The following is a 57671-nucleotide window of genomic DNA, read 5'->3' on the forward strand; positions in this document are numbered from 1 at the left end:
AGAGTATCTCGGTCAATCATTCTAAGGAGCACTCACCGCCTGCAAAATTGGTGGATTTTATGGATAATCAATTTCGCGCGCCGGTTCATCATCCAGAAGAAGTGGCTTCCTATTTTGCCGATGGCGCTTTCATCGACGCTTTTAAGGCCGGTATCGATCTTAAAGTGGATAATCGCCACCAAAGTTATGGTCGTTGGGCGATGGGAATGGGGAATCAGTTGTTCTCGCAGCTGCAAAATATAATTGGGAACGATCGACAAGAACTGACTCATGCACAAAGGGGGCAACTGGGGCAATTATCTGAAATGGTAGATAATAACCCAATGAGTTTAATGGCCATGAGCCGTTATCTGGTCCCTGAAAGTATTGTTTCGGCCGTTCAGGATCAGGTTCTCGGCCAATTTACTCGTCAGGGACCGGATCTGATTCTTGCCGATAATATCTGGATGAAAGTAGGTAAGCCTAGCGTCAGCTTTGCGGTGAGTAAAAATAATGGCGTGGATATTGATATTAAACTGACCTGGCCGATTAGCCAGTTTGGTAAAACCGCACAGACATTAGAAGCTGCGAAAGATCATCAAAGTCATATCAGCTCCCAGGTAAAAGTACATATGCTTTTCAATGAGAAAGGCGTTGAGAAGCAGGATATGAGCATCTCCGCGACCCAGATTTCGCTTAGAGATGAACTCACGTTAACCGCCGCAGAAGATTTGACTGAAAATACCCCGATCGCTTTCCTCAATCGAGGGGTATTAAAGCAGGCGTTCGAAACGGCGTCTAATTGCTAAGTCACGGTAATTTTTTAAACTTATTACATTAGACGATACTGTCCGCACAGCTTCGGAACAAACAGATTTCATCCTCAACGCCTGCGGCCATTAAACTGAATAATGCCGCAGGTAATGTACTCGCTCGAACTTCATATCAATGCTTATCTCGAATAACAGATTTATCAAACCGTTAAGTATTCGGTGATCAAATCGTCATCTAACAGCGCAAATTTTCCTTGAGCCACATTTCTTCCCTCATCAATCAAATAAAAGCGATCGGCCACTTGCTGAATGTTCTCCAACCGGTGTTCAACCAGTAAGACCGTCAGGCCAATATTTTGGCATAACTGGCGAATGACACTGCCAATTTCCGCATTTAGCGCGGGCTGATCACCGCAACCCGGTTCATCCAGAATCAGTAATTCCGGTTCGGGAACTAACGCGCGCGCGAATGCCAACAGTTGCTGTTGGTTACGCGTTAGCTCCCCGCCGCGTTGACGGCGCTGCTGATGTAAAAACGGAAAGAAATCATAGATCCAGTGGGGAATAACCCGATCTTTGTGACGCCCAGCCAGAAGCGCGACCAGCAAATTATCCTCCACGCTCAGTTGAGAGAAGATTGGCTGCCCTTGTGGGACATAGCCAATCCCCAGTGCGGTTCGTCGCTCTACCGGCTGGTGAAGCAGGTTTTCAGGCGGTTCCCCCCCGGGTTGCCAAACCATCGTGCCGCTTTCCACTGGAAGATGACCCATTATGCAATTGATCAGCGTGGTTTTTCCTACGCCATTACGACCTATCAGACAGGTACATTGGCCGGGAGGTAACTCAAGATTGATATCCCATAGAATATGGGTGCGACCATAAAATTGATTGACCGATTGTAAACGTAGCATCAGAAAATCTCCTCGCTTGGCTAGGTGCTGAGGGCGTAGGCTGGCTGAGTTCTGCGAGCAACTTTTGCTGCCGTTAGGCCAATCCTCAGCATAAAAATCTCAAGATATGAAAAAACGTGTTGGCATAAAGAAGTGATAAATAACCAGTTTCAGATATTAACTTGCGGCTAACGGTGATTTTTACTGCTAAACAGCCGTTTTCAGCACTCAGTCTGGCCTATTAACACTGGAACGCAACTCCCGCTATCACGCTTCTGTTACGCCGAATCACAGTGAAATAAGCAACTCTCGAGCCAGGTTGCTAACGCATAAGAAAAAACCATTATGTTAGGACGATGTAACGAAATTATTTGGCCACTTGCGTAAAATTTATTGGAAATGGCATAAACCGCCGGCAGCTACGGGATGGCGGTTGCACCTAGGCGGTGCCACTCTGAGGGGGCGTGGTGCAAAAAAGAAACAATTTGAATCGGTTGCGCGGTGGATGACTCGTGTAGGCGGCGAATAGCAAATTAGCAAGGGGGATATTTAGCACTAATTGAAATATATAGAGAAATAAAAATGTAAAAAAATGACTAAAAAATCCTATTTGGACCTGTTTTTACCTTAACCGGCGGTTTTCTCCAGCTCGCACCACAGACGGGATTGAGTGAGTTATCCACCATTCCTGTGGATAACCTTGTGTATTAGACACAAAAAACTAGTCGCAAGCGAGAGAGGACGCGGCTTATGCCCCGGTTGTCTGGATTCTCTTCTTTTTCTAAATATACATAAATTACAATAAGTTAATTAAAATCAAGACTTGAGTATTTAACACTGGTGGTTATGTGTGATCTTTAATCAATTTGTTTTACAGAGGTTAACAACTGCCTCTTTCTGGGGATAAATGGGGTATTGTCATGCAAATGGCAATATGGAATCGAGATAACGGAGGTGTCGTGCCAGAACCAGCGCTCTTTTCCCTATATTTATACTTGATGCTGGTTTTATATCCAGTATCATAGCAGTGGAAAAAATCTGGGAGGCTCGCATAATTAGCTTCCTAACCGCGCGTGATTCTCCATCGGGTAGCTAATTCATGAGTAAATTATTCAAACTGCATTCTGAGTTTAAGCCTGCTGGCGATCAGCCGGAGGCGATCCGTCAACTGGAAGAAGGTCTGGAAAATGGCCTGGCGCACCAAACGCTGCTAGGGGTTACCGGCTCGGGTAAGACTTTTACCGTGGCGAATGTGATCGCCGATCTGAATCGGCCAACCATGATTTTGGCACCCAATAAGACGCTGGCGGCACAGCTGTATGGCGAAATGAAAGAATTTTTTCCTGATAATGCGGTGGAATATTTCGTTTCCTACTACGATTATTACCAGCCAGAAGCCTACGTCCCCAGTTCTGATACTTTTATCGAGAAAGATGCATCGGTAAACGAGCATATCGAACAGATGCGGCTTTCAGCCACCAAAGCCCTGCTGGAGCGGCGTGATGTGGTGGTGGTGGCCTCGGTTTCTGCTATCTACGGTTTGGGCGATCCGGATTTGTATCTGAAAATGATGCTGCATCTGACCAAAGGAATGATTATCGATCAGCGGGCGATTTTACGTCGGCTAGCGGAGTTGCAATATGCCCGCAACGATCAGGCGTTCCAGCGCGGGACTTTTCGGGTGCGCGGTGAAGTGATTGATATTTTCCCTGCCGAATCTGATGAATTGGCGCTGAGAGTGGAGCTATTTGATGAGGAAGTGGAGCGATTATCGCTGTTTGATCCCCTGACGGGCCAGCTGCATCAGGAAGTTCCGCGTTTTACCGTGTATCCGAAAACTCACTATGTCACGCCGCGAGAACGTATTTTGCAAGCGATGGAAGACATTAAAGTCGAACTAGCGCAACGGCGTAAGGTACTACTGGAGAACAATAAACTGGTAGAAGAACAGCGTTTGACCCAGCGAACCCAGTTTGATTTGGAAATGATGAATGAATTGGGATACTGCTCCGGGATAGAAAACTATTCACGTTACTTATCCGGGCGCGGAGAGGGAGAGGCGCCGCCGACGCTGTTTGACTATTTGCCTGCCGACGGTTTGCTGATCGTGGATGAATCCCATGTGACTATTCCGCAAATCGGCGGTATGTACAAAGGGGACCGTTCGCGGAAAGAAACGCTGGTGGAATACGGCTTCCGTCTGCCGTCGGCGTTAGATAACCGCCCAATGCGCTTTGAAGAGTTCGAAGCGTTGGCTCCGCAAACCATCTACGTTTCGGCAACGCCGGGCAAATACGAGCTGGAGAAATCCGGCGGGGAAGTGGTTGAGCAGGTGGTGCGTCCAACCGGTCTATTGGACCCTATTATCGAAGTACGGCCTGTAGCAACCCAGGTGGATGATTTGCTGTCCGAAATTCGCAAGCGGGCGGCGATTAACGAACGGGTACTGGTCACTACGCTGACTAAACGTATGGCCGAGGATTTGACCGATTATCTGGTCGAGCATGGCGAACGGGTACGTTATCTGCATTCTGATATTGATACCGTCGAGCGGGTCGAAATTATTCGTGACTTGCGCCTCGGTGAGTTTGACGTGTTGGTAGGCATTAACTTGCTGCGAGAAGGTCTGGATATGCCGGAAGTCTCGCTAGTGGCAATCTTGGATGCGGATAAAGAAGGCTTCCTGCGCTCTGAGCGCTCATTGATTCAGACCATTGGCCGGGCGGCGCGTAACCTAAACGGTAAAGCGATCCTTTACGGTGACAAAATCACCGCCTCGATGGAGAAAGCCATCGGTGAAACCGAACGTCGTCGGGCGAAACAGCAGGCGCATAACGAAGCCTTGGGCATCGTTCCGCAGGGCCTGAATAAGAAAGTCGGTGATATATTGCAACTGGGTCAGCCTTCTCTACGTGGCAAAGGCAGAGGTAAAGGCGGTAAGGCGGCGGCAGAAAGTGCGGCCAACTATGATGCACTGACGCCGAAGGCGCTGGATCGCAAGATTAGCGAACTGGAAGCGCAAATGTATGTCCATGCGCAGAACCTTGAATTTGAGCAGGCGGCTGAATTGCGAGATCAGGTACATAAATTGCGGCAGCAGTTTATAGCTATTTCATGATGTCGGGTTGTTCAGAAAGTGAGCCGTTAGTGGTGGATGCTATAAATCGGGAATTTCTGCTTGTCGCATCCGTCATTCCTGATTAATGTGTGCGGCTGATAAATTCGTCACCTAATAACATGTGAGATATATAATGAGCGACCACTTGTCGAAAGATCCTCTCCACGGAATTACGCTGGAGCAATTATTGACCAAGCTGGTGGAGCATTATGGCTGGGAAGAACTGGCCTATCGCATTCGCATTAACTGCTTTATCAGCGATCCCAGCATTAAATCCAGTTTGAAGTTTTTACGCCGAACCCCTTGGGCGCGCACTAAAGTTGAAGAACTGTACATTCATATGACGCAAAAACCGGTGTGGATGAAAGACGTCAACTGAGCGTTTTTTATTCGGTTGACTTTAGCCCTTCAGGCTCGCGAAAGCGGGCCTGATTTGTTTTATGCTATGGGAGTCTGGTTTTATATATAAGCTGAACCTATGAAATAGCTTCCATAGTTGTGCAATGATGTATTTTTATTTCACTGTTTTTTCATTAGTTTTATTAACAGATAAAAGTTTTACTTTTTTATTTTTTTTGTTTGTTTCATGTTAATGATTTATCCTCTTAAGATATTGTGGATATTTAAGAAAATGCAAAAAATAAAAAGAATATTTTACCGCTGTATATAGGCATGCTTTCTGTGGTGAATTGTTTATTCTTGACCGTAAATTACTTTGCCGATATTGTCTTGAAAAATTAATACATTATATCCTTAAATTAAATAATGGCTTTAGCCGTTTTTTTTGTTTTTATTATTTAGCGACGCTGTGGGTTTATCTTTTATTTTATATTGCAGTTATGGACGGTTCAAATGAATGGAATCTATAAACCCCATTTATTATTTTCTATTTTTATTTTAACGCCAGCCACATCATTACAGGCGAAACCTGTTGAAGATGAACACCAGTCTTACATGGAGGTTACAGGCCAGATTTTTTCGCCAGGAAACATGCTGCGCAGCTCTTATCAGCAGGAACAGGGCAAACTGGCCAAAATTGCCGGCGGAACAAATCTGATTACGCCAGAGGATGAGGGGCGTCTGGGGACTTTGCAGGACGCACTGGATTATCAGCCGGGTTTGGTGATACAGAATTTTTTTGGCGGGGTCGATCAACCGCGGTTGAATATTCGTGGCTCTGGCGTGCAAAGTGCGCCTTTGTCACGGGGTGTTACTTTATTACAGGATGGCCTACCGTTAAATGATGCCGACGGCGGTTTTCATATTAGCCTGTTGGAGCCTCGCGAAAGTAAAATTATCACTGCGCGGCGAGGAGCAAATGCCACCAGTCCGGTGAGCAACGCGCTCGGCGGCGAAATTGATTTTATGTCTTATACCGGTGCCGATGAAAATGGGCGGGCACGCTACGAATACGGTAGCTTTGGTCGCCACGGATGGCAGGGCGCGCTGGGCGGTAGCGAAGGCAATCTGGACGGACGTATCAGCGTGAGCGGCGATCGTTTTAGTGGCTATCGGCAGCATTCGTCTTCACGGCGAAATGCGGTTAGAGCCAATATTGGCTATGAAGATGAGAACTTTGCCAGTCGAACTTGGTTCAGCTGGACCGATCTTGCTTTTGACGTGGCGGGTTCTTTGTCTCAAGAGAAAGTTCAGACCGATCCGCGTTCGGTTTTTCCAATGGTATGGACGCGCGATCCTCACCGTAACGTCGAACAGGCTCGAATCGCCAATCGCCTTAGCTGGCGGGGCGAAGATTGGAAAAATGAGCTGGGCGTTTGGGCACAGCACACCCATGATAACTTTGTGACGCCGGTGGTCTACGTGCTCAGCGCTGGTAACACTTACGGCGCGCAGTGGCGAACCGAGCTACAGCGGGGGGATTGGGATTATCGCCTTGGGGCCTCGGCAGAACGCTCCGATATGGAGCGAGATTTACGGCAAAATCGGCGCGGGACGCCCGATAATTTCAAGTTGCTCGGCGCGTACACCATGCTGGCAGAAAATCAGAATCTGGCTTTTGGTGCCGGCTGGCAGATAACAGAGCAATTACGCGTTGATACCGATTTGAAAGGTACGCATTCCGTTCGCAATGCCAAATCCCGCGATAAGCGCAATGGGCTGGATCAGGATTGGTATTTTCTCTCACCTAAATTGGGAGCCGTTTGGTTCACCGGCAGCGATCTGCGTTGGTTTACCAGCCTGAACTGGAGCCATGAAGCGCCGAGTTTTCGTGAGATTATCTCCAATAAAGGCGAGCTGACCCTGCTACGCCCGCAAAAAGCCGTGACGTGGGAAGTGGGAGGTGAAGGTGCGTTAACCCGCAGCCTAAAATGGGATGTGACGCTATATCGCAGCCTGATTGACGATGAGCTGATTACCACTTATGACAGCGAAGGTCATTCGATAGGCACTTTTAACTACGCGGATAAAACCCTCCATCAAGGGGCAGAGATTGGGCTGAAAGGGCATATTCCGATCAGTGATAACAGTATCGAATATCGTCTGGCATGGACTTATAACGATTTTCGTTTCCGTGGCGGAGAATATAGCGGAAAGCGAATTGGCGGTATTCCGAAGCAAATTATTGCCGCAGAGGTTTTATATAAATGGAATAACTGGAGTATTGGGCCAAATCTGCATTGGTTGCCGGAAATAACGCCGATTGATCATCTTAATCGCACGGACATACAGGCTCGCGATAAATATGCGGTATGGGGAATGAAAGTCGATTATCGCCATCCTGACGGCTGGTCTGCTTATCTCAGTATGGATAATTTGACCGACAAACTTTATGCCACTGCTTCGGCAACGGAGCGAGAAGTAACATCGAAAAAGAGTAATACACTATTTCCTGGCATGGGGAGATCAATTAATGGCGGAGTTACCTATAGTTTTTAGCGCTAGGCAACTTATCACGCCCATTTTTAATTTACTTTATTAATATTTTTAGGGCATGGGGTAAGTGCCATCACGACCTTACTCTTTATTTTAACGGCGCTATCTTAACAATGAGTATTCTAAAACTCGCGATTATTGAATAATGCATCGGATGCTGAGATGAATATAAAATTGCAGTTGTACAGTTTTTTTATTTTATTCGGATTTTTATGGTTTCCGACAATTTGTTTAGCGGAAAATAATAGTTTTATTGATATGAACCAACGTGCGGTTAGTTTACTTGAACCGGTCAAGCGTGCGGTGGTTATTCCAATACCGGCAGCGTCATTACTGGTTAGCCTTGACCGTAGCACTCAGCGTCTGGCCGGTATTCATCCTTTTGCCAAAGTTGCCGCGCAGGAAGGCATGCTGAGCCGCATGTTTCCTGAAATCGATCTTTTACCCAGTGACACAGTTGGTGCGGGTTTTACTCCCAATATTGAAACCTTACTGGCCGCGCAGCCTGATTTAGTCTGGCAATGGGGGCATTTGGGCGATGATATTGTTACGCCTATTGAGCTGGCGGGGCTAAAAGTGGCGTTAATTTTGTATCCGTATCACGACGATAGCCGGATGCAGCAGTGGATAACACTGATGGGACGCTCCATTGGTCAGAATGAAAGGGCGCAGCAAATAATTGCCTGGCGTCAGAGAACGTTAGCTGAAGTGACACAAAAAGTGGCGCAAATTCCGCAGCAACAAAAAGTCAGAGTACTTTATCTGTCGCGCTTCCTTTCAGAAATACACACCATCGGTAAAACCTCCCACACTAACAGCGATATTCAGCGCGCAGGTGGGCTGAGTATTACTGCGGATTTTGGCGGCGCTCGCACCATTAATCAGGAACAAATTATGGTGTGGAATCCAGACGTTATTTTATTGGGCAATTTTGAGCCTGGGCTTCTCCCTCGTCATATTTATCAAAGCCCGGCCTTAGCTGAAGTGGCTGCAGTGAAAAATAAGCGCGTCTATAAAATCCCTATCGGCGGTTTTATCTGGGATGCGCCTAATCAGGAAACGCCGCTGTATTGGCAGTGGCTTTCCATGGTGTTTTACCCCGATAAGATTTACTGGCCGCTGCGTTCGGAAATTGTTCGCCAGTATGATTTTCTTTATCGCTATCAGCCTACAGATAAGGAGTTGGATAGCATTCTGCAAATGGACGCTAATAACGTGACGAAAGAATATAGCCAACGTTTCAAGGACAGAGAATGAATATTTCCAGCCGTATATATGGACGAAATAAATTTTTCTGGTTAATAACTCCGGGTCTATTGCTGGCCGTCATGTTGCTTGCATTGTGCTCCGGACGTTATCCGTTATCCGCCGGGAAAGTCCTCGCTATTCTGGCATCATCCTTTATTTCAACAGAAAGTCTGGCGGAGTTTGTTCAATGGACACCTATTGAACAACGCGTGGTGGAGTTTATTCGTTTGCCGAGAATGCTTATTGCGTTGCTGACCGGCGCGGGTTTATCGGTTGCCGGAGCTGCGCTTCAGGGGATATTTCGTAACCCGTTGGTAGGGCCGCAAATTATCGGCGTATCCTCAGGTGCGGCTTTGGGAGGCGCATTAGGAATAGTTTTATTTTCCTCGCTGATGATGATTTCCGGCCTGGCTTTTATTGGCGGCTTTTTAGCTATTTTGCTGGTTTATTTTCTCAGTCGCAGTAGCGGAGCCTCCAGTATTTTGATGCTGATTCTGGCCGGCGTGGTGATTAGCGCCTTTTTCGCCGCGTTAATTTCTTTAGTGACCTATTTTGCCGATCCGAATAATACCTTGCCGGCGATTGTTTTCTGGCTGATGGGAAGCTTTGCCACCGTGACATACCACAAGCTAGCCTTGGCTACTTTACCGGTACTTTGCGGTTTAGCGCTGCTTTATGCTCTGCGGTTCCGTATTAACGTGCTATCGCTGGGGGATGAAAATGCCGCCGCGCTGGGCGTGCCGGTGGAGAAAGTGCGTTGGCTGGTGTTGATTTCTGTTGCGCTGATTACTTCTGCCACCGTAGCCGTGGCTGGCACTATTGGTTGGGTCGGATTAGTGGTACCGCATATTGCCAGAATGCTGGCTGGTCCTGATCATCGCCAGTTGCTGCCTGCCTCGGCAATCATTGGCGCAATTTATATGATGGCGATCGATACGCTTTCCCGCAGCGTGAGCAGTGCAGAAATTCCCTTAGGTATCATGACTGCCTTGATAGGAGCGCCGGTGTTTGTCTGGCTGCTGCGGCAAACTCAGCAGAAAGGATGGACTCATGATTAATATCGATCGGTTGACGTTAATCCGAGGAGAAAAAACGCTGTTTGAACGACTTTCCCTCCAGATAGAGCAAGGCAGCGTAACCGCTATTCTGGGCGCGAATGGACGAGGGAAAACTACGCTTTTACGCCTGATCATGGGCGCGATTAAGCCCACTTCGGGCCAGATTTCCGTTGCTGCGAATATTGGCTATGTTCCGCAGCAGGAAAATGCGGTTTTTCCTTATAGTGTCAGAACTATGGTGATGCTGGGGCGAGTGCGACACATGGGCTGGTTTGCTTCGCCAAACCGGCGCGATAGCGAAGTGACTCAGCAATGTCTGGATTGCTTCGGGCTGTCGCCGTTGGCGGATAAACCGGTGAATCAGCTAAGCGGAGGCGAGCGGCAGTTGGTGAGTATTGCTCGTGCGTTGGCCAGCGAGCCTGAGATTCTGATTCTGGATGAGCCTGCTTCGGCGCTGGATCTGGCAAATCAGGACAAAGTGCTCAGCGGGCTGCGGGATTTATCCGCCCGTTTGGAGATGACGGTGGTGTTGACTACTCATTCTCCGTTACACGCGCTGCATATTGCCGATCGGACTTTGTTGCTTTATCCGCAGACTGACGGGGAAGACACGCAGGTAGCAGAGCAAACGAAGGGCGTCGCCTTTGGCCTAACGCGGGAGGTGGTAACGGATAAGAATCTGACGCAGCTTTATCAGTTGCCGGTACACGTAGATAAGTTGGATTTTGCGGGAAAAACTCGGGATATATTTATGCCGTTGTTTAACTGATCCAGCGTGTTCTGTCGGACATAAGCCCGGTAAATACCGGGCTTGAGAGGTTTAACCGAGTTTTTGCAGCGTTTGCTCCAATGCCTGACGCAGTAATTCTCGATCGTGACGATAAGGAATATCCTTAGCTTCCAGCGGCTGCTGAGTCACGATACGATCTTGTACACCGCTAGTGTCTACCGTTGGGCTAACCACTACCGCATCAATCATTTTACGACCGATTTTGCTTTCCATCATCGCCAGCTTGTCCTGTAACGTCAGAGCGGCGGCGGCCACGCTGAGTTCCTTACCAAGATTACCAATGTAAATCATGCTGGCGGAGCTACGGCGCAACGCCTGAGTTAAATCATCCAGCAACAACAACGGCATCAGGCTGGTTAAAAAGCTGCCGGGGCCGATCAAAATCAAATCGGCCTGACTAATGGCTTCAATGGCTTCTCGCGTAGCGCTAACGTGGGGAGACAGCGTCATTTCCTGCGGCATATGGGTCAATTGGTCAATATTGACCTCTCCATAAACCGGGTGCCCTTCGTGATCTAACGCCTGTAAATCCACCGGCTGCTCGGACATCGGAATCAGCCAGGCGTCCACTTTTAGCAGGCTGCGCAGCAGATTGATGGCTTCCATCGGCCTGACACTCAAGTGATCCAGCGCCTTTAACATCAGGTTTCCGAGATTATGGCCGGATAATTCACCATTACCGCTAAAACGGTACTCAAACATGGCAGAAGCAACGCTGGGTTCAGTAATCAACTGGTTCAGGCAATTTCGGGTATCACCCCAGGCAATACCGCCTTCAGAGCGGCGAATTCGGCCAGTAGAACCACCGTTATCGGTGGTAGTGACGATTCCTGTCAGGCGTGATCCTAATGGAGAAAGGGCTGACATAACCCGGCCTAAACCGTGGCCACCACCGAGTGCAACGACTCGATCCAGATCGGCTAATGTGCGATTTCGCATAAGTTTCCTATCGATTTGCCCCAACCCGGTTTATTTATCAACCAAAGGCATAAAAATTTGCCATAAGTTAACGGATTTATGGCAAAAACGCGATAAAAGCCGCAGTTTCCGTGATATTGGACAAGAATTTATCCCGCGAATGATTTAGCCTTCAAACCTCGTTTCATGGTCTGCTAAGTCGTTGTATATAAAAATATATAGCGCAAAGACCCGATTGGCTATCCCGACGTTTTAGCGCTAGAATCCTTGGGAAAACCACGGTTTCTCCTGACAGTCTTTGGGCCGTCGCTGAAATCAAACTCCTAGCCTCTGTGTCTACGTTGCTCACGCAATATGATGCTTTGGCCGTGGCATTGAGCCACCAGGGTGCGAGGTAGAAATGCCTGCATCTCCCGTATTTGGAAAGGTGTTATGGTACCGCAACTGACCGACGCATTTGCGCGCAAGTTCTATTACTTGCGCCTATCGATTACTGACGTGTGCAATTTTCGTTGCACCTACTGCTTGCCCGATGGTTATCAACCCAATGGGGTGAAAAGCTTTCTGACGCTGGATGAAATTCGGCGCGTCAGCCGCGCTTTTGCCGAATTGGGGACGGAAAAAATCCGTCTGACCGGCGGCGAACCTTCCATGCGACGCGATTTTACCGATATCATTGCTGCTATCCGTGAAAATCCGGCGATCCGCACGCTGGCGGTGACGACCAATGGTTATCGTCTGGCTCGCGACGTGGCGGCGTGGCGCGATGCGGGGCTGAGCGCTATCAACATTAGTGTCGATAGTCTCGATCCGCGCCAATTCCATGCCATTACCGGGCAAGATAAATTTCATCAGGTCATGCAGGGCATTGATAAAGCCTTCGAAGTCGGTTTTGAGAAAGTCAAAATCAACGCGGTATTGATGCGTGATGTCAACGATCGCAGCCTGAAAGCCTTTCTGGACTGGATAAAACCGCGCCCGATTCAATTGCGTTTTATCGAACTGATGGAAACCGGTGAAGGGAGCGAGCTATTCCGTAAACACCATGTTTCCGGCGGAGTGATTCGCCAGCAGCTACTGGAGCAAGGTTGGGTGCAGCAAGACCGTGCACGAAGCGACGGCCCGGCGCAGGTTTATCGTCACCCGGAATATCAGGGTGAGGTCGGCTTGATTATGCCGTATGAAAAAGATTTCTGTGCCAGCTGTAACCGCCTGCGCGTATCGGCCATCGGCAATCTCCATTTATGTTTGTTCGGCGAGCAGGGGATTCCTCTGCGGGATTTATTATCCGGCGATCTGCAACAGGACGAACTGAAAGAACGTATTCAAAGCGCGTTGCAAACCAAAAAACAGACTCATTTTCTGCATCAAGGCAACAGCGGTATCACGCAGAATCTCTCTTTTATTGGCGGTTAACGCGTTGGCGCATTGCGCTATATCAGGAGTATTTATGACCCAATTAACTCATATTAACGCCGCCGGCGAAGCCCATATGGTGGATGTTTCTGCCAAAGCCGAAACCGTGCGTGAAGCCCGCGCGGAGGCGTTTGTAGAAATGCAGGCCACGACGCTGGCGATGATTATTGATGGTAGCCACCATAAAGGCGATGTGTTCGCCACGGCGCGCATTGCAGGTATTCAGGCGGCGAAGCGAACCTGGGAGTTGATTCCCCTGTGTCACCCATTGATGCTGAGTAAGGTGGAAGTCAATTTGCAGGCTCAGCCAGAGCACAATCGAGTCCGAATCGAATCTTGCTGTCGTTTGACCGGTAAAACCGGCGTAGAAATGGAAGCGTTGACGGCCGCTTCGGTCGCCGCATTAACCATCTACGATATGTGTAAAGCGGTGCAAAAAGACATGATTATCGGCCCTGTGCGTCTGCTGGCGAAAAGCGGCGGGAAATCCGGTGATTTCGAGGTAACAGTATGATTCAAATTCTCTTTTTTGCGCAGGTGCGCGAGCTGCTCGGCACCGAGAGTTTACAGCTGGTGGCGGAATATCCTACGGTGGAAGCGTTGCGCCAGGCTCTGTGTCAGCGTGGTGACCGCTGGCAACTGGCTTTGGACGAAGGAAAATTGCTCACGGCGGTGAATCAATCGCTGGTCAGTTGGGATCATCCGCTGTCTGCTGGAGATGAAGTGGCCTTCTTCCCGCCGGTAACCGGAGGCTGAGGATGGAAAATACTCGCATTCGCGTCGGCGCGGAGCCATTTAACGTCGGTGATGAATATCAATGGTTGGCTCAGTGTGGCGAGGACGGCGCCGTCGTGACTTTCACCGGCAAAGTGCGTAACCATAATTTGGGCGATAATGTTAGCGCGCTGACGCTAGAGCACTATCCGGGGATGACGGAAAAAGCGCTGGGAGAAATTATCGCCGAAGCCCGTGAGCGCTGGCCGTTGCAGCGAGTTTCGGTGATTCATCGTGTGGGATCGCTGTATCCTGGCGAGGAAATTGTGTTCGTTGGCGTGACCAGTGCTCACCGCAGTGTGGCCTTTGAATCAGCAGAGTTCATCATGGATTACCTGAAAACTCGCGCGCCATTCTGGAAGCGCGAAGCGACTCCCGCGGGTGAGCGCTGGGTCGAATCTCGCGATTCTGACCATGAAGCGGCCAAACGCTGGTAAACTCATGTAAATAATGCCCTAAAATGCCTATTTTAACTCCTAGGGGGCGGGCTGTTTTGTGGTAATCTTAGGACCAGGTGGGCCGTCAAGGACGGTCTGTATCATTGTTCACATGCAGAAGGTAATTACCATGGGCCACTATCCACGCTCTAATGGTTCGATTGTCGAACGTGCTAACACAGGCATTCAGGCATATATGGCGCAGGTATATGGCTGGATGACCTGTGGTCTGTTATTAACCGCCTTTGTGGCTTGGTATGCGGCGAATACGCCGGCTATCCTCCACTTTGTTTTCTCTAGCCAGATTACGTTCTTTGGCTTGATTATTGCTCAGCTTGGTCTGGTATTTGTTATTTCCGGTATGGTTAACCGCCTGAGCGGCACCATGGCCACCAGCCTGTTTATGCTGTATTCAGCGCTTACCGGTTTAACGCTTTCCAGCATTTTGATCATGTATACCGGCGCTTCTATTGCTAGCACATTCATTATTTGTGCTGGGATGTTTGGTGCCATGAGCATTTACGGTTACACCACCAAACGTGATTTAAGCGGTATGGGCAGCATGCTGTTTATGGGGCTGATCGGTATCGTGTTGGCCTCACTGGTTAACATATGGCTGAAAAGCGACGCGTTAATGTGGGCCGTGACTTACATCGGTGTTGTGGTGTTCGTTGGCTTAACCGCTTACGACACGCAGAAATTGAAAAATATGGGCGCTCAGTTGGACGCTAACGATAAAGACGGTTTCCGTAAGTATGCCATCGTTGGTGCGTTGACCCTGTATCTTGATTTCATCAACCTGTTCCTGATGTTACTGCGTATTTTCGGCAACCGTCGTTAATTTGGGTGATTGAGGGCAGCGTCAAAACCATTCATACGTTACGCTGTGATTGAAAGACAAAAAGGCCACCTTATGAGGTGGCCTTTCTTTTGAATGACAACGGCGGTGATATTTTTTCGATGATTAGTGTTATCTATCAAATTGTAAATCAGAATAGTTCCGCTCTTTTCCCCTCATTTCAATAGCCACATCTTGCCCATCAGGCAATTTTACGTCTGAACATCCCGTAAGCGGCGCTGCCCGTTGTCGCGGTAATCACCAATAAGGGCCACAGGCTGTGCCAGATAATATCGAAGCTGGCATCCTTCAGGTAAATCTGTTTGGTGATATCAGTAAAGTGGCGGATAGGATTAATCCAGGTGATGTTTTGTAGCCACACCGGCATATTTTCCACCGGCGATACATAGCCGGAAAGTAGTATGGCAGGCATCATAAACACGAATACCCCGATAAATGCCTGTTGTTGAGTCGAGCACAGCGATGAGATCAGCAAGCCAAACCCGACCAGCGATAGCCCGTAAATCAGCATGGTGCCGTAGAATAGTGCCAGCGACCCGGCAAAGGGAATTTGGTAGAAGAAAATGCCGATAAATAGCACAATTGAGGCCTGAAAAGTCGCGACAATCAGCGCTGGCACCGCTTTACCGATAAATATCTGCCAGGTGGTAAGCGGTGATACCAACAGCTGATCTAGCGTTCCCTGTTCCCGCTCACGTGCTACCGACAGCGAAGTTACTATCAGCACGCCGATGGTGGTAATCATCGCAATCAATGACGGAACCACAAACCATTTATAATCCAGATTCGGGTTATACCAATTTCGTACTACCAGTGCGCTGTTATTCGGTTTTATCTGTCCCTGCGTCAGCTCGTCCTGATAATTTTGAATTATTTGCTGAATATAATTGGCCGCTATCTGGGCACTGTTGGAGTTACGTCCGTCCAGAACTAGCTGCAATGGCGTGGTGTGTCCGTTGGCTAAATCGGCGCTGAACTGCTCGGGAAAACGGATCAGTAATAGTGCGCGCTGGTTATCAATCGTTGGTTGGATTTCCTGCGGGCTATGGAGCAGCAAAACGTTAGAGAATGCCTTCGCCTTGGCGAAACGCTGCGTCAGTTCAATTGATGCTTTTCCGCTGTCTTCGCTATAAATAGCGATGGTAGCATTAGTCACTTCTAGCGTGGCGGCGTAGGGGAACAGCACCACCTGTAAAATAACCGGCATAATCAATATTGCCCGGGTTTGCGGCTCCCGCAGCAAAGACTGCAATTCTTTGATAATCAAAGTATAAAGACGATGAAACATCATAGCTCCTTGCTCAGTCGAGTCGGCGTTGGGTTTTCCACGCCGTCAGGCCGATAAACACAATGGCCGAAGCGATCAGGAATAACAGGTTAATCCACAGCACTGTGCCGATATTTCCGGCTAAAAACAGGGTTTGCAGGCTGCTGACGAAGTAACGAGCGGGGATGATATAAGTCACGGCCCGGACTATCGCAGGCATACTATCGATCTCAAAAATAAAACCGGACAACATAATTGATGGCAGAAATGCCGCATTCAGCGCCACCATGGCTGCGTTAAACTGGTTGCGAGTCACGGTAGAAATCAGCAGCCCCATGCCTAAAGTGCTGGCCAGAAACAGGCTGGTCATGACGAATAAAATCCACAGAGAGCCGCGATAAGGCACCCCGAGGATAAATACCGAGACCGCCATACACAGCACCATGGCGATCATACCGAGGAAGTAGTAGGGAATAAGCTTGGAAAGCAATAGCTCGCTACGCGTAACCTGCGTGGAGAGCAGGGCTTCCATGGTTCCGCGCTCCCATTCGCGGGCAATCACTAGCGAGGTCAAAATAGCCCCGATTACCGTCATAATAATGGTAATCGCACCGGGAATAATAAAGTGCTGGCTAATTGCCGCTGGGTTAAACCAATAGCGCAACTGCACATCAATCAGTGGTGCGTTGGTTTGCCCTAGATTTTGCGATTGTTGTTGCTGCCAGATTTGCCAAATTCCTTGCGCATAACCTTGCACAAAGTTGGCCGTATTAGGCTCGCTGCCGTCGGTAATCACCTGAATTGGAGACGTATCTAATGGGCGATCCAGCCGTTGGGCAAAATCATTGGGAATAACGATCAGCCCGCGAATTTTCCCTGCTTGCATTGCCTGAATCAGCGCCTGACGGTTATCGCTGATTTGGGCGGCAATATAAGGCGAGCCGGTAAAGGCGTTGGCCAAATCCTGTGCCGGCTTGCTTTGCTGCTCCATCAAAATGCCGACATGTAGTTTGCTGGAATCCAGATTGATACCGTAGCCGAATATAAAAAGCAGCATGATTGGGATGACAAAAGCGATCAGGCCACTACTGGGATCGCGTAAAATTTGTCGGGTTTCTTTGCGGCACAACGCTCGCAGGCGTCGCCAGGAAAAACCGGTATCCTGATAGGTTTCGCTGTTATCTATCGGAGCGGCAGGGTGCTCAGACATGGCTCTGCTCCTTATCGTAGTTTTGTACTAACTCGATAAATGCCTGTTCCATGGAAGGATTAGGGTTATCGTCGCGGGCGACCTGCTGTTTCAGCTCATCTGGCGTTCCGGCGGCGATGATTTTCCCACGATAAACCAGACCGATACGATCGCAATATTCTGCTTCATCCATAAAGTGCGTGGTGACCATGACGGTGACGCCTTTGTCAACCATGCCATTGATATGTAACCAGAATTCGCGGCGAGTCAGAGGGTCGACCCCGGACGTGGGTTCGTCCAGAAACAGAATGTCTGGTTCATGCATCAGTGCGCAAGCCAGTGCCAAACGCTGTTTAAACCCTAGCGGCAGAGAATCCGGCGTTTGATTGAGAATCGACGTAAAGTTAAAGGCTTCGGTCATATCACGGATTTTATCCCGCTGTACCTTGCCTTGCAGGCCATAAACACCGGAGAAAAACTTCAGATTCTGCGCGACGGTCAGGTTGCCATACAGCGAGAATTTTTGTGCCATATAGCCCAAATGCTGGCGTGCCTTGCCTGAACTGGTTTTCAAATCCATGCCCAGTACCAGCGCTTTACCTTCACTGGGAACCAATAGCCCACACATCATTTTAAATGTTGTAGATTTCCCCGCCCCGTTAGGGCCGAGCAGCCCAAAGATTTCACCGCGTTTTACCTGAAAATCAACGTGATCTGTTGCGGCAAAATCGCCAAATTTTTTCGTCAGCCTCTGAGCTTCAATCACGGTTTCAGTGTGATCGCCGCTGACCGTCGGCATGATTTTCGCTAAAGCGGATTCACTTTCTGGCCCACCGCCGAGCAGATCGATAAAAGCATCTTCAAAGCGCGGATCGGCCTCTTGAATCTCAGTGGTTGGCTGGTTTAACTGCTGCAAGAGCTGTTGGCGATCGGCATCGGGTTTAAGAATCAAACGGACATATTTACCCTGAATGACTCCGTCGCTGACCAGCGGTAGCGTTAATGCCCGCTGTAAAAGTTTTCGGTTAGTGCCGTTTTGCGCTGACAGCAGAATAGTGCGGCCGCTCATACGTTGGGTAAGATCTTGAGGCGCACCGCTGTATAGCAATTTACCTTCGTTAAGCAGTAGCACCTCACGGCACTGTTCGGCTTCATCCAGATAGGAGGTACTCCAGAGAATCAGCATGCCGTCACTGGCCAGTTCGTGCACCATGCGCCACAGTTCTCGGCGGGAAATAGGATCAACCCCCACGCCCGGTTCATCCAGCAGTAAAACCTGAGGTTGGCCGACCAAAGTACAGGCTAAACCGAGTTTTTGCTTCATCCCTCCGGACAGTTTTCCGGCTAATCGATCGGTAAAGCGCGTCAGATCGGTAAAGCTGAGTAGACGATCAAAAGTCTGACGTCGTTGCTCGCCGGTGACACCGCGCAGGTCGGCGTACAGCGTCAGGTTCTCCATCACCGTCAAATCTTCGTATAACCCGAATTTTTGCGGCATATAACCAAGAATTGAATGCAACTGGCGATCGTTTTTAATTGGGTCCAGACCTACCACTGAAAGCTGGCCACTGCCGGGTTTCAACAGTCCGGCTAGCATTCTCAGCAGAGTGGTTTTCCCTGCGCCATCCGGGCCTACCAATCCGGTAACTGCACCGCTGCGTATTTCCGTGGTTAAACTGGCCACGGCCGGATGATCCAGTCCAGGGAAGGTTTTCTCTACCCCATCCAGAGTAATCAAATGCTGTACTTCAGCCATGACAATGCCTCTCGATTAAGGTTGTGAGAAGCGAATAGTCACCGGCATACCCTGACGCAATTCTTCATCGGCATCGGTAACAATAATGCGCAGGCGATAGACCAGATCGGTGCGTAAATCGGGCGTTTCAACGGTTTTCGGGGTGAATTCCGCGGTTGGAGAAACGAAACCTATCTTACCGTGATACGGCTTATTGGGCCGGCTGTCGGTATACACTTCGATTTCCGCGCCCGGTATTGCCTGACCTAAATGGCGCTCATCCACATAGGCGCGAATCCAGACCGGAGTGGTTAACGACAGGGTGAATACGGTGTTGCTGGCAGACAAAATGGTGCCCGGTTCAACGGCCCGGGTCAAAATAGTCCCGGCAGAAGGTGAGGTTAGCGTGGTGTCATGCAGGTTTAATTGAGCCTGCGCCAGTTCAGCTTCCGCCTGTGCGACATTGGCTTCAGCCTGAGCAATTTCCTGCGGGCGATTGCCGCTCAGGAATTGGGCCAGTTTATCTTTGGCCGCTTGCAGCGCAGCCTGCGCCTGATTACGTGACGTACGCGCATCTTCCAACTCGTTAGCGGAGGTGGCTTTTCTTGACCACAAACCCTGCTGACGTTTTAAATAGCTATCGGCGTAGTTAAAGGCTGCTACTTTTTGCGCCATTTCGGATTTTACCTGTGCGATTTCCTCCGCTCGATAACCGGCTTTCAACAGCGCGAGCTGCGCTTGCGCGCTGGCAAGATTAGCCTTCGCCTGATTTAACGCATTGTTATACGGGCCCTCATCCAACTGACCAAGACGTTGACCCGGCTGGATTTTATCGCCTTCATCGACATCCAGTGAGGCCAGACGACCGCCGACACGGAAGCCCAGATTCACCGTGCGAATATCAACGTTGCCATACAGAGTGAGCGTTCCATTTTGCTGTTGGCGATAGTAGCTCCATCCATATAGTGCCGCCGCAATGACGGCGATAACGACGACTATCACTGCAATACTCTTGCGATTCATAACATTCCCTACCTGCAAACATGTAATTATTGCTGCGCCGCCTGATGCCGCAGCCCGTTGAGAAGAAGGTCGATATGTTCGATAAGCACCTGATTTATTAACTTATTTTCGGCATTGCCAATGTCGTTCCAACCCGCCTGATAGCGTATGGTTTCCCGCGCCATGCGAAATGCCAATACTTCGCCCAATAATGCATGGGTATGAATGATGGTTTTGGTAGCAAGAGCGTCAGCGCCAATGTAATTCGCCAACAATAAATTAAGTTTATGGTGTAGTGGGGCAATCGCCTGTTGATGAATCAATGGATAGGCTTCGGTAGGGGAAAGCTGTTCCCGAGCCATAATTTTGCTCAGATTAATGGTTTCCGGCTGAGTCATTAAATGGCTGAATTGCAGCACACCCTGTCGCACATAATGTAACTGTCGTTCAGCGCATTGCTCGGATGGCGGCGTTTGCAAAAACTGGTCAATTTCGGCCGCCAGAGGCACGAAAGCCTGACGAATAAAATCCGCAATCTGCTGCGCTACCGCCAGATAGAGTTTTTCTTTGGAACCAAAGTAGTAGGTAATAGCAGCAATATTTTGGTCTGCTCGCTGGGCAATATCGCGAGTGGTCGCTCCTTTCAAACCCAATTCCCCAAACAGCTCGGTGGCGGCGCGCAGTAACTGTTGCCGTGCCTGTTCACCGCGCAACGTTACCGGAACGTTGGAATGGGGCATGATAAAGTCTCCCTTATGGATAGAATGAATTTACGCTAAAGCCTTATGGTTAGGCTGGAAATAAATTAATCAATCATATGATTAACTTTAGGCCATAAGTATAGGCCTGTAAAGATGGGGAATAGGAAAGGATCTTTGACTGGCGTAAGGCAATTTTTCTACAGTTTTTACCTATAAATTCATCTGATTGTTTAAATATCTCATGTTTTCACAAAAATCTGATATAATCCGCCTCAATGGTGCACTGCAGTTTGTGCCAATCCTCGTGGTAAAGCCTCATTTAATACCTCGTCTGATCATCTTCCCTTGAAACTGCACCTGACTGAATTGTTAGGATGGGGAAGATCTGGAGTTTCTCGTAATATGTCATTTGATACTCTCGGCTTAAACGCCGATATCCTGCGTGCAATTGAAGAGCAGGGCTACCTCGTGCCGACGCCAATTCAGCGTCAGGCGATCCCTGTAGTGCTGCAAGGCCGTGATTTAATGGCCAGCGCTCAAACCGGTACTGGTAAAACCGCTGGTTTCACCTTGCCGCTGTTGCAAATGCTCAATGATACCGCGCAGCCGATCAAAGGCCGCCGTCCGGTACGTGCCCTGATTTTAACCCCAACGCGTGAACTGGCTGCACAAATCGGCGAAAACGTCGAACAGTACAGCAAGTACCTTAAATTACGTTCGCTGGTGGTCTTTGGCGGTGTGAGCATTAACCCGCAGATGATGAAATTGCGCGGAGGCGTCGATATTCTGGTCGCTACTCCGGGCCGTTTACTGGATCTGGAACATCAGAACGCGGTTGATTTGTCTAAAATCGAAATTTTGGTGCTGGATGAAGCCGACCGTATGCTGGATATGGGCTTTATTCACGATATTCGTCGCGTGTTGGCTAAATTGCCTGCAAAACGCCAGAACCTGCTGTTCTCTGCGACCTTCTCCGACGAAATCAAAGGGCTGGCCAGTAAATTGCTGCACAACCCAGCTTCCGTTGAAGTGGCGCGTCGTAACACTGCCTCTGAGCAAATCACCCAAAGCGTTCATTTTGTGGATAAAAACCGCAAGCGGGAACTGCTTTCTCAGATGATTGGCAGCCAGGATTGGCAGCAGGTATTGGTGTTCACCCGAACCAAACACGGTGCTAACCATTTGGCAGAACAATTGAATAAAGACGGCATTACTGCCGCCGCTATTCATGGTAATAAGAGTCAAGGCGCTCGTACTCGCGCGCTGGCCGACTTTAAAGACGGTAAAATCCGCGTATTAGTAGCGACTGATATCGCCGCTCGTGGCTTGGATATCGATCAGTTACCGCACGTTGTTAACTATGAGCTGCCAAACGTACCGGAAGACTACGTGCACCGTATTGGTCGTACAGGCCGCGCGGAACGTACCGGTGAAGCGATCTCTCTGGTTTGCGTCGATGAGCATAAACTGCTGCGTGATATCGAGCGTCTGCTGAAACGTGAAATTCCACGTATCGCACTTGAAGGCTACGAGCCGGACCCAAGCATCAGAGCTGAGCCGATCCAAAACGGTCGTCAGGGACGCGGTGCTTCCCGTCCTGGTATGGGCCGTGGCAGTGCCACCCGCTCACAGGGCGGTGCAGTTGCCGGCCGTGGTGATAGCCGCGGCAACAGCAGCAAACCTCGCAGTCAGGGTGACGGTCAGCGCCGTTCAGCGCCACCTTCATCACGTCCGGGCAGCCGTAAACCGGGCGAGTAAATCGTTCGAGCTTAGGGAAAACCGCTCATTGCCGAGCGGTTTTTTTTGTCCTAAATTCGGCTATTCCGGGCTAAATTCGCGTTATTTCTTGTCTTGTCGCAAGGTTCGCTCGTATCATTGCCGGTCTTTTTTAGGGGGTATTTTGATGCAGATATTCCCACCTTATTTTTCAGCAGGCAGGTAATCAGGTCATGCGGGTACTTTTGGCACCGATGGAAGGCGTTCTGGATTCACTGGTTCGCGAATTATTAAGCGAAGTGAATGATTACGATCTCTGTATCACCGAGTTTTTGCGGGTGGTCGATCAGTTGCTGCCAGCCAAATCCTTCTATCGTTCATGCCCTGAGTTGCATCATCAAAGCCGCACTCCGTCTGGCACATTAGTTCGTATTCAATTATTAGGCCAATACCCAGAATGGCTGGCTGAAAATGCCGCACGCGCGGTCGAACTCGGTTCCTACGGCGTGGATCTGAACTGCGGTTGCCCGTCAAAGCTGGTCAACGGTAGCGGCGGTGGGGCGACTTTACTGAAAGATCCTGAGCTGATTTATCAAGGGGCTAAAGCGATGCGCGAAGCGGTGCCCGCTCATTTACCTGTGACGGTAAAAATCCGTTTAGGTTGGGACTCGAGCGATCGTCAGTTCGAAATTGCCGATGCTGTACAGCAGGCTGGAGCCACTGAACTGGCGGTTCATGGGCGAACCAAAGAAGAGGGCTATCAGGCCGATCGTATTAACTGGCAGGCGATAGGTGATATACGTCGCAGGCTCACTATTCCTGTTATTGCTAACGGCGAAATCTGGGATTACGCCAGCGCGCAGGAATGTATCAAAGTGACCGGCTGTGACGCGGTGATGCTAGGGCGCGGCGCGTTAAATGTCCCGAACCTGAGTCGGGTGGTGAAATATAACGAACCTCGAATGCCTTGGCCCGAGGTGGTGAAGCTGCTGCAAAAATATGTTCATCTGGAAAAGCAGGGTGACACCGGTCTGTACCACGTAGCCCGAATTAAGCAGTGGCTAGGATATTTACGTAAAGAATATGACGAAGCTACCGAGCTATTTACTGAAATTCGCGCGCTGAAAACCTCGCAGGACATCGCGCAAGCTATATGCCGTTAACGGATTTTTGCTAACGGCATAACATTGACCCGAACAAAACCCCTGCTACGTGAAACGCCTCCTTCCAGCAAACAATATCAGATATGTACCAGACAGCCTCGTGCAATAAACGGGGCGAGTACTTCTGGCAATTCGGAGAAGTTATTCCAGCGTAAATCCAAGCGCTTTAACTGGCTCAATTCTGAGAAGCTTTCCGGCAGGGTGGAAAGTTTATTGGCGCGTAAATCCAGACTGTGCAGATTTTTCAGTGCGCCAAAGTTTTCTGGTAGCTGGGAGAGTTGATTAAAGCGAAAATTAGCATCAGTTAGCTGGGGCAGGACACAAAACTCATTAGGTAAATAATCCAGACAATTATCTGAAATATCCAGCACGTGTAGTTGCTTCAGGGCGGCAATTTCAGGAGCGATTGAAGCAATTTTATTCTTCATCAAATGCAACTCTTGTATCTGATGAAGGTGCCCTATGGCCGAAGGTATAGCTCTAATCGCATTGTTATACAGTCGAAGCTCTTTCAATGCTGAGAGAGAAAATATAGCTGAGGGAATTTCTTCCAGCTGATTATCGGTCACATTTAGATAGGTCAAATGCTGTAGCTCAGCCAAAGTTGCGGGCAAATCACTCAGATGATTATCGCTGATATAAAGATATTCCAGCTGTTTTAACCTCCCGAGTTCTTGAGGGAGGTTTTGTATACGGTTATGACCGAGATCTAACATGCAAAGCGACGATAATTCGCCGATACTGGCCGGTATCGATGGAATGTTGTTGCAGGATAAATTAAGTACCTGCAACTTCTGCAATGAGATAATCTCTTCGGGAAACGCTGTCAGGCAGTTATTGTACAGGCTGAGCTGTTGTAATCCTGACATTGTGCTTAGGTTCTCAGGGGCTGAACTTAGCTGTTTGTTATCCAGATTACTAACCTGAATGGCCCGTTTTTCCACCGTGGTAGCGATTTTCGGGTGCTGATGAAGCATCATTGTATTGTGCCTTTTCTTTATGCTTTGCCTGATGTGCCAAGCATAAGCTTTTTTGCCGCTAGCGATGACTTTTTCCCATGGTATAACCATGGGCTGAGTCAGTACGTATCCTTTATTGTGAAGATTGTTCTGCGGGCGAGACAAAAGCTAGGCACCACTTCATTTCTTTTCCCTGCCGGGTAACAAAAACATAGTCATTCATCTCGGAAATAGGCAAGCCTGGGAAGGAACGCAGAACATGCTGAAAATCAGCATCCTGACAGGAAGAATTCAGCGAACTCAGAAATAAACCACCGGCTTGGGAAATCTCTTTTTCTGAAATATTGGGGGTGTAGAGATTAGGTTTTTCATTATTAGACCATTTTTCCGCCATAAGGGGACGGTCTGGGGCGTAGAAAGTCAGCCACTGTGAGAAATAGCCACCGCCGACGTAGCGAAGTGGAACTTGATATTTATCTCGCCAGATTTGATTAATTTCGGCGCTTAGCGGTTGGATATAGTTAAATTTGCTGCCTGCGCCGCGAATATCTTTATACAACACTGTCGCGTAACCCAGACAAACCGCAGCCGCGACAATTAACAGAGATAGATTGATGCCTCGCCAGGATTTCACTCGTTCGACATTAAGGAAGCAAAGAGCGATAACAGGGGATAATACGGTAAAAGGCTGTAACCATTCGGTGATTCGTCCCCCGCTGTTAAACAGGAAATAGCCGAATATCAGTATAAGTGGCGGGGTAAACACGAAAAGAACGGCTTTCTTTTCGTCTGAGTCCGGCTGTACCAATGTGGCATTCAGCATTTTGAGTAGCAGAATGATGATGATAATGGGGTAGAAAACCACAAGAGCGGAAACCAGTACTTTACTGTTAAGTCCCGCGTTTATTTGTGAATCAACCCAATTGAAGGCGGCAAAGTCGTGCTGATAAAGCCAAAAAATATTGGGGGCGATAATAAGTAAAAATAGTAATAACGAAAGATAGAACTCTTTGCTATTGCAGGATTCTCGTCCTTTTTTCGTCGAGAAGGCATAAATAAGCATAAACGGAAAAAATGCAAAGCTGGAGTATTTTGACATGGCGGCTAACCCGCAAACGACAGCTAAGGCATACCAGTAAGCTTTATTATCATAAATAGATTCAACGAAAAATAAGAATAAGTACGGCCAAAACATCACAAGTAGATAATTGTCATTATAAGAAATTATATCAAAATTGATAACGCCAGATAAATTTAGCGCGAGCATAGAGAAAAATGCGATTTTGTAACTGCCAAACAGTCTTCGGCTCAGAAGGAAAACACCCCATAAACCGACGGCAATAACGGTAAAATGCGAAACATACCAATATAACGCAAGGTTTATCAGTGGGTTGATGAGTAGACCTATAGCCGTAACTGCGCCAACGATATAGGGATTTTTCGGTGAGCCAAATTCGAGGCTATTCGCCCAATTCAGGGACTCTACGGCATCGTAGGGAACAGCCGGATCTAGATTAGATGAGATCGCAATCCATATTACGCTGTAAATTAATATAAATAATATTGCGCCGGTCTTGTAGTTATCGTCACTGCCATATGTCATTTAGAACTAACCTTACTCTTATAATTGCAAATCAATTTGTCATTATTATAATTACGCGTCTGTGTTCAAGTGCTTTCTCCTTTCTGTTTAGTGATTGTTTAAATGTGTTTTTTATAAATGGAAATAGTGACTTAATTTAACTTAGATTTGTTTTTTTGTTTAATGTTCATCTAGGAATAACTTAACTTTCAATAAGGCTATATCTTCTTTGCTATTAGAATAACTAATGGAAATTAACGATATTCAGAGAACGTTTTTTTATGTTAGTCGCGCGATTGTCAATAATCGTAAGCGACCCTTTTAAATCTTTGTAACAATGATTTAAAGAATGTCTGATGCGCAGTTTATATGGGTAACTTATACTGCTTGGAGTCCAACCCACGTCACCTAAGCCAATCCATATGCATGTGAAAATACGTTTATCAATATTAAGTCTGTTTATTTTATCGGCTACGGCCTTGAGCGTTCCTGTGACGAGTTTCGCCACCACCAGTGCTGGCGTACAACAGGCAGCTCCGTTGGAGTTAGCCTCTGGCAGCGCGATGGTTGTCGATTTAAAAACCAACAAAGTTATTTATAGTAATAATCCTGACCACGTAGTACCCATTGCCTCAATCACTAAACTGATGACCGCGATGGTGGCTCTGGATGCCAAACAGCCGCTTGATGAGATTATTTCAGTTGATATTCATCAAACTAAAGAATTAAAAGGTGTATTTTCGCGAGTGAGAGTCAATAGCGAAATAAACCGTAAGGACATGTTATTACTGGCATTAATGTCATCCGAAAATCGCGCCGCGGCCAGTTTGGCTCACCATTATCGCGGTGGGTATAGTGCATTTATTGCTGCTATGAATGCTAAAGCCAAATCCTTAGGCATGACCCATACCCATTTTGTAGAACCGACAGGGCTATCAACCCAGAACGTTTCTACTGCGCGCGATCTCAGTAAGTTGCTGCTGGCCAGTAAGCAGTATCCGCTCATTGGTCAGTTGAGTACCTCTACTGAAAAAATGGCGACTTTCCGTAATCCGAATTACACCTTACCTTTCCGTAATACCAATCATCTGGTTTATAACGATAAGTGGAATATTCAGCTGACAAAAACGGGTTTTACTAATGAGGCGGGGCATTGTCTGGTGATGCGCACGGTCATTAATAATCGTCCGGTCGCTTTGGTGGTATTAGATGCTTTTGGTAAATATACGCATTTTGCTGATGCTAACCGATTACGCAGTTGGCTTGAAACCGGCAAAGCAGCGCCCATTCCAGGTGCGGCTAAAAGTTATCGACAGCAAAAAGATGCTCAGGGACGTTTAGCGAAAGTATCTGAATGATAGAAGATTAAGAGGCAGGAATACGCAGGATGCAGGTGTTTAACGGATTAAAATGAATTCGCGGTAGGATAACCGCGAATTCAACCAACTTTAAAAAATAAGCTTGAAGACACCGGTAATAGTCAGCAGGCCGACAATAAAAATTATCGCGATAATCCATAATATAATCTTCATTTGTTTCCCCTCAAAGAGAGTGAAAATAACGCCAACCCAGGCTGGCAATGTGATCTCACTATAGTTTATCTTTTTCCATTTCGCGGTACTTCTTACCAATCATACTGATTTTTAAGACTTGACTGAAAGATAGCTCAAACCTTACTAACGCCAGCACTTATGTTTTGAGGTTTTTCCTATCCCTGGATTAAAACTGTTGGTTGGATCTATTGCCTGATAAAAAGCCTTTAATTCAGGTTTAGCCAAATAGAGATGGCCAACATTATGTTCGGCGGGGTATTCAGCGCCTTTCGCCTGCAGAATTTCTAACATCTTATCTTTGATTTCCTGCGGACTCTCGCCTTTCTTGACAATATAATCCTGATGGAAAACGTGACACATAAAATGACCATAGTAGAGTTTTGCTACCAAACGGCGGTCTATTTCTTCAGGCAAGGTTTCAAACCACTGATCGTCATTGCGGCGCAGAGCAATATCCAAAGCCAATATATCTTCGACCTTATCGCTATGAACTGAATGGTAACGAACTGCTGCACCGGCGGCGGCAAAACGATGTAAAAAGGCCTTCTTTCCTTCGTCAGCGGTGCAAACCAGATAGTTACCTTCCGCCGTTGCGAAAAATCGACGTAAATGCTCGTTAGCTTCCGCTATTCCCTGACCGGACATTTTCAGCATCAGGTGATGTTCATATTTATCTCGGTAGCTTTTCAGGCGTTTAGGAAGATGGCTAGGCAAAATACGGCTGAAGCCCTGCATGACACGATCGGTGATATTGTTGATCAAAAAAGGAACTTTATTCAGTCGGGCATCGATCTTTCCTTTTAGGGTAAAGAAAGTCGGCATCTTATCCGTACCCATAGAATTGATCATGATAAAAGTGTCTTTGCCATAAATTTCGGCGATATCAAAAACGTCCCGGTGCATATATTCTCCTGCAACCGGTAAGTGTTTAAAATCACGTAAAATAGTACGACGTAATTCTGTCAGCACCTTGGTGTCATTGGTGCCAATATAAAATACCTGTTGCTGAGACTCCGCTGGGAAAGTATCTAAACGGACGGCAAAAACTGCGAGCTTTCCTGCGCAGCCGGAGGCTTCAAATAAGCGCCGTTTATCAGCATTAAAACGCGACGGCGTATCGGCATCCACATCTCGCACTCGTTCAACATAATCATGATCCGAGGCTTTCTGCTCGCCATGACCAATATCTTCCGGGCCATAATCGGCACGGGTTAAACGCCAAAGAATATCTTCCGGCGTGTCACCCAGATGGATACCAAGATGGTTAACTAATTGAAGTTCGCCATGCTCATTTATCTGAGCAAAAAGTGCCATTTCCGTATAAGCCGGGCCACGTTGTATTAGTGAACCGCCGGAATTATTGCAAACGCCGCCAATAACCGAAGCACCGATACAGGATGAGCCAATAACGGAGTGGGGTTCGCGACCAAAGGGTTTTAAGCGTTTCTCCAGTTCATTCAACGTACTGCCGGGGAAAGCAATCACCTGTTCGGCATTATTCAATAACTGAATCTGATTGAGTCGCAGCGTGTTGATAATAACAATCTGGCGATCGTAATCATTTCCACTGGGAGTGGATCCTTCCGTCAGGCCTGTATTGGCTGCCTGCATAATAATGATTTTATCTGCGGCCAAGCAGGCTTGCAGTATTTGCCATTGCTGCATTAGCGTTGCGGGGAAAACAACGGCCAGAGCTTCCCCTTGACCCGAACGGAATCCGGTCCGGTAACGTTTGGTTTGTCGCTCTTTTGTCAGAAGGTAACTCTCACCAACAATATTTTTCAGTTGCTGCAATAATTCCTGATTGTTGTCACCATCGGTACGATTCATTTTTCTCACCTAGAGTACGAACATCCTGTTTTGCTGCGAAAGTAAATCTGAATAGCTTATTTGTTGAAATCGATGCTTTCTTTCGTTGCCATGAAGTAAACATGAGGCTGAGGTTTCTTTCCCTACTGTGGGGCCGAGTTTGTGATCTATTTCACACACTGAAGGCTATTTATAACCATGGGTGTTAATCGCATCGGATTTGATCCAGCTTATATCAACCTGTGGCTAACAGACTTAAGGCATAATTGAGTAGATATAAGGTTTTCTTACGACTATTTTCCTATCAGGGCGGATTCAATGAGTGAGCATTTTGTTGGGAAATATGAGGTTGAATTAAAATTTCGAGTACAGAATATCCGTAACCTATTGAGGCGAATAGAAACGCAGGATGCAGAGATTTTTGCTCTCAATAATCATGAAAAAGATTGTTATCTGGATGCTTGTGATGGCGGTCTTGCACGGCAAAATATCAGTATGATATTGCGTGAAATGAACCCGTCGGGTATTCGGCTATGGATTGTCAAAGGGCCGGGAAGCGAGCGATGCGAAGCCAGCCGGGTCGAGGATTTGGGCAAGATTTCGAGTATGCTGGTGACTTTAGGCTATCAGCCGGTATTTACCCTGGAAAAGAACCGCAGTATCTATTTTATCGGCCAATTTCACATTACGGTCGACCATTTGGAGTCTGTGGGAAATTTTGCTGAAATTGCGGTGATGACAGATGATCCGAATGAATTGGCAGAATTAAAGCTGCAATGCAGTCTTTTTGCCTCAACCCTAGGATTAACCGCAGATATGCTGGAACCTCGTACTTATCGGCAATTACTGGGCTTCTAAGATCCCGGCATTGCAGTAAGGTACAAATTTGGCAATTGACCGGTGAAAATAACGATATAGGTATTCTCACCGGTAAACAGACCATTATTTTTTTAATAGAGTTTTGAGATTGGCAAAAGGGTTGTGAGTAGCGACACCCTGATCTTTCTGCGCGTCATCTCCGGCAATAACCGTCGATCCGTATTGATCGGCTTCGGTATATTTAGAATGCTCGTGATCGTGGCAAAACAGGCACAACATCTCCCAATTGCTGCCATCTTCCGGATTATTGCCGTGGTCGTGATCAATGTGGTGTACGGTCAACTCACGCAGATTAGAATACACAAACTCTCTGGAACACTTTCCGCAAACCCACGGGAAGAGTTTTAGCGCTTTCTCGCGGTAACCGCTTTCCAGCCGGGCATAGTTTTTAGGGATATAAGCCATGGGAACCTTCAATTCTGTCGTGTGATATCTGAACTTATTTTAGCGTGAAAGAAGATTCGTCACCATGATTAAGGTACTGGATAGGCTTTCCTCGTATGGAGTTTTAGTAAAATAACGATAGATTAACCCACTGAGTCAAGAGCCATAGACACGACTTGATACAAGAAAATTTTATTATATCGATTTGGGCGTATTTTATTTTTATCATTCGATTTTTCATGTAGCGAATGGGCATTAATCGAGCCATTTTTCTTTCATATAATGGTTTTTTGAGACTTTTTCCAATGATTTAAACGGCTAAGACGTTTTACACTGGTAGCATAATTAGGCTAATTTTATCTGGAGTAAGGGAATAATCCGCCCGTTGCCCGATAATTATTCTTTGCCGATAAAGTTGAGGCGATATGAAAGAATCAGAAGTGCTGGCCGAAGTCAGTAATGAAAACCAGACACTGGTGGCTGTGGTGCAACAAGATCAGCGTGTGGTTTATTTCTATATTTACCCGTTGGAGTCCGTTGAAGATCGTTTTCCGGTGCGTGCCTGCTGGGTAAGAAATCTGACTGCGGCTCCCCAGTTAGATGATAACGCGGCTATTGAGCAGGGGCTTGCCCCGCGTTTGGCTGCGGCCTATTGTCGAAATATTGCTGGTGAAGAAGCATTGGATGCGCAATATATTAAGATTATCTGGTCAGAAAGTGATGACGGCGCAGCGCTGTGGTATCAGGGGCAATTATTGGCGGTGATTCCCGGCTGGAGTTTGTATATCGATCACTCTGTCTGTTACTCCGCTAGCTGTATTAAAGAGAATCCACTCACTTTACCTTTGGGGTCTGCGTCTACTAATACGCAATATGCTCAGGCGGAACGTACTCGACAATTTTGGCGAGTCTGGCAGCAGGAGGAAGGTAATCCCTGGCCCAGTATGCAAGTGGAATATATTCGACGCTATGAGCAACATTTTGGTCCGGCGCAAAAGTATTATGCTATTGATCAGGGCAGATGGCCGCCAATGGCGATCTCTCAGCATGAAAAGGATGGAGTTTATTATTTTCTGACGCTGGGTGTCAGTATTCGTCCGCAGCCTTGGGTTGAGATTTTATTTAATGATGATGCCGGGAAATATCGTCGAATAGAATTAGCGATGGCAGTGGATAGTCAATATGTCAACGAAGACAACGCCGTTCGCATGGCGAGTGCTTTAGCCGGTTTTGCCCATGTTCCGTGGGGAAAAATAAGCTGGCTGGGAGAAGGCCATGCACTGGAGTCTGAAGTCGCCCCTCAGGGTTACGAAGGCTATGTATTATCGGCCAATCTATACTCTGAGCACGTCAGTCTGACGTTGCCGGAGCAGCAGGGCGATCCGGTAAACATTTATTGGGCCAGTCCGATATTTACCAGTGAGCGGGAGTTTGCGCATTCGCTACCAAACGGCGGCTACGATTTGTTAGCGAAAATGCGTCAGCGGCAGGTGAATCATATTTTCGCGCCAAGAGAACCGGTTATTTAATCGGTCGAGTAGTTGTGTTTTAGCGGGATAAAAAATTTATTTTTATTCTTGGATGAAGCGTACAGATTTGCGGATTTACCTAATAAGGTCTTAACTTAATACTGTAATGGACGCTGTGAATAGCTAATAATCACTCAGCTGATAAAGCACAGACCGTCAGGTTTATTCAATATTTGGAGGACGTATGGGGATTCTATCCTGGATTATCTTTGGTCTCATCGCCGGTATTCTGGCTAAGTGGATTATGCCAGGTAAAGACGGTGGCGGATTCTTTATGACCATCATTCTTGGTGTGGTCGGTGCTTTGGTCGGTGGCTATATCAGTACTTTCTTTGGGATGGGCAGAGTAGACGGCTTTAACATTGGTAGCTTTGTCGTCGCAGTTATCGGTGCCTTGGTTGTGCTGTTTATCTACCGTAAAATTCGTAGCTGATTTAACAAGAAAGACTCATCTTCTCTAAAGAAAGGTGGCAATCACATGTCACCTTTCTCTCATCAAACTATCATTTCTCTGTAATAAAAATATCCGTTAATGGCTCAAAGATAACCTGCAATCTGAGAGACATTCTATGGGCCAGGCATTACTTCAATATGCGCCAGATTATCCTGATACTGCACCGGAAACGAAAAAAAAGGTTCTGGCGGTTAAAGGATTGATGAAAGCCTATGCATCGCAGCATAAGGTGTTGGATAACATCAATTTTGAACTCCATGCTGGAGAATTTGTAGCGATTATTGGCCGCTCAGGCGCAGGAAAATCAACGTTACTTCATATATTGAATGGCACCATTTCTTCCAGCGGTGGAGAGATTCTTAACTATCAGGAGAGTGGGGAAACGCAAAATATTGCCTCGCTGACGGCCAAACAAATGCGTAAATGGCGTGCCAAGTGTGGAATGATTTTTCAGGATTTCTGTCTGGTTCCTCGCCTCGATGTTATGACCAATGTGTTACTCGGAAGATTAAGTCATACCTCAACGCTTAAATCATTTTTTAAAATATTTGCCGAGCGTGACCGAGCCAGAGCCGTCGAGCTCTTGCAGTGGTTGAATATGTTGCCACATGCGTTGCAGCGCGCCGAAAATTTATCCGGAGGGCAAATGCAACGCGTGGCTATTTGTCGCGCGATGATGCAAAACCCTAAAATTCTATTGGCCGATGAGCCTGTAGCCTCCCTCGACCCAAAAAATACCACCCGAATAATGAATACGCTGCAAAAAATCAGTGAAAACGATATTGCGGTGGTGGTGAACTTACATTCGGTGGCATTAGTTAAAGATTACTGCACGCGAGTGATTGGTATTGCGCAAGGAAAAATTATATTTGACGGTCATCCTGATCAACTAAGTGACAGTATTATTCATGATATTTACAACGATGAAGCAACAGATGTTTTGCATTAATTTCCATTAATCCTCTACGGACATAGGTTATTTTAATGAAAAAAGTAATGAGTGTTACTTCGTTAGTGGCAGGTGCGATGATGGTATTTAACGCCACGGCGGCAGATGCACCGAAAGAAATCAATTTGGGTATTCTCGGTGGCCAAAATGCAACACAGCAGATTGGCGATAATATGTGTGTAAAAGAATTTTTGGACAAAGAATTAAAAGTAAAAACCAATTTGCATAATGCTTCGGATTATTCTGGGGTCATTCAAGGATTACTCGGTGGAAAGATTGATATGGTGCTGAGTATGTCACCGTCATCTTTCGCCTCGGTTTATATTAAAGACCCTAAGGCCGTCGATTTGGTCGGTATTGTCGTCGATGATACCGATCAGTCTCGCGGCTATCACTCTGTGGTCGTGGTGAAGGCAGACAGCCCTTACCAGAAAATGGAGGATTTAAAGGGGCAAGCCTTTGGTTTTGCCGACCCGGATTCAACTTCGGGTTTCCTGATCCCTAATCAGAGCTTTAAACAGAAATTCGGCGGAACGCCGGACAATAAATATAACAATTTCTTCTCCAGCGTGACGTTCTCCGGTGGTCATGAGCAAGACATCCTTGGCGTTATTAATGGTCAGTTTGCCGGCGCGGTAACCTGGGCATCAATGATCGGCGATTATAATACCGGTTATACTAGCGGAGCTTTCACTCGCATGATTCGTATGGATCATCCCGATTTAATGAAACAGATTAGGATTATCTGGCAGTCTCCGTTAATTCCTAATGGCCCAATTCTTGTTCGCAGTGCTTTACCGCCAGCATTCAAAGCGCAGTTGGTTGCGGCTATCAAAAAACTGGATAAAGAAGACCATGCCTGTTTTATCAAAGCGGTAGGGGGCAAGCAGCATATTGAGGAAACCTCATTGAGCGAATACCAAACCGTCATTGATTTGAAGCGCGATCTAACTAAAGGCGACCGTTAAGTCGGTTGATATAATGAATAGGATAGCTCAGGAACGGAATACCGGAGCTATCGGTTTTCAGGCGGTAAGTTATTTTGAATACTGATTTCAATCATTATTACCAGCAGGTTCGCAGTAAGCAAAAACGCGAAACCTTAATATGGTCTTTAGCTCTGGTTGTACTCTATTTGGGTGCAGGCAGTATTGCTGAATTTAATCTTCACACCGTTCTAGTTTCATTCCCACATTTTTTTTGACTATCTGGCTGAAACAATTCCTGTACTTCACTGGCCGGTTTTATTTGCCGATGGGCGTACCGAAGGTTCATTGGCATATTGGGGCTATCGCCTGAATATTCAGCTACCGCTAATTTGGGAGACGCTACAGCTTGCCATTGCCGCAACCATTCTCTCGGTTATTGTCGCCTGTATTTTGGCTTTTCTGGCGGCTAATAACACCCACAGCCCAGCACCAGTCAGATTAGCGATTCGTACCTTTGTTGCATTTTTACGTACCATGCCAGAATTAGCTTGGGCAGTCATGTTTGTTATGGCTTTTGGTATTGGCGCGATTCCCGGTTTTTTGGCTCTGGCGTTACATACGATAGGTAGCCTGACCAAATTATTCTATGAGTCTATTGAAACTGCCTCAAATAAACCTGTTCGCGGTTTGACAGCTTGTGGTGCTAGTAAATTGCAACGTATGCGTTTTGGTCTTTGGCCGCAGGTGAAACCTATCTTTCTGTCTTACAGCTTTATGCGATTGGAAATTAATTTTCGCCAGTCAACCATACTGGGTTTGGTCGGCGCGGGCGGAATAGGACAAGAGCTAATGACGTCTATTAAGTTGGATCGTTATGATCAGGTCAGCATCACGCTGTTGCTGATTATTACCGTGGTTTCATTACTAGATTACGCCTCCGGAAAATTACGTAAACGTGTTGTGGAAGGAGCCGCTTAATGATGACGAATACGCTTTCGCCAGCCGATGTGATTTCTCTGAAGCAGCAACATCCGACCCTTTTCTCGCAGCAGCGGCGCTATCTTCGCTTGGTCGTTGGCATCGGCGTGGCCATTGTTTTCTATTATATTTTCTTCTTTAATTTCTTTGGTATTCCCTGGTCTGCCTTCGTTCACGGCAGCCAGCAAATAGGGCGCTATTTCCTGAGAATGTTTGTCTGGCATGATTTTATCAACTGGCCGTTTAAATATTACTTTGGTCAGATTTTTATTACTTTAGCCATTGTATTCGCCGGTACGCTTACAGCGACGTTTATTGCGTTGCCACTGTCCTTTCTTGCTGCCCGTAATGTCATGGATACGCCGGTATTACGAGTTACCTCTTTTGTTGTGCGCCGTTTTCTCGATGTTTTTCGCGGTATCGATATGGCGATTTGGGGGCTGATTTTTGTTCGTGCCGTAGGAATGGGGCCGTTAGCGGGGGTTCTGGCCATTTTTATGCAGGATATGGGCTTACTGGGTAAACTCTATGCTGAGGGACACGAGGCAGTCGATAAATCCCCTAGCCGTGGATTAACTGCAATGGGGGCCAACCCATTACAAAAACACCGCTTTGGTATTTTCACCCAGTCGTTTCCAACTTTTCTGGCGCTTAGCCTGTATCAGATAGAGTCTAATACCCGTTCTGCGGCAGTGTTAGGTTTTGTCGGTGCTGGCGGTATCGGTTTGGTTTACGCAGAGAATATGCGTTTATGGAACTGGGATGTGGTGATGTTTATTACGTTGATTATGGTGGTTATTGTGATGGTGATGGATAAAATATCTGCCATGTTGCGCAATAAATACATTATTGGCGAAGAGATTAGCCCGTATAAATCAGACTCAAGAGATCTGTGCGTTATCACTAACGATAAGTAATTTCTGTTTTTATACCAGAGCCCAATCAGGCGCATTTTTGTGTGGTTGGGTTCTGATATGTTATTTTACTAATCAGTTGTCAATTTATATTTGTTTTTGTTTAACGTTTATTTGTGATTTTGAATAATGTCGTTATTTTGTATTTAATAATTACTTGCTTTTTTCACGATTATATCAAATTAAATTTACATTGAGAAAAAAGGATTATCTCTATATAATACTGCCCGCCAGACGTTAAAGAAGCTTTTTTGTTATTCTTGCGACATTCGCACACGTCTATTAAATTAATTGGAATAGGGCAGTAATATGATCAACAACGATGTGCTCCGCAGTGTTCGCTATATGCTTAATGTTAACGATGCTAAAATCGTAGAAATCATCAAGTTAACTGATTTTGAAGTGAACAGCGCGGATGTCGTTAATTTCCTTAAGAAAGAAGACGAAGCTGGTTACCAGAATTGTCCTGATGAGGTCATGGCTCATTTTCTTAACGGTCTGATCTTCTTTAAGCGTGGTAAGGATGACAAATTCCCAGCTCCGTCTATTGAAGCACGTATCACTAATAATATTGTGCTGAAAAAGCTGCGCGTAGCCTTCGAGTTGAAAGATACCGATATGCACGATATCTTCACCTCCGTTGATTTTCCGGTGTCCAAACCTGAATTGAACGCGTTGTTCCGTAAGGACGACAGCAAAAACTTCCGTCCTTGTGGCGATCAGGTGCTGCGTTACTTCCTGAAGGGCCTGACTCTGCGGGTGCGCGGTCCTAAAAAATAGTCGTTTTAATATGACATAATGATAATGGCGGGCATTGGTTCGCCGTTATTGTATTTTTCACTTTTTCACTTTTTCACTTTTTCACTTTTTCACTGTTTAAAGAATAAATTAATGAATGATGAATTAAATGGATTTTTTATGATTATTATTATTTCTAATGCGGATTTTTATTAAACTTCATTAAATTTGATATTCGTATAAACGAATGTTATTTGCTTTTTTTCATTAACTAAATTAATTACCCCTGAACTGTTAACTAAAATGTATTTTGATGGCCATAATGTTGAAGTTGATATCTGCCCAGACTTTGTTTGAGGCGTTTGTTATCTATCCAAATCCGCAGTGGCCGGATATTAATCCGGCCATTTAGATTATTAATAATCGTAGAGGTTATCTGGGGCTAACTTCAATGGGGAGAAAATCTGATGCACCCCATTCGGCCCAGGAACCGTCATATAAAGATACAGAACGAGCTTTTATTGCGTGTAACCCCAATGCCAGTACCGCAGCGGTTACGCCGGAACCACAGCTAACAACGATCGGTTTTTCCAGATCGACACCGTTAGATTGGAAAATATCCCGCAGAATCTCTGGCGATTTGAGCTGGCCTTGCTCAATCATCTGGCCCCAGGGAATATTGATGCTGCCGGGAATATGCCCTAATCGCAGGCCGGGGCGAGGTTCCGGTTCCGCGCCAGCAAACCGTGGCGTCGGGCGCGCGTCCAGGATCTGCGTGTCCGGTTCGTCTATAGCGGCGAGAACCTGCTCGTAATTTTTAACAGATTTCTCGTTTAGCGTGGCGGTAAACCACTGTGGAGCCGGATTGGCTGGCCCGCTTTCCAGTGGCAAACCGGCTTGTTTCCACTGTTCAATACCGCCTTCCAGCACGCGAACGTCACGGGCGCCAAAAGTGCGAAATGTCCACCAGCCTCGCGGGGCTGAGAAAAGGTTGCCATCGTCATACAACACTATCGTGTGCTGATCGTTGATACCCAATTTACCCATTGCTTCACCGAATGCTTCGGCGCTGGGCAACATGTGAGGCAGATCGGTACTGTGGTCGGAAACCTCATCAATATTAAAGAAAACCGCACCGGGGATATGGCCTTGCTCAAACTCGGCTTGAATATCGCGTTTAGGGTTTAGCCCCGGCGGTGACAGCCGGGCATCCAGAATAACCACTTGTTTATCGTCTAAATGTTCAGCCAGCCAGTGCGGGCTAACCAGAAAAGAAGGGTTCATCGAAAGTCACCTGTCCGTGGGTTAATGAAAATATTTAGCTTACAACTATATATCTAAATTGGGCACAGAGGCTTTTCTCTCGTCACTATCTTTCCCTATTGCGCGTTGGCTCGAATTTTTCCCGTTCCCTTGGTAGGGATTAATACGGGCTTATCAGTAGCGCCGCGGGGGATTTGTGGTGAATGGCTATACTGTATGGTTAGGCGAGTATGCATGCCAGCCGAGCGAGGTTGAAATTCACCCGTTTCACGACCTTGGGGCTGACTACCCATCATGATGATAGCTGGGAGAAGTGGCTAAGTTTGCGTAGGTTTAATGGATAGCCGCTGAAGATTAAACGAACGACTAAGGCAAATAAAGTCGACATAGTTATTGATTTGTTAATAGTTATTGGGTCATAAAGAACCCTGTAACTCATTAAAATCCTTCGATGATAAGAGGCAAACCGATGGCACTAACCCTTACCCTTAGACCTGTTATAGCACTGGCAACCATCATGTTAAGCCTGACGACTGGTCTGGCACAGGCGGCAGATAGCGTGCGTGTGGGGTCTAAAATCGATACTGAAGGCTCACTGCTGGGCAATATTATTGTGCAGGTTCTGGAGGCCAATAATATTAAAACCACCAACAAATCTCAGTTGGGTACGACCAAAGTGGTGCGAGCGGCGATCAGCGCGGGTGAAATTGATATTTATCCTGAATATACCGGCAACGGTGCCTTTTTCTTCTCAAATGAAAAAGATCCGGCGTGGAAAAACGCTCAGGCCGGTTACGAGAAAGTCAAAGCGCTGGATTATGAAAAAAATAAGCTGGTCTGGCTGGATGCAGCGCCGGCAAACAATACTTGGACCATTGCGGTTCGTCAGGATTTAGCCAGTCAAAATAATCTTAAGACGCTGGCTGATTTAGGCAAATGGATAAGCGATGGTGGTCAGTTCAAACTGGCGGCTTCGGCAGAATTTATTGAACGCCCAGATGCGTTACCTGCGTTTGAGCAGGCGTATGGCTTCAAATTAAATCAGGACCAACTGCTGTCGCTGGCGGGAGGCGATACGGCTGTCACCATTAAAGCGGCGGCGGAGCAAACCTCCGGTGTGAATGCGGCTATGGCTTACGGCACTGACGGCCCAGTGGCCGCTTTGGGCTTACAAACGCTGACTGACCCTAAAGGCGTTCAACCGATTTATGCCCCGGCGCCGATTATCCGCGAAGCGACGCTGAAGCAGCATCCTGAAATTTCTGCCGTGTTGAATCCGGTTTTTGCAACTCTTGATGGCTCAACCCTGCAAAAACTGAATGCGCGGATTGCCGTCGAAGGACAGGATGCGAAGAAGGTTGCCGCGAGCTATCTAAAAGAGAAAGGGTTTATCAAAGGTTAATCCTCGTAATGAAATACTGACCGGCGACGGATTGCATCTTTAGCCGGTCATGGAGACTTTTTGTTTATGTTAGTCAAAAACCGCGTGCTGCTGGCGCTGGTGACGTTGCTGATTTTGGCAGGTGCCGGGCTTCCTTTTCTCAGCCACGCGCAGAATCGGTTGATTTCAGGGCAGGGTATTGCCTTCTTGTCTTTATTACATGGGCCTGTGGGGTTAGTGCTGTTGCCCGTTATCGCTTTGATTGCCCTTTCTTTCGTTTCCCCTAAACCTTGGATTTACGCGGTTATTGTCCTGATGGCGGAGTTGCTGCTATTCGGTTTGGTCTGGTTGGCGGGATTTACTGCCTTTCAGCTTTCCGGTGGCGAAGAGAGCCTGGTTCGCACTTCGCTGAGCGGCGCTTTCTGGCTAATGGCCGGATTAACCTTTCTGATTGCCGTCGATAGCCTTTCCAGAGCAATTACCAGCCCGCTGTGGCGTATGTTAGCCAGCGTGCAGGTACTCGCCCCTGTGATTATTCTGTTGTTTATCGGTCAGTTGGATCAACTGTCGCTGATGAAGGAATATGCCAACCGACAGGACGTCTTCGCTGATGCCTTCTGGCAGCACCTCGGAATTTTGTTGGCGACAGTTATTCCTACCGTTTTGCTGGGAATCCCGCTTGGGATGCTGTGCTTTCGTTCTTATCGCCTGAAAACCGCTATTTTTTCCGTGCTAAATATCATCCAGACGGTGCCTTCTATTGCGTTATTTGGTTTGCTGATCGCGCCGCTGGCGGGGTTAGCCGCAGCCTGGCCGTGGCTGGCAAAGCTGGGAGTGAGCGGGATCGGTCTGGCTCCGGCAATTATTGCATTGGTACTTTATGCCTTGCTGCCGTTGGTTCGCAGCGTGGTTGCCGGATTGGAAAGCGTACCGGATAGCGTGATGGAATCGGCGCGGGGAATGGGGATGACCGGTAGCCAACTGTTTGTTCGGGTGCAAATCCCGCTGGCGTTGCCGTTGATTCTATCGGGCATTCGCATTGTGGCAGTGCAAACCGTCGGGTTAGCGGTGGTTGCAGCCCTGATTGGTGCCGGTGGATTAGGCGCTATCGTGTTTCAGGGATTATTAAGCAGCGCATTGGATTTGGTGTTGCTGGGCGTTATACCGGTGATAGTGATGGCCATCGTTGTTGATTCACTGTTTAAATTTATGGTTTCTTTTCTGGATGTGACCCGCCGATGATTCATTTTTATCAGGTTAGTAAATATTTTGCCGGCAAACTGGCGGTAGATAATCTCTCACTGGATATTGCCAAAGGGGAGTTTACCGTCTTGATCGGCACTTCTGGCTCGGGTAAGTCCACGACGTTAAAAATGATTAACCGGCTGATCGAGCACGATGAAGGGCAAATTCACTTTGCCGGTGAAGAAATTCAAAAATTCAAACCCGAAGATTTGCGCCGTCGGATGGGCTACGCGATTCAATCTATCGGCCTGTTTCCGCATTGGACGGTAGAGCAAAATATCGGCACCGTTCCGCAACTGCTTAAATGGCCGCGTGAGAAAATCCGCCAGCGGGTCACGGAGTTATTGAATCTGTTGCAACTGGATGCGGATCAGTTCCGCCACCGTTATCCTCATGAGCTTTCGGGTGGGCAACAGCAGCGGGTTGGGGTTGCCAGAGCGTTGGCTGCCGACCCGGAAGTGCTGTTGATGGATGAACCTTTCGGCGCGCTGGATCCGGTGACTCGCTCAGCGTTACAGTTTGAAATTGCCCGTATACACCAAATGTCAGGCCGAACCATAGTGCTGGTAACCCATGATATTGACGAAGCCTTGAATCTGGCCGATCGCATTGTGCTATTGGATCAGGGGAAAGTGGTGCAGCAAGGCACGCCAATTCAAATGTTGACGCAGCCGGCTAACGATTTTGTGCGTGATTTCTTTGGCCGGAGCGATTTGGGGATCAAACTGTTGGCACTTGGTTGGGCGGCGCAGCGTATGAGGGTTGGGGAAAGCGTGGCGGGAGAGCCGATTTTGGCGTCAACCAGCCTGCGGGAAGCGCTTTCGCTGTTTGTCTCACGTAAAGCCGATAGATTGCAGGTGATCGATGAATTATCACAGCCTCTCGGCGTGCTCTATTTTTCCGATCTGATCGCCAGTCAGGAGCAGCCATGACCTCATCTATTTGCCGTTGGCTATGGCGTAGAGTTACCGATCCATTGGTTTTGGCAATATTACTACTGCTGGGATTGGTATTTGGCATGCCATCGCTGCATGGCCTATTTGCCGCCTGGTTCCCCAATCTCGATCGCCCTATTTATTTACAGGATACGTTCTGGTCGTTATTGGAAGCTCACGTGTTGCTGGTGCTGATTTCCAGCCTGATCGCCGTGTTTTTTGGCGTTGCAACAGGCATTGCCGTTACGCGTCCGGCAGGGAAGGAATTTCGTTCGGTTGTAGAAACGGTGGTGGCGATAGGGCAAACCTTCCCGCCGGTGGCAGTGCTAGCGATAGCGGTGCCGGTGATGGGGTTTAGCGAGAAACCGGCAATTATTGCGTTGGTACTCTATGGGTTGCTGCCGATACTGCAAGGCACGTTGACAGGGCTGGAATCCGTGTCTCAGGCCACCCGTGAAGTCGCTCAAGGCGTAGGTATGAGTGCCAGGCAGATTTTGTGGCGCGTAGAATTGCCGCTCGCCGCTCCGGTTATCGTCGCGGGGATTCGCACATCGGTGATCATCAATATTGGGACTGCCGCAATTGCTTCTACGGTCGGTACCAAAACCTTAGGTTCTCCAATCATTATCGGTTTAAGTGGTTTTAATACTGCTTATGTTATTCAGGGCGCTTTGGTTGTCGCGCTGTTAGCTATCATTACCGATATGTTGTTTGAACGTTGGACGCGAAAACTCGCGGCCTGGCGCGAGTTACAATCGGTATCTCCGTCGAATAACCCGTAATTCAGGCTTGTTATCTTCAGCGATACACAGGAGTTTTTGGTGATCTTCTTAATTGTATTCGGAGTGCATCAAAGTGACGCTTTGCCATTCTGGCTGTGTTGACGCAGGCATTGAATCGCTCAGGCGTGCATCAGCGGGCCGATAGCATGCTTTAGCCAGAAGAGCTATTGGTACATTGGCGGCATCCGGACTGCCACTAGTTTGCTCGGTAAATATATCTAGCGGGTAATTAACCTTAATTAGACAGGGAATTAAAGCGGCCCTAACTGAGCCAGCAGCGTGAGAGAGGCTATTGCTGCTGGATTTTCACGTCACCTCTTTCTCTGAATATACACTGATTAACGATATGTGAATTATCGCGGTCAGACAGGGCTTGGCGAATTTATAACATAAACAAAAATAATTAATTAACGGTATTAATTTGCTTACTTATTAACTGTAGTCAGTTAAATAAAAATCGTGTCTGAAATCATTAATGTCTAACACCAGGGTTGACTCAAATATGATTTATATCAATTCGCTTGATTATAATTAATTTTTAATATGTTTATTTATACAGCGTCGTTTCATTTATTAGAAGAAATACAGCCATTCCCTATAATTAAATTAATTGAAGATAACTGTAAATTCATGTATTTACAAATACATACAAAAATATACAAACATTTTTTTATAAATTACGTTTCATCTTACATCTGATTTTATTGGTTATGCTCGAATTACATTCATATTCTATTAATCAATGGCTTGGCTGGTTTATAAAGTCAAAAATATTAATTAATTGTGATGAGTATGTTTTAATTCGTAATATTAAGTAATTTATTGATTTAATTCAATTGGTTGTAGTTGACTGATTTTCTGGTTGATTGTCTATTTTTTATTAATGTTTTTTTACGATTTAGATAATTTACGAATTTTTTACCTACCTAATTGGTTGTTGCGTCATGTTTTTTTGATCAGGATTAAAATTTCCTTAGAAAATTTATTTTCTTTCTTTATAAATTTTATCGTCTATCTTTAAATACGCATGCGGTTATTACTCATTATTTCATCCCATTCCTAGGGGTTTGTAAGGATTACCTATGTCTACAGATGATCAAAAGGTGGGCCTCATTCCTGTCACCTTGATGGTAGCAGGCAATATAATGGGCTCTGGCGTTTTTCTTTTACCTGCTAACTTGGCTTCAACGGGCGGAATAGCTATTTGGGGATGGTTGGTCACTATTATTGGTGCGCTAGCACTTTCGATGGTTTACGCAAAAATGTCATCCTTAGATGATAGTCCCGGTGGTTCCTATGCCTATGCACGTCGCGCATTTGGGCCATTTTTAGGGTATCAGACCAACGTACTTTATTGGTTGGCCTGCTGGATTGGGAATATTGCTATGGTGGTAATTGGGGTCGGTTACCTCAGTTATTTTTTCCCAATCTTAAAAGAACCTATGGTATTAACCATCACTTGCGTAGTGATCCTGTGGATATTTGTTGGGCTGAATATCGTCGGTCCTAAAATGATTACGCGGGTTCAGGCTGTTGCCACCTCATTGGCATTAATCCCAATTGTTGGGGTTGCGCTGTTTGGCTGGTTCTGGTTCAAAGGCGAGACCTACATGGAGGCATGGAACGTCAGCGGACTAGGGACTTTCAGCGCGATTCAAAGCACTTTAAACGTGACTTTGTGGTCATTTATTGGGGTCGAAACCGCCTCTGTAGCCGCTGGGGTAGTTAAAAATCCTAAACGCAACGTACCTATTGCTACCGTCGGTGGCGTATTGATCGCCGCGGTATGTTACGTCCTGTCCAGTACCGCCATTATGGGGATGATCCCGAACGCCGCGCTGCGTGTTTCTGCCTCGCCTTTCGGTGATGCGGCTCGTTTAGCATTGGGTGATACCGCGGGTGCCGTGGTTTCCCTGTGTGCTGCAGCCGGTTGTCTAGGCTCACTGGGGGGCTGGACGCTGGTAGCCGGTCAAACCGCCAAAGCGGCGGCGGATGACGGCCTGTTCCCGCCGATTTTCGGTAAGGTCAATAAAGCCGGTACGCCGGTAGCCGGGTTGCTTATTCTTGGCGTATTAATGACTATCTTCCAAATCAGCAGCATTTCGCCAAACGCGGCGAAAGAGTTTGGTCTGGTCTCTTCTGTTTCGGTCATATTCACTTTGGTGCCTTATATCTATACCTGTGCGGCCTTGCTACTACTGGGGCACGGGCATTTGGGCAAACAGATCAAGACCTATGTCGCCATTACCATGGTTGCGTTTGTGTACTGTATTTGGGCTGTGGTGGGCTCCGGTGCAGAAGAAGTGATGTGGTCATTTGTGGTGCTGATGGTTATCACTGCGCTTTATACATTTAACTATAACCGTACCCACAAAAACCCGTTCCCGCTGGATGCTCCATTGGATAAAAGCAATTAATTCATCACCCCGCGCCGAAAGGGGCGGGGAAGCATAAATCTGATGTTTTGGTCTTATAACAAGGACAACTACGATGATTGATTTAAGTCGTCACAAAAAACGCAACGTTTTGGTGGTGGACAGTAATATTCTCGAAGCCAATACCGCGAATGGACGAGCCGTTAACGAACTGATTGAAGCCCTGAGGGACATTAATTTCAATGTTATTGCCGCCGCGACCTTTGAAGACGGTATCGCTACGGTCGCTTCAGACTCTTCTTTGTGTTGTATTTTTGTTGATTGGACATCCGGTGGCAATGACGATGCCTCCCACAGCCAGGCTTCCGAGCTACTAAAAGAAATTCGCCGCCGCAATAAGGATGTGCCGGTATTACTGATGGCAGAGCATTCTTGTATTAATAGCCTTAGCCTGGAAACCATGCGATTGGTGAATGAATTTGTCTGGATGCATGAAGATACCGCTGAATTTATTGCCGCTCGCGCCCATGCGCTGATCGTAAAATATTATGAACAGCTGCTGCCGCCGTTTACCAAAGCACTCTTTAAATATACCGAAGATAACCCTGAATACTCTTGGGCCGCTCCCGGACATCAGGGCGGGGTAGCATTCAGTAAAACGGCTGTAGGCCGCGAATTCCTCGATTTCTTCGGTGAAAACCTGTTCCGTACCGATACGGGTATCGAACGTGAATCATTGGGTTCGCTGCTGGATCACAGCGGCCCGATCAAAGATTCAGAAGCTTACGCCGCCCGCGTTTTCGGGGCGCATATGAGCTATTCCATGCTGAACGGGACCTCTGGTTCTAACCGTGCGATTATGGCGGCGGTAGTGGGAGATAAAGAAGTTGCTCTGTGTGACCGTAACTGTCACAAATCCATCGAGCAAGGATTGGTCATGACCGGCGCGCTGCCGGTGTTCTTTATTCCTACACGTAACCGCTACGGTATTATCGGGCCGATTCCCAAGTCTCAATTCAAGCCGGAGTCTATCCAGCAAAAAATTGAGCAAAACCCATTGAAATCACAGGCTAACAGTACAAAACCAGTCTATGCCGTAGTTACTAACTGTACCTATGACGGTATGTGCTACAACGCTAAACAGGCGCAGGATCTGCTGGCGGAAAGTGTTGATCAGATTCATTTTGATGAAGCCTGGTATGCTTATGCCCGCTTCAATCCAATGTATCGGGATCGCCACGCGATGCGCGGTAATCCGGCGGATCACGATCCCGACGGTCCAACGGTGTTTGCGACCCAATCAACCCATAAACTGTTGGCGGCGCTGTCTCAGGCTTCTTATATCCACGTGCGTAACGGTAAGAAACCGATTGAGCATTCTCGTTTTAACGAGTCTTACATGCTGCAATCGACCACTTCTCCGCTGTACGCCATTATTGCCGCGAACGAAGTTGGCGCAGCGATGATGGACGGCGAGCAAGGACACGCTTTGACGCAGGAAGTGATTAACGAAGCGGTCGATTTTCGTCTGGCGCTGGCCAGAGCCCATGATACTTTCGCTAAGCAAGGGGAATGGTTCTTCAAGCCGTGGAACGCACCGGAAATTACCGATGCTAAAACGGGTAAGAAAGTGCCGTTTGCGCAGGCATCTCGCGAGCAGCTGGCAACGGACCCGTCTTGTTGGGTTTTGAAACCGGGGGAAAACTGGCACGGCTTTGATCAATTGGAAGACGATTGGTGCATGTTGGACCCAATTAAAGCCGGCATTATGGTGCCGGGCATGGGTGACGACGGCAAAATGCTGGACAAAGGGATTCCAGCGGCGGTGGTAACGGCCTACCTCGGTCAGAAAGGGATTGTCCCTTCACGGACCACCGATTTTATGGTGCTGTGCCTGTTCTCAGTCGGCGTAACCAAAGGGAAATGGGGAACGTTAATCAACGTATTACTGGAATTCAAACAGCACTACGATGACAACACGCCAATTGCCCTGTGTCTGCCGGATTTGGCGAAAAACTACCCGCAGCAATATGGAAAAATGGGGCTGAAAGACCTGTGTGACGACATGTTCGCCCACATGAAAACCAGCGAAATGGATAAATTGCAATCTGAAGCTTTCAGTAACTTACCTAAACCGGTTACTTTGCCGCGTAAAGCATTCCAGGATCATATGGCAGGTCGGTGTGAATTGCTGCCGATTGATCAATTGGCGGGTCGTATTTCAGCGGTTGGGGTTATTCCTTACCCTCCGGGCATCCCTATCATCATGCCGGGGGAAAGCTTTGGTTCTAACGATGAGCCTTGGCTGCGCTATATCCAGAGCATCGCGGAATGGGGTGAAAAATTCCCAGGTTTCGAGAAAATTCTGGAAGGCTCCGAGCAGAAAGACGGTAAATACTCTATTTGGGTACTGAATAAATAATATTTGGGTACTGAATAAGTCATTACCGATCGTCAAACCGCAGAGAGAATTCTGTTTGTGGTATTAAAGGGCAAAGAGCGATGGACGCGCACTTTGCCCTTTTGGCGTTTAACGGTCTGACAAAGTTAAGAAATATTTATGATTGACAGGGCGTTATAATTTGGACAAAGGCAATGCAGACGTTGTTAAGGAACTGAAAGAGTAACTGAGGGTTGATCTGTCTATTCGCTGTGCCCCCCTCCGCTCGCAGGTGGTTGAATGGGGGAGGGGCTAACAGTCTTTTTACAGCAGCGATGCATGATGAATAGAGTAGTGATTAAGGCTGCTTTTGACCGGCGTTAGACATCCCGGCCGGCGCGATGTCACCCAGCGGAGAGTGTACCGTTTCGGTTTCCTGCGGCGTGGTTGAACGGGTATACATGTTCAGACCCGCCAGGAATACGCCGCCCAGAGAACTCAGAGCCATCACCGCAAACAGGGCGATCAGTAATTTCTTCTGCATAGTTATATTTTCACTTTTTATCGAAACAGCAGGAATTATAGACGGTTCCCTTAGCGAAACAAGGGCGCGGCTTTTAACGCTTACCAATTAAAAACTTGCCCAATGTTATCAATACGACCGCCGAGACAATAACCGCCAGTGCCAGCCACTCGGTTAGAGACAGACTCTCGCCGGCAAATCCGATGCCCAACAATACTGCCACCACCGGGTTAACGTAGGCATAGCTGGTCGCCACCGCCGGAGGGACGTTTTTCAGCAGGAACATATAAGCGCTAATGGCCAGCATTGAGCCGAATACAATCAGGTACATCAATGCCAGAATTCCGCTGGTGGTCGGCGGTTGCGTCAGTTTTTCTCCGCTTAAGGTTGAGCCCAGCAGTAATACTACGCCAGCAACTAACATTTGAGCCGCGCCAGACATCGCGCCTGCGGGTAATGCCAGTTTGGAACTCCAGATCGAACCAAAGGCCCAGCTCGCCGAAGCCAGTAGAATCATCAGCGCGCCGGTAGGATTTCCCAGTAAATTGCTGCCAGTATTCAGCAAAATGATACCAACCAGTCCCAGCCCAATGCCAGCCCACTCCAGTTTGGTATTCTTCATGCCCCACAGCATACTAAAACACAGGGTAAATAGCGGAACGGTGGCGACCATAACCGCCGCGATACCGGAAGGAACGTGCTGATGTTCAGCAATAGTCACCAGCCCGTTACCAATGGCTAATAGCAAAATTCCGATGGCGCTGGCCGCCAGCCATTGGCGTGGTGTGGGTAACTGATGGCCGCGAATAGCCAGAAAACTGAACAGAATAATCCCCGCCACCAGATAACGAATCCCGGCCATCATCAACGGAGGCCAGCTTTCTACGCCAATACGAATCACCAGATAGGTAGATCCCCAGACGAAATACAGCGTGAAAAGCGCACCAATTAACGGCCACGGGTTACGGCTAGTTTGCTTTAGCATGATTCTTCAACAGGTAAGGACGGGAAAGAGTGGTTTAGTAAACATGATCTGGCTGATGATAAGCAAAGGATTAAATCTGTTTTTTGCCCCATTATCTATGGGGATAAACTCCCCGCAATCAATAGGTCTTTATCTATCGTATTTTTGGCGTCAATGGATTGAGGATATTTGGACACATTTAAACCAATGAAAATTTTTTTCTGATATAGCATGCTGAATAAATCAGCATTTTCAGTTATTGGTTTGGAGTCCCGCTTGAGAATATTGAACATTCGAGGGTCAGTGCCAGGTATTCTGGGGCTGGCGATGACTTACGGGTTGCTAAGCCATAGCGCAGCCGCCAGCCCACCCTATGCATTTTTATCTACTGAAGATCTCCAGAAGAATCGGCAGCTTATTACTGAGCAGCAGGCGCCGGAACTCACTCAAGAAGCGTATTCCCAGCTAATTCGACAGGCGGATAAGGCGTTAGCGCGGGAAAATATGAGCGTGATGGATAAACGCATGACGCCACCCAGCGGTTCTAAACATGATTATCTCAGTCTGAGCGCCTATTGGTGGCCGGACAGCCAGCGCCCTGACGGTTTACCCTGGGTTCGTCAGGACGGCGACATTAATCCGGCCAGTAAAAATGAGGACAGCGACGGCGTTCGGCTGGCGGACTTCACCGCGCAGGTGCAGGCTCTGACACTAGCCTGGTATTTCTCCGGTCAGCAAAAATATGCGGATAAAGCTGTCGGGATGATCCGAGCGTGGTTTTTGGTACCGGCTACGCGGATGAACCCAAATCTTAATTTTGCTCAAGGCGTTCCCGGCGTGGCAGAAGGGAGAGGTTCTGGTGTGCTGGACGGACGTTATTTCGCTATCCGAGTCGTGGATTCGCTGATCATGCTGCGTAAAAATCCGAGCTGGACGGCGCAGGATGAACAACAAATGCATCAGTGGATGACGGATTATTTATATTGGTTGCAAACCAGCCCGTTGGGAAAAAAAGAGGCGGCGGCTAAAAACAATCACGGCAGTTGGTACAAAGTGCAGGTTGCCGGAATTGCCTGGTATTTGCAGCGTGACGACTTGGTGTTGGACATGGCCGAACAGATGAAGCCGCTGCTGAATTATCAGTTGGAAGCCAATGGCGCACAGCCGTTGGAGTTGGCTCGAACGCGTTCTTTCCATTATAGCGACTTTAATTTACAGGCAGTGACGCAACTGGCTACGCTGGCGAACAACCTGCATTTGGATTTATGGCGCTACCAAACGCCTAACGGCAGCGGGTTACTGAAAGCGCTGGATTTTATGGCACCTTATATCGATAAAAACCTAGATTGGCCTTATCCCACGCGGGATCGCTTTGGCATTCGGTTGATACCTTTATTGAGTCAGGCGGACAAAGCGTTGGGCCAACCTCGTTATCAGCATTGGATCGCTCTGGGCAGTTTCAGCCCCCCGACAGGAAAATCTGTAGCCAAGGCTCGTGGGGCGGTGAACGGGGCTTTACGAGATAACTGGCTGCTCCAGGCTCCCGAGACGCGTTAATGTTGTGTATGAATGAGATTAACATATAAAAAAGCCGGGAATTAATCCCGGCGAATGACCTGAAAAATACTTCATATAAAATGAGGGTAATGCTTTACAGAAGACTTAGAACTGATAAACCAAACCGACGGCAACGATATCGTCATTATTCAGTTTCAGTTTATTGTCGTTGCTCAACTGGTTAATTTTATAATCTACGTAAGTAGACATGTTTTTATTGAAGAAGTAATAAGCGCCTACATCAATATATTTAACCAAATCGACATCGCCTAGACCTTCAATATCTTTACCTTTTGACTGAACATAGGCCAGAGAAGGTTTCAGACCGAAATCGAACTGATATTGAGCCACTAATTCAAAGTTTTGTGCTTTATTTGCAAAGCCGCTCACTGATGTTGGGGTGTTATTAATACTGGCCGTACCGGAAATTGGCGTCATATTACGGGTTTCGGCATAGGTTGCCGCCAGATAAACGCCGTTATCATCATATTTCAGCCCCGTGGCGAAGGCTTCAGCTTTATCGCCTTTACCGAATGTGCCAGCCTTCTGAGCGGTTGTGCGGTTGGAGGAGGTATACGCGGCACCGATGCTAACGCCTGATCCAATTTCATAGCTGGACGCCAGACCAAAGCCGTCGCCGTTCTGTTTCGAAGTCCCGCGGGAAGTATCGTCGTTTTTGCCTTGATATTGCAGGCTAAATTTCAGACCGTCCACCAGACCGAAGAAATCGCTGTTACGATAAGTGGCAACGCCATTGGTGCGGCCAGTCATGAAGTTATCGGTTTTTACATAGCTGTCGCCACCGAATTCCGGCAGCATATCGGTCCACGCGCCGATATCGTATAACACGCCGTAGTTACGGCCATAGTCGAAAGAACCCAATCCGGCGTAGCGCAAACCGGCAAAGCCTAAGCGGGTTTTGGTATCGGCGGTGCCTTCGCTTTCCGCGTGGTTAACCGCAACATGATATTCCCACTGACCGTAGCCGGAAAGTTTGTCATTAATTTGGGTGACGCCTTTAAAGCCAAAACGAACGTAAGATTTATCACCATCATTACTTTTACTGTCAGAAAAATAATGCAAACCTTTTACTTTTCCGTATAAGTCGAGTTTATTGCCGTCTTTATTATAAACTTCCGCAGCGTGTGAAGTAGTGGCAATTAAAAGCGCCGGTATTAACATTGCCAGAATATTAATTTTCATGTTTTTGCCCTGTTTTCTTCATTGAAAGATGCCAATCATCAAAGTTTTTGCTGTATTCAATATCTGTCTGAACTTTCTCAGCGCAGAATTTTTACCGCATCTGTGTGATGTATTTATGACAAAGTGAATTTAAGGATGAGATAATAAAAAATAATTGATAATCAGCGGTGAAGGCGCTGAATTATTCTACGCATTCGCGGTCCCGAATAGGCTGACGTGAGCGGCGCACTGTGGGACAATAGGGCAACATTCAGTTTAGATAAGATATGCATGGCGTTATCCCCCGCAGTAAAAGATCAAATCAGCCAGTGGTATAAGGCCCTTGGGCAACAGATTCCGGACTTTGTTTCTCGCGCTCCGCAGCGTCAAATGATAGCTGAAGTGGCGAAAACGCTGGCCGGCGATGCCGGACGACATTTGGCTATCGAAGCCCCAACCGGCGTGGGGAAGACCTTGTCGTACCTGATTCCCGGTATTGCGATCGGCCGCGCGGAAACCAAGCCGCTGGTGGTGAGCACCGCTAACGTGGCGCTGCAGGATCAGATTTACAGCAAGGATTTGCCGTTACTGAAAAAAATTATTCCCGATTTGAAATTTACCGGCGCATTTGGGCGCGGACGCTATGTTTGCCCGCGAAATCTGGCCGCCATGTGTACCGATGTCTCTGGCCAGGGCGATTTATCGCTGTTTTTGGGCGATGAGCTGGCGCCAGCCAACGGCGAGGAGCAGGCAACCTGCGTGGGCCTGTCTAAAGCGTTGAGCAGCCACGTTTGGGATGGGCTGCGCGATCATCATCAACAATCTATCAGCGATTCTCTGTGGGGCAAGCTCAGCACTGATAAAGCCAACTGCTTAGGGCGCAACTGTCATTATTTTCGTGAATGTCCGTTCTATATTGCGCGTAAAGAGATCGAAACCGCCGATGTGGTGGTAGCCAACCATGCTTTGGTCATGGCGGCGCTGGAAACTGAATCGGTATTACCGAATCCAAAAGAATTATTATTGGTGCTAGATGAGGGGCATCACCTGCCAGATGTGGCGCGGGATGCGTTGGAGATCGAAGGTGAGATCACCGCCGTTTTTGCCAATATGCAGTTGGATATGATTGCCCGCCTGGTGGATCAGTGCATGGTGCAATATCGGCCGAAAAACCCGCCTAAACTGGCTAATTCGGAACGGTTAAAAGATCACTGCGAGCAGATGCGGGAGCTGATTCTGAACGTAGAACAACAGGTTAGCCAATTGCTTCCTACGGATAGTATTCAAGCTACTTATCGTTTTGAAATGGGCATCCTGCCGGAAAGCCTGACAGAAAGCTGCGCCAAATTATTTAAGTTAACCGATGCACTACGCGGTTTAGCCGAGTTTGTTCTTAATGATTTAACCGAACAAACCGGTAAGCACGATATCGTGCGGCTGCATCGGGCGATTTTACAGATGAGCCGTACCTTCGGTTATCTGGAGGCAATGACCAAACTGTGGCGTCTGGCCGCAATGGATAAAGCTTCAAATGCGCCTATTTCTAAATGGGTTACGCGGGAATATCGCGAAAATCAAACTCATCTGTCCTTCCACTGCGTGGGGATTCGCGTGAGTGATCAGTTAGATAAAATGCTGTGGCGCAAAGTCCCCCATGTCATTGTGACGTCGGCTACGCTGCGTTCCCTCAACAGCTTTGCTCGCCTACAGGAACTCTCTGGTTTGAGCGAAAAGACCGGGGATCGTTTTGTGGCGCTTTCCTCCCCGTTTAACCACGTTGAGCAGGGCAAGCTGGTTATTCCCAAAATGCGCGTCGAACCGACGATGGCGAACGAAGCGGAGCATTTGGCCGAAATGGCGCAGTATTTCCGAGCCGAACAGGCCAGCGGTCGCCATAAAGGTATGTTGATTTTGTTTAGCAGCCATCGGGCGATGCAAACCTTTCTGAGCCACATCACCGATCTGCGTTTAATGCTGCTGGTTCAAGGTGATCAGCCGCGCTACCGGTTGGTTGAAGAGCATCGTAAACGGGTGACAAAAGGCACGCCCAGCGTACTCATCGGTTTGCAATCCTTCGCGGAAGGCCTGGATCTGAAAGGGGAGTTACTGACGCAGGTGCATATCCATAAGATTGCATTTCCGCCGATTGATAGCCCGGTGATTTTGACGGAAGGAGAATGGCTGAAATCATTAAAACGCTATCCGTTTGAAGTGCAAAGTTTACCTAGCGCTTCATTTAACCTGATTCAGCAGGTGGGGCGCTTGATCCGCAGTAATGAGTGCCACGGCGAAATTGTCATTTATGATCGCCGTTTACTGACCAAAGGCTACGGCTCACGCTTATTGGCGGCGTTGCCCGTTTTCCCTATTGAACAGCCGGAGATGCCAGAGGCGGTAGCGGTGCCTATTGCGGCGAAAAAAACCTCGGTTAAAGCAGCGACTACGCGAAAAAAAGCCCCTAAACGTCGCCGCACGGACGTTACGTTGGGCAGCTAACGACGTGGTGAAAAATAAGCGAATGGCAGTGAGCAATTCATTGCCATTTTTATTTGTAGCCAGGCATTTCAAACGGTTTCACGCAATTCTCTTTCACCTCAAAAAAATCCGTGGCTAAGATTAAATTAGCCGCAGGTCAGTTAACTCTTATTTGCCAACTCATACGAGTTAAGTCTGGGCGTACCTCCGGCAGTGGCGTAGTTCAGCTTCCAGCCCATTTTAAGGGTCTATCCGGCGTCTGAGGTAAGCAGCATGAAACAGGTTATGGCAGAGTTTATCGGTACTTTCTGGTTAGTTTTGGGGGGCTGCGGTAGTGCGGTGTTGGCGGCTATGTTTCCAGTGGCGGGAATCGGTTTTCTGGGCGTCGCATTGGCGTTTGGTTTAACCGTCGTCACTATGGCTTATGCTTTGGGCCACGTCTCCGGCGGGCATTTTAATCCAGCGGTGTCGCTGGGGCTCTGGGTGGGTGGGCGATTTTCCGGCGCGCAGTTGATTCCCTATATTATTGCGCAGGTTCTGGGGGGATTAGCCGGTGCCACGGTATTGTATCTTATCGCCAGTGGTAAGGCCGGATTCGACGTCACCGCAGGCTTTGCCAGCAATGGTTACGGCGTGCGTTCTCCGGGGGGCTACAGTTTGCAATCGGTGTTGATTGCCGAAGTGATTCTGACAATGGGGTTTGTGATGGTGATTATGGGCGCGACGGATTCCCGTTCACCCGCCGCGGCAGCGCCGTTAGCCATAGGTTTATGTTTAACCTTAATCCATTTGATCTCTATTCCGGTGGATAATACCTCGGTTAATCCAGCGCGAAGTACTGGAGTGGCCATTTTTGCCGGTGGAATTGCCTTACAGCAGCTTTGGGTATTCTGGTTAGCGCCGCTGATAGGCGGTGCTTTGGGCGGTGGCCTTTACCGTGCGTTGTTTAGCCCTACGGCGTCGAAGACCTGATTCTAATTATCCGCTCCCCGCGACGCCGATTGGGCTGCGGGGGCGTTTTCCTCGCGCGGCCAGCAACAAAATCTCCAAAGTTTTACCGCTTATCCAACCCCACAGGCCGCCATGATTGATACCTGACAGTAAAATGGCCAGCACGCTAATCAGCAATAGTAGACAGATAATATCCAATCTCTGCTGGCCTGTATCAAGGAGCAATTCGCATACTTTGCCCCGACAGCCGGCAAAGCTCAGTAAAATCAGCGCTAAATTGAGTAAAAATACCCAACGCCAGCCTAAGGTGCTAACCCGTATTCTGCCCACCACCGGCCCAATCGCCCATCCCGGCTCGTTTACGCCCAACAAAGTGCCTATCTCTGGTGCGGGCTTGTTTCGGGAAAGGCGGCCATCAGGCTGACCGTTACGTATAAAGTACAACCCAGATTGCTCACTGTAATAAGCGAAAGAGATTCATCATCCAAATGCTATCGGCCAGGCCAGCGCTTGGTAATGATAAGCCAAACAGCGGCATCCCCAGATAAAGTATCCGATAGCGAGCGTAGCGACCCGCGGTGACCATAAAAGCGCAGAGTGCCATCAGGAACAATAAAACGCCTCACTGTAGGTTTTCCGTGCTGGCGGAAAATGCCTGTTGAATGGCGGGAACCGCGGTATTGACGATAGTCAAATCGATACAACCTAAAGAACTGGCCAGACTGATACCGGTCAGCATGAGAGCCTATTGTCGACGGGTCAGAGGTAAATCCGAAGTGAGCGCTGAGGACATAGGCATAATCCGGGAAGAAGAAACCCTCACGGTGTAGTGGCTAGTTAAGTGACTCAGTTGCGCCATTTTTTCTTTTTATAGCGGAATTAAATTCTCCAATGGGGTATCAATCAGTACAGATTTATTTAAGATGGGTGATATTCATTGGGCTTTGATAAGGAGAAAGTGATGATTTCCGGCGATCGTTTGCACGGCATACGAGCTTTTGTCCAGGCGGCGCAGGCTGGCAGTTTTAGCCGTGCTGCAGAACAGCTTGGTTTATCCCGCTCAGCGGTGGGTAAAGCAGTGGCGCGGCTAGAATCCCGCCTGTCGGTGCGTTTGTTTCAGCGCACCACTCGTAGCCTCTCTCTCACCGACGAAGGGCAGATTTTCTATGAGGATTGCGTAAAAGCGCTGGATGCGCTGGACGCCGCAGAGATTCAGTTGGCGGCGCGAGCCGTGGCTCCCAGCGGGCGCTTGCGCGTGTCATTGCCGATATTGTTCGGCCAGCAGTGGGTGATGTCGCCGTTGCTCGAATTAGCCGACAGTTTTCCCGCGCTACAGCTGGAAATTTTGTTTTCCAATCGCACAGTGGATTTTGCGGAGGAAGGCGTCGATCTGGCTGTGCGTATTGGGCATATTGGTGATGTTGCCGGGTTGGCGGCGCGAAAACTGGGAGAACAACAGTGGGTGTTGTGCGCCAGTGCTGATTACTTAGCTACCTATGGTCATCCCACTTCCATTTCGGATTTAGCGCATCATCGCACGATTAGTTTGTTACGAAATGGTCGCAGCCAAACGTGGCGTTTAGTGAATGACGCAGGCAAAACCGAATCTATAACGCCAGCCAGTCGTTTACGATTGGATAATATGGCGGCGGTAGCCACGGCTGCGGAAGCGGGGCACGGTATCGCACTACTGCCGCGCTGGCTCGTCAACCCTGCGCTGCAAAGCGGTCGATTGATGGAAACCTTGCCAGGCAACACTGGCGCCGGTTCACCGATTAATATTGTCTGGCTAAAAGGGCAGGTGATGCCCGCGCGGATTCGGGCGGCGATTGATAGGCTGGTGGAGGCATTTACACCGCAGGCTCCCTGGGAGTAAGTGAGCCGGTTTTAGCCGGATCAAACCTGAGTTATGCTAAACAAAATAGCGAGAGGAAGCCTTTGTTGATGGATTACCGCAAAATTATCAAAGAAGTAGGACGTGGCAAAAATCACGCCCGCGATTTGGATCAGCAGACAGCCTGTGAGCTTTATCAACGAATGCTGGCGGGGCAGGTGCCTGAACTGGAGCTGGGG

50 protein-coding genes, 1 pseudogene and 1 riboswitch (2 of these 52 only partly in view) are annotated in these 57671 nt (G+C 47.8%); of the genes and pseudogenes, 34 read left to right on the forward strand and 17 right to left on the reverse strand.

Translation table 11 applies throughout. The features are described 5' to 3' along the window. On the forward strand, positions 1–788 hold the final stretch of the coding sequence (locus PL78_RS01720; protein ID WP_064512595.1) for a hypothetical protein. 1000 nt of this gene lie to the left of the window's left edge; only the last 788 of its 1788 coding nucleotides appear in the window; its start codon lies beyond the left edge, outside the window; it ends in the stop codon at positions 786–788. Between the two features lie 164 nt (positions 789–952). Here PL78_RS01720 and PL78_RS01725 read toward each other — a convergent pair whose 3' ends face one another. Next, entirely contained in the window at positions 953–1663 is a 711-nt protein-coding gene (locus tag PL78_RS01725; protein WP_064512597.1) for an ABC transporter ATP-binding protein, read from the reverse strand. A 1078-nt stretch (positions 1664–2741) separates the two neighbouring features. Here PL78_RS01725 and uvrB point away from each other — a divergent pair. The 6 genes from uvrB to PL78_RS01755 all read left to right on the forward strand — a co-directional run bounded on the left by uvrB (position 2742) and on the right by PL78_RS01755 (position 10730). Next, the gene (gene uvrB, locus PL78_RS01730; RefSeq protein WP_064512598.1) at positions 2742–4760 is read left to right on the forward strand and encodes an excinuclease ABC subunit UvrB; all 2019 of its coding nucleotides are present in this window, start codon (positions 2742–2744) and stop codon (positions 4758–4760) included. A 133-nt stretch (positions 4761–4893) separates the two neighbouring features. After that, a complete protein-coding gene (locus tag PL78_RS01735) occupies positions 4894–5139 on the forward strand; it encodes a VF530 family protein (protein WP_064512599.1) in 246 nt (81 codons plus the stop codon). A gap of 473 nt (positions 5140–5612) precedes the next feature. Beyond that, positions 5613–7658 carry a TonB-dependent receptor family protein gene (locus PL78_RS01740; RefSeq protein WP_064512600.1) on the forward strand — a complete coding sequence of 682 codons (2046 nt, stop codon included), beginning with the start codon at positions 5613–5615 and terminating at the stop codon, positions 7656–7658. 255 nt (positions 7659–7913) lie between these two features. Continuing rightward, a complete protein-coding gene (locus PL78_RS01745; RefSeq protein WP_120806833.1) occupies positions 7914–8912 on the forward strand; it encodes an ABC transporter substrate-binding protein in 999 nt (332 codons plus the stop codon). Continuing rightward, a complete protein-coding gene (locus PL78_RS01750) occupies positions 8909–9961 on the forward strand; it encodes a FecCD family ABC transporter permease (RefSeq protein WP_064512602.1) in 1053 nt (350 codons plus the stop codon). The genes PL78_RS01745 and PL78_RS01750 overlap by 4 nt, the downstream gene beginning before the upstream one ends. Continuing rightward, positions 9954–10730 (forward strand): ABC transporter ATP-binding protein, encoded by a 777-nt coding sequence (locus PL78_RS01755; protein ID WP_064512604.1) that lies wholly within the window; start codon positions 9954–9956, stop codon positions 10728–10730. Before PL78_RS01750 ends, PL78_RS01755 begins: the two co-directional genes overlap by 8 nt. Positions 10731–10781: 51 nt before the next feature. Here the strand turns inward: PL78_RS01755 and yvcK are convergent, their stop codons facing one another. Continuing rightward, entirely contained in the window at positions 10782–11690 is a 909-nt protein-coding gene (gene yvcK, locus PL78_RS01760; protein ID WP_064512606.1) for a uridine diphosphate-N-acetylglucosamine-binding protein YvcK, read from the reverse strand. 287 nt (positions 11691–11977) lie between these two features. Beyond that, positions 11978–12115: riboswitch (molybdenum cofactor riboswitch) on the forward strand. Here yvcK and moaA point away from each other — a divergent pair. The 5 genes from moaA to PL78_RS01785 all read left to right on the forward strand — a co-directional run bounded on the left by moaA (position 12102) and on the right by PL78_RS01785 (position 15137). Then, the gene (gene moaA / locus PL78_RS01765; protein WP_064512607.1) at positions 12102–13085 is read left to right on the forward strand and encodes a GTP 3',8-cyclase MoaA; all 984 of its coding nucleotides are present in this window, start codon (positions 12102–12104) and stop codon (positions 13083–13085) included. Its footprint overlaps the riboswitch before it by 14 nt. 34 nt (positions 13086–13119) lie before the next feature. After that, positions 13120–13599 carry a cyclic pyranopterin monophosphate synthase MoaC gene (gene moaC, locus PL78_RS01770; RefSeq protein WP_064512609.1) on the forward strand — a complete coding sequence of 160 codons (480 nt, stop codon included), beginning with the start codon at positions 13120–13122 and terminating at the stop codon, positions 13597–13599. Then, the gene (moaD, locus tag PL78_RS01775; protein WP_064512611.1) at positions 13596–13841 is read left to right on the forward strand and encodes a molybdopterin synthase sulfur carrier subunit; all 246 of its coding nucleotides are present in this window, start codon (positions 13596–13598) and stop codon (positions 13839–13841) included. Before moaC ends, moaD begins: the two co-directional genes overlap by 4 nt. Before the next feature lie 2 nt (positions 13842–13843). Continuing rightward, positions 13844–14296, forward strand: a complete 453-nt coding sequence (moaE, locus tag PL78_RS01780) for a molybdopterin synthase catalytic subunit MoaE (RefSeq protein WP_064512613.1) — start codon at positions 13844–13846, stop codon at positions 14294–14296. A 130-nt stretch (positions 14297–14426) separates the two neighbouring features. Next, on the forward strand, positions 14427–15137 hold the full coding sequence (locus PL78_RS01785) for a Bax inhibitor-1/YccA family protein (protein ID WP_064512615.1): 711 nt from the start codon (positions 14427–14429) through the stop codon (positions 15135–15137). A gap of 199 nt (positions 15138–15336) precedes the next feature. Here the strand turns inward: PL78_RS01785 and PL78_RS01790 are convergent, their stop codons facing one another. Genes PL78_RS01790 through PL78_RS01810 form a run of 5 tightly spaced genes read right to left on the reverse strand, consistent with a single transcriptional unit; the run spans position 15337 to position 21088 of the window. Next, a complete protein-coding gene (locus PL78_RS01790) occupies positions 15337–16443 on the reverse strand; it encodes an ABC transporter permease (RefSeq protein ID WP_064512616.1) in 1107 nt (368 codons plus the stop codon). A 13-nt stretch (positions 16444–16456) separates the two neighbouring features. Beyond that, a complete protein-coding gene (locus tag PL78_RS01795) occupies positions 16457–17632 on the reverse strand; it encodes an ABC transporter permease (protein ID WP_064512617.1) in 1176 nt (391 codons plus the stop codon). Further along, positions 17625–19367 (reverse strand): ATP-binding cassette domain-containing protein, encoded by a 1743-nt coding sequence (locus PL78_RS01800; protein ID WP_064512619.1) that lies wholly within the window; start codon positions 19365–19367, stop codon positions 17625–17627. Before PL78_RS01800 ends, PL78_RS01795 begins: the two co-directional genes overlap by 8 nt. A 15-nt stretch (positions 19368–19382) precedes the next feature. Next, on the reverse strand, positions 19383–20369 hold the full coding sequence (hlyD, locus tag PL78_RS01805) for a secretion protein HlyD (protein ID WP_064512620.1): 987 nt from the start codon (positions 20367–20369) through the stop codon (positions 19383–19385). Positions 20370–20395: 26 nt separating this feature from the next. Beyond that, positions 20396–21088, reverse strand: coding sequence for a transcriptional regulator (locus PL78_RS01810; RefSeq protein WP_064512622.1), 693 nt, complete (start codon positions 21086–21088; stop codon positions 20396–20398). Between the two features lie 363 nt (positions 21089–21451). On the opposite strand from PL78_RS01810, the gene rhlE reads away from it, so the two are divergent. Both rhlE and dusC read left to right on the forward strand, forming a co-directional pair. Continuing rightward, entirely contained in the window at positions 21452–22807 is a 1356-nt protein-coding gene (gene rhlE / locus PL78_RS01815) for an ATP-dependent RNA helicase RhlE (RefSeq protein WP_064512624.1), read from the forward strand. Positions 22808–22998: 191 nt separating this feature from the next. Beyond that, positions 22999–23928 (forward strand): tRNA dihydrouridine(16) synthase DusC, encoded by a 930-nt coding sequence (gene dusC, locus PL78_RS01820; protein ID WP_064512626.1) that lies wholly within the window; start codon positions 22999–23001, stop codon positions 23926–23928. A gap of 77 nt (positions 23929–24005) precedes the next feature. On the opposite strand, the gene PL78_RS01825 is transcribed toward dusC, so the two are convergent. Both PL78_RS01825 and PL78_RS01830 read right to left on the reverse strand, forming a co-directional pair. Beyond that, positions 24006–24908, reverse strand: coding sequence for a leucine-rich repeat domain-containing protein (locus PL78_RS01825; protein WP_064512628.1), 903 nt, complete (start codon positions 24906–24908; stop codon positions 24006–24008). A gap of 112 nt (positions 24909–25020) precedes the next feature. Then, the gene (locus PL78_RS01830; protein WP_064512629.1) at positions 25021–26490 is read right to left on the reverse strand and encodes a glycosyltransferase family 39 protein; all 1470 of its coding nucleotides are present in this window, start codon (positions 26488–26490) and stop codon (positions 25021–25023) included. A 401-nt stretch (positions 26491–26891) separates the two neighbouring features. Here PL78_RS01830 and pbpG point away from each other — a divergent pair, with 401 nt between their 5' ends. Then, positions 26892–27827 (forward strand): D-alanyl-D-alanine endopeptidase, encoded by a 936-nt coding sequence (gene pbpG / locus PL78_RS01835; RefSeq protein ID WP_064512630.1) that lies wholly within the window; start codon positions 26892–26894, stop codon positions 27825–27827. Positions 27828–27917: 90 nt separating this feature from the next. Here pbpG and PL78_RS21160 read toward each other — a convergent pair whose 3' ends face one another. Next, a complete protein-coding gene (locus PL78_RS21160; protein WP_017346848.1) occupies positions 27918–28001 on the reverse strand; it encodes a small membrane protein YohP in 84 nt (27 codons plus the stop codon). Between the two features lie 144 nt (positions 28002–28145). Continuing rightward, positions 28146–29852, reverse strand: coding sequence for a D-lactate dehydrogenase (gene dld / locus PL78_RS01840; protein ID WP_064512631.1), 1707 nt, complete (start codon positions 29850–29852; stop codon positions 28146–28148). 297 nt (positions 29853–30149) lie between these two features. Here dld and PL78_RS01845 point away from each other — a divergent pair, with 297 nt between their 5' ends. Continuing rightward, positions 30150–30689 carry a class IV adenylate cyclase gene (locus PL78_RS01845; RefSeq protein ID WP_064512633.1) on the forward strand — a complete coding sequence of 180 codons (540 nt, stop codon included), beginning with the start codon at positions 30150–30152 and terminating at the stop codon, positions 30687–30689. An 84-nt stretch (positions 30690–30773) separates the two neighbouring features. On the opposite strand, the gene yajD is transcribed toward PL78_RS01845, so the two are convergent. Beyond that, positions 30774–31115, reverse strand: coding sequence for an HNH nuclease YajD (gene yajD / locus PL78_RS01850; RefSeq protein WP_064512635.1), 342 nt, complete (start codon positions 31113–31115; stop codon positions 30774–30776). Between the two features lie 404 nt (positions 31116–31519). Here yajD and PL78_RS01855 point away from each other — a divergent pair, with 404 nt between their 5' ends. The 7 genes and pseudogenes from PL78_RS01855 to PL78_RS01885 all read left to right on the forward strand — a co-directional run bounded on the left by PL78_RS01855 (position 31520) and on the right by PL78_RS01885 (position 37627). Then, on the forward strand, positions 31520–32623 hold the full coding sequence (locus tag PL78_RS01855) for a suppressor of fused domain protein (protein ID WP_064512636.1): 1104 nt from the start codon (positions 31520–31522) through the stop codon (positions 32621–32623). Between the two features lie 184 nt (positions 32624–32807). Next, positions 32808–33056: a GlsB/YeaQ/YmgE family stress response membrane protein gene (locus PL78_RS01860; RefSeq protein ID WP_049596664.1), complete on the forward strand. Its 249-nt coding sequence runs from the start codon at positions 32808–32810 to the stop codon at positions 33054–33056. 136 nt (positions 33057–33192) lie between these two features. After that, positions 33193–34026 (forward strand): phosphonate ABC transporter ATP-binding protein, encoded by an 834-nt coding sequence (gene phnC / locus PL78_RS01865; protein ID WP_064512638.1) that lies wholly within the window; start codon positions 33193–33195, stop codon positions 34024–34026. 35 nt (positions 34027–34061) lie between these two features. Beyond that, entirely contained in the window at positions 34062–34994 is a 933-nt protein-coding gene (gene phnD, locus PL78_RS01870; protein ID WP_064512640.1) for a phosphonate ABC transporter substrate-binding protein, read from the forward strand. Positions 34995–35068: 74 nt separating this feature from the next. Then, positions 35069–35933, forward strand: a pseudogene (gene phnE / locus PL78_RS01875) (phosphonate ABC transporter, permease protein PhnE). Then, entirely contained in the window at positions 35933–36850 is a 918-nt protein-coding gene (gene phnE, locus PL78_RS01880; RefSeq protein WP_064512641.1) for a phosphonate ABC transporter, permease protein PhnE, read from the forward strand. Before phnE (PL78_RS01875) ends, phnE (PL78_RS01880) begins: the two are co-directional and overlap by 1 nt. Before the next feature lie 306 nt (positions 36851–37156). Next, positions 37157–37627: a YehS family protein gene (locus PL78_RS01885; protein ID WP_064512643.1), complete on the forward strand. Its 471-nt coding sequence runs from the start codon at positions 37157–37159 to the stop codon at positions 37625–37627. Between the two features lie 390 nt (positions 37628–38017). On the opposite strand, the gene sseA is transcribed toward PL78_RS01885, so the two are convergent. Beyond that, a complete protein-coding gene (gene sseA, locus PL78_RS01890) occupies positions 38018–38869 on the reverse strand; it encodes a 3-mercaptopyruvate sulfurtransferase (RefSeq protein ID WP_064512644.1) in 852 nt (283 codons plus the stop codon). 448 nt (positions 38870–39317) lie between these two features. Between sseA and osmF the strand changes: the two genes are divergently transcribed. The 6 genes from osmF to PL78_RS01920 all read left to right on the forward strand — a co-directional run bounded on the left by osmF (position 39318) and on the right by PL78_RS01920 (position 47988). After that, positions 39318–40250, forward strand: a complete 933-nt coding sequence (osmF, locus tag PL78_RS01895; protein WP_064512645.1) for a glycine betaine ABC transporter substrate-binding protein OsmF — start codon at positions 39318–39320, stop codon at positions 40248–40250. Positions 40251–40316: 66 nt separating this feature from the next. Beyond that, entirely contained in the window at positions 40317–41471 is a 1155-nt protein-coding gene (locus tag PL78_RS01900; protein WP_064512648.1) for an ABC transporter permease, read from the forward strand. Next, positions 41468–42406 carry an ABC transporter ATP-binding protein gene (locus PL78_RS01905; RefSeq protein ID WP_064512650.1) on the forward strand — a complete coding sequence of 313 codons (939 nt, stop codon included), beginning with the start codon at positions 41468–41470 and terminating at the stop codon, positions 42404–42406. The genes PL78_RS01900 and PL78_RS01905 overlap by 4 nt, the downstream gene beginning before the upstream one ends. Next, positions 42403–43191, forward strand: coding sequence for an ABC transporter permease (locus PL78_RS01910; protein WP_064512652.1), 789 nt, complete (start codon positions 42403–42405; stop codon positions 43189–43191). The genes PL78_RS01905 and PL78_RS01910 overlap by 4 nt, the downstream gene beginning before the upstream one ends. Positions 43192–44273: 1082 nt before the next feature. Then, positions 44274–45608: an arginine/agmatine antiporter gene (adiC, locus tag PL78_RS01915; RefSeq protein WP_064512653.1), complete on the forward strand. Its 1335-nt coding sequence runs from the start codon at positions 44274–44276 to the stop codon at positions 45606–45608. Positions 45609–45681: 73 nt separating this feature from the next. After that, on the forward strand, positions 45682–47988 hold the full coding sequence (locus PL78_RS01920; RefSeq protein ID WP_064512656.1) for an Orn/Lys/Arg family decarboxylase: 2307 nt from the start codon (positions 45682–45684) through the stop codon (positions 47986–47988). Between the two features lie 316 nt (positions 47989–48304). Here the strand turns inward: PL78_RS01920 and PL78_RS01925 are convergent, their stop codons facing one another. Then, positions 48305–48490 (reverse strand): hypothetical protein, encoded by a 186-nt coding sequence (locus PL78_RS01925; RefSeq protein WP_064512658.1) that lies wholly within the window; start codon positions 48488–48490, stop codon positions 48305–48307. 73 nt (positions 48491–48563) lie between these two features. Next, on the reverse strand, positions 48564–49454 hold the full coding sequence (yedA, locus tag PL78_RS01930; RefSeq protein ID WP_064512660.1) for a drug/metabolite exporter YedA: 891 nt from the start codon (positions 49452–49454) through the stop codon (positions 48564–48566). Between the two features lie 210 nt (positions 49455–49664). On the opposite strand from yedA, the gene PL78_RS01935 reads away from it, so the two are divergent. Continuing rightward, on the forward strand, positions 49665–50990 hold the full coding sequence (locus PL78_RS01935; protein WP_064512661.1) for an alginate lyase family protein: 1326 nt from the start codon (positions 49665–49667) through the stop codon (positions 50988–50990). A 105-nt stretch (positions 50991–51095) separates the two neighbouring features. On the opposite strand, the gene ompC is transcribed toward PL78_RS01935, so the two are convergent. Further along, positions 51096–52193 carry a porin OmpC gene (gene ompC, locus PL78_RS01940; protein WP_064512662.1) on the reverse strand — a complete coding sequence of 366 codons (1098 nt, stop codon included), beginning with the start codon at positions 52191–52193 and terminating at the stop codon, positions 51096–51098. A gap of 270 nt (positions 52194–52463) precedes the next feature. On the opposite strand from ompC, the gene dinG reads away from it, so the two are divergent. Together dinG and aqpZ are read left to right on the forward strand one after the other, a co-directional pair. Then, a complete protein-coding gene (gene dinG, locus PL78_RS01945) occupies positions 52464–54668 on the forward strand; it encodes an ATP-dependent DNA helicase DinG (RefSeq protein WP_064512663.1) in 2205 nt (734 codons plus the stop codon). Positions 54669–54920: 252 nt separating this feature from the next. Next, positions 54921–55619 (forward strand): aquaporin Z, encoded by a 699-nt coding sequence (gene aqpZ / locus PL78_RS01950; protein ID WP_064512665.1) that lies wholly within the window; start codon positions 54921–54923, stop codon positions 55617–55619. Positions 55620–55625: 6 nt separating this feature from the next. On the opposite strand, the gene PL78_RS01955 is transcribed toward aqpZ, so the two are convergent. After that, positions 55626–56042 carry a hypothetical protein gene (locus PL78_RS01955; RefSeq protein WP_128821789.1) on the reverse strand — a complete coding sequence of 139 codons (417 nt, stop codon included), beginning with the start codon at positions 56040–56042 and terminating at the stop codon, positions 55626–55628. Positions 56043–56559: 517 nt separating this feature from the next. Here PL78_RS01955 and PL78_RS01960 point away from each other — a divergent pair. Together PL78_RS01960 and ybiB are read left to right on the forward strand one after the other, a co-directional pair. Then, a complete protein-coding gene (locus PL78_RS01960) occupies positions 56560–57474 on the forward strand; it encodes a LysR family transcriptional regulator (protein WP_064512668.1) in 915 nt (304 codons plus the stop codon). Between the two features lie 68 nt (positions 57475–57542). Beyond that, positions 57543–57671: the beginning of a DNA-binding protein YbiB gene (gene ybiB, locus PL78_RS01965; RefSeq protein ID WP_064512670.1), read on the forward strand. 831 nt of this gene lie beyond the right edge of the window; the window shows 129 of its 960 coding nt (coding positions 1–129); its start codon is at positions 57543–57545; its stop codon lies beyond the right edge, outside the window.

The sequence above is a fragment of the Yersinia entomophaga genome, assembly GCF_001656035.1.
Classification (GTDB): domain Bacteria; phylum Pseudomonadota; class Gammaproteobacteria; order Enterobacterales; family Enterobacteriaceae; genus Yersinia; species Yersinia entomophaga.

Bases quoted from the DNA above. Each gene is read 5' to 3' on its own strand.
- PL78_RS01725 (WP_064512597.1), bottom strand. From the start codon at position 1,663: ATGCTACGTTTACAATCGGTCAATCAATTTTATGGTCGCACCCATATT.
- uvrB (WP_064512598.1), top strand. From the start codon at position 2,742: ATGAGTAAATTATTCAAACTGCATTCTGAGTTTAAGCCTGCTGGCGAT.
- PL78_RS01735 (WP_064512599.1), top strand. From the start codon at position 4,894: ATGAGCGACCACTTGTCGAAAGATCCTCTCCACGGAATTACGCTGGAG.
- PL78_RS01740 (WP_064512600.1), top strand. From the start codon at position 5,613: ATGAATGGAATCTATAAACCCCATTTATTATTTTCTATTTTTATTTTA.
- PL78_RS01745 (WP_120806833.1), top strand. From the start codon at position 7,914: ATGAACCAACGTGCGGTTAGTTTACTTGAACCGGTCAAGCGTGCGGTG.
- PL78_RS01750 (WP_064512602.1), top strand. From the start codon at position 8,909: ATGAATATTTCCAGCCGTATATATGGACGAAATAAATTTTTCTGGTTA.
- PL78_RS01755 (WP_064512604.1), top strand. From the start codon at position 9,954: ATGATTAATATCGATCGGTTGACGTTAATCCGAGGAGAAAAAACGCTG.
- yvcK (WP_064512606.1), bottom strand. From the start codon at position 11,690: ATGCGAAATCGCACATTAGCCGATCTGGATCGAGTCGTTGCACTCGGT.
- moaA (WP_064512607.1), top strand. From the start codon at position 12,102: ATGGTACCGCAACTGACCGACGCATTTGCGCGCAAGTTCTATTACTTG.
- moaC (WP_064512609.1), top strand. From the start codon at position 13,120: ATGACCCAATTAACTCATATTAACGCCGCCGGCGAAGCCCATATGGTG.
- moaD (WP_064512611.1), top strand. From the start codon at position 13,596: ATGATTCAAATTCTCTTTTTTGCGCAGGTGCGCGAGCTGCTCGGCACC.
- moaE (WP_064512613.1), top strand. From the start codon at position 13,844: ATGGAAAATACTCGCATTCGCGTCGGCGCGGAGCCATTTAACGTCGGT.
- PL78_RS01785 (WP_064512615.1), top strand. From the start codon at position 14,427: ATGGGCCACTATCCACGCTCTAATGGTTCGATTGTCGAACGTGCTAAC.
- PL78_RS01790 (WP_064512616.1), bottom strand. From the start codon at position 16,443: ATGTTTCATCGTCTTTATACTTTGATTATCAAAGAATTGCAGTCTTTG.
- PL78_RS01795 (WP_064512617.1), bottom strand. From the start codon at position 17,632: ATGTCTGAGCACCCTGCCGCTCCGATAGATAACAGCGAAACCTATCAG.
- PL78_RS01800 (WP_064512619.1), bottom strand. From the start codon at position 19,367: ATGGCTGAAGTACAGCATTTGATTACTCTGGATGGGGTAGAGAAAACC.
- hlyD (WP_064512620.1), bottom strand. From the start codon at position 20,369: ATGAATCGCAAGAGTATTGCAGTGATAGTCGTCGTTATCGCCGTCATT.
- PL78_RS01810 (WP_064512622.1), bottom strand. From the start codon at position 21,088: ATGCCCCATTCCAACGTTCCGGTAACGTTGCGCGGTGAACAGGCACGG.
- rhlE (WP_064512624.1), top strand. From the start codon at position 21,452: ATGTCATTTGATACTCTCGGCTTAAACGCCGATATCCTGCGTGCAATT.
- dusC (WP_064512626.1), top strand. From the start codon at position 22,999: ATGCGGGTACTTTTGGCACCGATGGAAGGCGTTCTGGATTCACTGGTT.
- PL78_RS01825 (WP_064512628.1), bottom strand. From the start codon at position 24,908: ATGATGCTTCATCAGCACCCGAAAATCGCTACCACGGTGGAAAAACGG.
- PL78_RS01830 (WP_064512629.1), bottom strand. From the start codon at position 26,490: ATGACATATGGCAGTGACGATAACTACAAGACCGGCGCAATATTATTT.
- pbpG (WP_064512630.1), top strand. From the start codon at position 26,892: ATGCATGTGAAAATACGTTTATCAATATTAAGTCTGTTTATTTTATCG.
- PL78_RS21160 (WP_017346848.1), bottom strand. From the start codon at position 28,001: ATGAAGATTATATTATGGATTATCGCGATAATTTTTATTGTCGGCCTG.
- dld (WP_064512631.1), bottom strand. From the start codon at position 29,852: ATGAATCGTACCGATGGTGACAACAATCAGGAATTATTGCAGCAACTG.
- PL78_RS01845 (WP_064512633.1), top strand. From the start codon at position 30,150: ATGAGTGAGCATTTTGTTGGGAAATATGAGGTTGAATTAAAATTTCGA.
- yajD (WP_064512635.1), bottom strand. From the start codon at position 31,115: ATGGCTTATATCCCTAAAAACTATGCCCGGCTGGAAAGCGGTTACCGC.
- PL78_RS01855 (WP_064512636.1), top strand. From the start codon at position 31,520: ATGAAAGAATCAGAAGTGCTGGCCGAAGTCAGTAATGAAAACCAGACA.
- PL78_RS01860 (WP_049596664.1), top strand. From the start codon at position 32,808: ATGGGGATTCTATCCTGGATTATCTTTGGTCTCATCGCCGGTATTCTG.
- phnC (WP_064512638.1), top strand. From the start codon at position 33,193: ATGGGCCAGGCATTACTTCAATATGCGCCAGATTATCCTGATACTGCA.
- phnD (WP_064512640.1), top strand. From the start codon at position 34,062: ATGAAAAAAGTAATGAGTGTTACTTCGTTAGTGGCAGGTGCGATGATG.
- phnE (WP_064512641.1), top strand. From the start codon at position 35,933: ATGATGACGAATACGCTTTCGCCAGCCGATGTGATTTCTCTGAAGCAG.
- PL78_RS01885 (WP_064512643.1), top strand. From the start codon at position 37,157: ATGATCAACAACGATGTGCTCCGCAGTGTTCGCTATATGCTTAATGTT.
- sseA (WP_064512644.1), bottom strand. From the start codon at position 38,869: ATGAACCCTTCTTTTCTGGTTAGCCCGCACTGGCTGGCTGAACATTTA.
- osmF (WP_064512645.1), top strand. From the start codon at position 39,318: ATGGCACTAACCCTTACCCTTAGACCTGTTATAGCACTGGCAACCATC.
- PL78_RS01900 (WP_064512648.1), top strand. From the start codon at position 40,317: ATGTTAGTCAAAAACCGCGTGCTGCTGGCGCTGGTGACGTTGCTGATT.
- PL78_RS01905 (WP_064512650.1), top strand. From the start codon at position 41,468: ATGATTCATTTTTATCAGGTTAGTAAATATTTTGCCGGCAAACTGGCG.
- PL78_RS01910 (WP_064512652.1), top strand. From the start codon at position 42,403: ATGACCTCATCTATTTGCCGTTGGCTATGGCGTAGAGTTACCGATCCA.
- adiC (WP_064512653.1), top strand. From the start codon at position 44,274: ATGTCTACAGATGATCAAAAGGTGGGCCTCATTCCTGTCACCTTGATG.
- PL78_RS01920 (WP_064512656.1), top strand. From the start codon at position 45,682: ATGATTGATTTAAGTCGTCACAAAAAACGCAACGTTTTGGTGGTGGAC.
- PL78_RS01925 (WP_064512658.1), bottom strand. From the start codon at position 48,490: ATGCAGAAGAAATTACTGATCGCCCTGTTTGCGGTGATGGCTCTGAGT.
- yedA (WP_064512660.1), bottom strand. From the start codon at position 49,454: ATGCTAAAGCAAACTAGCCGTAACCCGTGGCCGTTAATTGGTGCGCTT.
- PL78_RS01935 (WP_064512661.1), top strand. From the start codon at position 49,665: ATGCTGAATAAATCAGCATTTTCAGTTATTGGTTTGGAGTCCCGCTTG.
- ompC (WP_064512662.1), bottom strand. From the start codon at position 52,193: ATGAAAATTAATATTCTGGCAATGTTAATACCGGCGCTTTTAATTGCC.
- dinG (WP_064512663.1), top strand. From the start codon at position 52,464: ATGGCGTTATCCCCCGCAGTAAAAGATCAAATCAGCCAGTGGTATAAG.
- aqpZ (WP_064512665.1), top strand. From the start codon at position 54,921: ATGAAACAGGTTATGGCAGAGTTTATCGGTACTTTCTGGTTAGTTTTG.
- PL78_RS01960 (WP_064512668.1), top strand. From the start codon at position 56,560: ATGATTTCCGGCGATCGTTTGCACGGCATACGAGCTTTTGTCCAGGCG.